Source organism: Blastococcus saxobsidens, from assembly GCF_002938435.1.
Lineage (GTDB): Bacteria > Actinomycetota > Actinomycetes > Mycobacteriales > Geodermatophilaceae > Blastococcus > Blastococcus saxobsidens.
The window spans coordinates 57,672-106,502 of record NZ_POQT01000012.1 but is presented as its reverse complement, the minus strand read 5'-3'; the positions used below and the strand labels follow the sequence as shown (position 1 = coordinate 106,502).

At 73.5% G+C, this 48,831-nt stretch carries 52 protein-coding genes and 1 tRNA gene (1 of these 53 cut by a window edge); 35 read left to right on the top strand and 18 right to left on the bottom strand.

The genetic code is table 11. The features are described from left to right. The 4 genes from C5507_RS09880 to C5507_RS09865 form a co-directional block, all read right to left on the bottom strand. A partial coding sequence (locus C5507_RS09880) for a 2-oxoglutarate dehydrogenase E1 subunit family protein (RefSeq protein ID WP_249027819.1) occupies positions 1–293 on the bottom strand: 293 nt, incomplete at its 3' end. A gap of 138 nt (positions 294–431) precedes the next feature. Then, the gene (locus tag C5507_RS09875; RefSeq protein WP_104528336.1) at positions 432–1,241 is read right to left on the bottom strand and encodes an ankyrin repeat domain-containing protein; all 810 of its coding nucleotides are present in this window, start codon (positions 1,239–1,241) and stop codon (positions 432–434) included. A gap of 73 nt (positions 1,242–1,314) precedes the next feature. Next, positions 1,315–2,070 (bottom strand): ABC transporter permease, encoded by a 756-nt coding sequence (locus tag C5507_RS09870; RefSeq protein ID WP_104528335.1) that lies wholly within the window; start codon positions 2,068–2,070, stop codon positions 1,315–1,317. Beyond that, the gene (locus C5507_RS09865; RefSeq protein WP_249027818.1) at positions 2,067–2,996 is read right to left on the bottom strand and encodes an ABC transporter ATP-binding protein; all 930 of its coding nucleotides are present in this window, start codon (positions 2,994–2,996) and stop codon (positions 2,067–2,069) included. Before C5507_RS09865 ends, C5507_RS09870 begins: the two co-directional genes overlap by 4 nt. Before the next feature lie 184 nt (positions 2,997–3,180). On the opposite strand from C5507_RS09865, the gene C5507_RS09860 reads away from it, so the two are divergent. The 3 genes from C5507_RS09860 (at position 3,181) to C5507_RS09850 (ending at position 6,461) form a co-directional block, all read left to right on the top strand. Beyond that, entirely contained in the window at positions 3,181–3,651 is a 471-nt protein-coding gene (locus tag C5507_RS09860) for a universal stress protein (protein ID WP_242611135.1), read from the top strand. Between the two features lie 14 nt (positions 3,652–3,665). Beyond that, entirely contained in the window at positions 3,666–4,745 is a 1,080-nt protein-coding gene (locus C5507_RS09855; protein WP_104528333.1) for an adenylate/guanylate cyclase domain-containing protein, read from the top strand. Between the two features lie 78 nt (positions 4,746–4,823). Next, positions 4,824–6,461 carry an ABC-F family ATP-binding cassette domain-containing protein gene (locus tag C5507_RS09850; protein ID WP_104528332.1) on the top strand — a complete coding sequence of 546 codons (1,638 nt, stop codon included), beginning with the start codon at positions 4,824–4,826 and terminating at the stop codon, positions 6,459–6,461. Here the strand turns inward: C5507_RS09850 and C5507_RS09845 are convergent. From C5507_RS09845 to C5507_RS22225, 5 genes are read right to left on the bottom strand one after another with little or no spacing between them, the layout of a single operon-like run. Next, positions 6,448–7,665, bottom strand: coding sequence for an MFS transporter (locus tag C5507_RS09845; RefSeq protein ID WP_207225805.1), 1,218 nt, complete (start codon positions 7,663–7,665; stop codon positions 6,448–6,450). The two genes, C5507_RS09850 and C5507_RS09845, sit on opposite strands and share 14 nt — an antisense overlap. 34 nt (positions 7,666–7,699) lie before the next feature. Then, on the bottom strand, positions 7,700–8,278 hold the full coding sequence (locus C5507_RS09840; protein WP_242611134.1) for a GNAT family N-acetyltransferase: 579 nt from the start codon (positions 8,276–8,278) through the stop codon (positions 7,700–7,702). Between the two features lies 1 nt (position 8,279). Continuing rightward, a complete protein-coding gene (locus C5507_RS09835) occupies positions 8,280–9,398 on the bottom strand; it encodes an alpha/beta fold hydrolase (RefSeq protein ID WP_104528331.1) in 1,119 nt (372 codons plus the stop codon). Further along, the gene (locus C5507_RS09830) at positions 9,319–9,726 is read right to left on the bottom strand and encodes a hypothetical protein (protein ID WP_104528330.1); all 408 of its coding nucleotides are present in this window, start codon (positions 9,724–9,726) and stop codon (positions 9,319–9,321) included. The genes C5507_RS09835 and C5507_RS09830 overlap by 80 nt, the downstream gene beginning before the upstream one ends. Beyond that, positions 9,723–9,869, bottom strand: a complete 147-nt coding sequence (locus tag C5507_RS22225; RefSeq protein ID WP_158657556.1) for a hypothetical protein — start codon at positions 9,867–9,869, stop codon at positions 9,723–9,725. The genes C5507_RS09830 and C5507_RS22225 overlap by 4 nt, the downstream gene beginning before the upstream one ends. 128 nt (positions 9,870–9,997) lie before the next feature. On the opposite strand from C5507_RS22225, the gene C5507_RS09825 reads away from it, so the two are divergent. Continuing rightward, positions 9,998–10,768, top strand: a complete 771-nt coding sequence (locus C5507_RS09825; RefSeq protein ID WP_104528329.1) for an SDR family NAD(P)-dependent oxidoreductase — start codon at positions 9,998–10,000, stop codon at positions 10,766–10,768. Here the strand turns inward: C5507_RS09825 and C5507_RS09820 are convergent. Together C5507_RS09820 and C5507_RS22220 are read right to left on the bottom strand one after the other, a co-directional pair. Further along, the gene (locus C5507_RS09820; protein ID WP_207225803.1) at positions 10,717–11,175 is read right to left on the bottom strand and encodes a hypothetical protein; all 459 of its coding nucleotides are present in this window, start codon (positions 11,173–11,175) and stop codon (positions 10,717–10,719) included. The two genes, C5507_RS09825 and C5507_RS09820, sit on opposite strands and share 52 nt — an antisense overlap. Positions 11,176–11,231: 56 nt before the next feature. After that, the gene (locus tag C5507_RS22220) at positions 11,232–11,387 is read right to left on the bottom strand and encodes a hypothetical protein (protein ID WP_158657555.1); all 156 of its coding nucleotides are present in this window, start codon (positions 11,385–11,387) and stop codon (positions 11,232–11,234) included. 185 nt (positions 11,388–11,572) lie between these two features. Here C5507_RS22220 and C5507_RS09815 point away from each other — a divergent pair, with 185 nt between their 5' ends. After that, positions 11,573–12,073 (top strand): DUF5313 family protein, encoded by a 501-nt coding sequence (locus C5507_RS09815; protein WP_242611133.1) that lies wholly within the window; start codon positions 11,573–11,575, stop codon positions 12,071–12,073. Between the two features lie 54 nt (positions 12,074–12,127). Here the strand turns inward: C5507_RS09815 and C5507_RS09810 are convergent. From C5507_RS09810 to C5507_RS09800, 3 genes are all read right to left on the bottom strand, one after another. Then, positions 12,128–12,199, bottom strand: a tRNA-Arg gene (locus C5507_RS09810). Between the two features lie 67 nt (positions 12,200–12,266). After that, complete coding sequence (locus tag C5507_RS09805; protein WP_104528328.1) at positions 12,267–12,938, bottom strand: DUF305 domain-containing protein; 672 nt, start codon at positions 12,936–12,938, stop codon at positions 12,267–12,269. Positions 12,939–12,967: 29 nt separating this feature from the next. Further along, complete coding sequence (locus C5507_RS09800; protein ID WP_104528327.1) at positions 12,968–13,729, bottom strand: thioredoxin-like domain-containing protein; 762 nt, start codon at positions 13,727–13,729, stop codon at positions 12,968–12,970. A 153-nt stretch (positions 13,730–13,882) separates the two neighbouring features. On the opposite strand from C5507_RS09800, the gene argS reads away from it, so the two are divergent. The 25 genes from argS (at position 13,883) to C5507_RS09675 (ending at position 39,064) form a co-directional block, all read left to right on the top strand. Then, positions 13,883–15,544, top strand: coding sequence for an arginine--tRNA ligase (gene argS / locus C5507_RS09795; protein ID WP_104528326.1), 1,662 nt, complete (start codon positions 13,883–13,885; stop codon positions 15,542–15,544). Beyond that, on the top strand, positions 15,541–17,034 hold the full coding sequence (gene lysA / locus C5507_RS09790; protein ID WP_104528325.1) for a diaminopimelate decarboxylase: 1,494 nt from the start codon (positions 15,541–15,543) through the stop codon (positions 17,032–17,034). The genes argS and lysA overlap by 4 nt, the downstream gene beginning before the upstream one ends. Continuing rightward, the gene (locus C5507_RS09785) at positions 17,031–18,332 is read left to right on the top strand and encodes a homoserine dehydrogenase (protein ID WP_104528324.1); all 1,302 of its coding nucleotides are present in this window, start codon (positions 17,031–17,033) and stop codon (positions 18,330–18,332) included. The genes lysA and C5507_RS09785 overlap by 4 nt, the downstream gene beginning before the upstream one ends. A 74-nt stretch (positions 18,333–18,406) precedes the next feature. Beyond that, a complete protein-coding gene (thrC, locus tag C5507_RS09780; protein WP_211295512.1) occupies positions 18,407–19,492 on the top strand; it encodes a threonine synthase in 1,086 nt (361 codons plus the stop codon). Further along, positions 19,489–20,442: a homoserine kinase gene (gene thrB, locus C5507_RS09775; RefSeq protein WP_104528323.1), complete on the top strand. Its 954-nt coding sequence runs from the start codon at positions 19,489–19,491 to the stop codon at positions 20,440–20,442. Before thrC ends, thrB begins: the two co-directional genes overlap by 4 nt. Positions 20,443–20,689: 247 nt before the next feature. Further along, a complete protein-coding gene (gene rho, locus C5507_RS09770) occupies positions 20,690–22,888 on the top strand; it encodes a transcription termination factor Rho (protein WP_104528322.1) in 2,199 nt (732 codons plus the stop codon). Positions 22,889–23,071: 183 nt separating this feature from the next. Further along, entirely contained in the window at positions 23,072–23,305 is a 234-nt protein-coding gene (rpmE, locus tag C5507_RS09765) for a 50S ribosomal protein L31 (RefSeq protein WP_104528321.1), read from the top strand. A gap of 79 nt (positions 23,306–23,384) precedes the next feature. Next, positions 23,385–24,464, top strand: coding sequence for a peptide chain release factor 1 (gene prfA, locus C5507_RS09760; RefSeq protein WP_211295511.1), 1,080 nt, complete (start codon positions 23,385–23,387; stop codon positions 24,462–24,464). A 2-nt stretch (positions 24,465–24,466) separates the two neighbouring features. Next, complete coding sequence (prmC, locus tag C5507_RS09755; RefSeq protein ID WP_242611132.1) at positions 24,467–25,315, top strand: peptide chain release factor N(5)-glutamine methyltransferase; 849 nt, start codon at positions 24,467–24,469, stop codon at positions 25,313–25,315. 48 nt (positions 25,316–25,363) lie between these two features. Beyond that, positions 25,364–26,845 (top strand): protein kinase domain-containing protein, encoded by a 1,482-nt coding sequence (locus C5507_RS09750; RefSeq protein WP_104528320.1) that lies wholly within the window; start codon positions 25,364–25,366, stop codon positions 26,843–26,845. Between the two features lie 40 nt (positions 26,846–26,885). Next, positions 26,886–27,533, top strand: a complete 648-nt coding sequence (locus C5507_RS09745; protein ID WP_242611131.1) for an L-threonylcarbamoyladenylate synthase — start codon at positions 26,886–26,888, stop codon at positions 27,531–27,533. A gap of 95 nt (positions 27,534–27,628) precedes the next feature. Continuing rightward, positions 27,629–28,906 (top strand): serine hydroxymethyltransferase, encoded by a 1,278-nt coding sequence (locus C5507_RS09740; protein WP_104528319.1) that lies wholly within the window; start codon positions 27,629–27,631, stop codon positions 28,904–28,906. A 3-nt stretch (positions 28,907–28,909) separates the two neighbouring features. Further along, positions 28,910–30,133, top strand: coding sequence for a glycosyltransferase family 4 protein (locus tag C5507_RS09735; RefSeq protein ID WP_104528318.1), 1,224 nt, complete (start codon positions 28,910–28,912; stop codon positions 30,131–30,133). A gap of 64 nt (positions 30,134–30,197) precedes the next feature. After that, the gene (locus tag C5507_RS09730) at positions 30,198–30,644 is read left to right on the top strand and encodes a Cg1360 family ATP-synthase-associated protein (protein ID WP_130504249.1); all 447 of its coding nucleotides are present in this window, start codon (positions 30,198–30,200) and stop codon (positions 30,642–30,644) included. Next, positions 30,641–30,889, top strand: a complete 249-nt coding sequence (locus C5507_RS09725; RefSeq protein WP_104528316.1) for a hypothetical protein — start codon at positions 30,641–30,643, stop codon at positions 30,887–30,889. The genes C5507_RS09730 and C5507_RS09725 overlap by 4 nt, the downstream gene beginning before the upstream one ends. A gap of 85 nt (positions 30,890–30,974) precedes the next feature. Then, positions 30,975–31,757: a F0F1 ATP synthase subunit A gene (gene atpB, locus C5507_RS09720; RefSeq protein ID WP_207225801.1), complete on the top strand. Its 783-nt coding sequence runs from the start codon at positions 30,975–30,977 to the stop codon at positions 31,755–31,757. A gap of 85 nt (positions 31,758–31,842) precedes the next feature. Beyond that, the gene (locus C5507_RS09715) at positions 31,843–32,052 is read left to right on the top strand and encodes an ATP synthase F0 subunit C (protein WP_204261496.1); all 210 of its coding nucleotides are present in this window, start codon (positions 31,843–31,845) and stop codon (positions 32,050–32,052) included. A 26-nt stretch (positions 32,053–32,078) separates the two neighbouring features. Next, positions 32,079–32,684, top strand: coding sequence for a F0F1 ATP synthase subunit B (locus C5507_RS09710; RefSeq protein ID WP_104528350.1), 606 nt, complete (start codon positions 32,079–32,081; stop codon positions 32,682–32,684). After that, positions 32,684–33,556 (top strand): F0F1 ATP synthase subunit delta, encoded by an 873-nt coding sequence (locus C5507_RS09705; RefSeq protein ID WP_104528315.1) that lies wholly within the window; start codon positions 32,684–32,686, stop codon positions 33,554–33,556. Before C5507_RS09710 ends, C5507_RS09705 begins: the two co-directional genes overlap by 1 nt. Positions 33,557–33,603: 47 nt before the next feature. Next, positions 33,604–35,241 (top strand): F0F1 ATP synthase subunit alpha, encoded by a 1,638-nt coding sequence (atpA, locus tag C5507_RS09700; protein WP_104528314.1) that lies wholly within the window; start codon positions 33,604–33,606, stop codon positions 35,239–35,241. Between the two features lie 3 nt (positions 35,242–35,244). Next, a complete protein-coding gene (locus C5507_RS09695; RefSeq protein ID WP_104528313.1) occupies positions 35,245–36,219 on the top strand; it encodes a F0F1 ATP synthase subunit gamma in 975 nt (324 codons plus the stop codon). Between the two features lie 53 nt (positions 36,220–36,272). Next, entirely contained in the window at positions 36,273–37,718 is a 1,446-nt protein-coding gene (gene atpD / locus C5507_RS09690) for a F0F1 ATP synthase subunit beta (RefSeq protein WP_104528312.1), read from the top strand. Positions 37,719–37,908: 190 nt separating this feature from the next. Further along, positions 37,909–38,097: a hypothetical protein gene (locus C5507_RS09685; protein WP_104528311.1), complete on the top strand. Its 189-nt coding sequence runs from the start codon at positions 37,909–37,911 to the stop codon at positions 38,095–38,097. A 149-nt stretch (positions 38,098–38,246) separates the two neighbouring features. Then, positions 38,247–38,636: a F0F1 ATP synthase subunit epsilon gene (locus tag C5507_RS09680; RefSeq protein WP_104528310.1), complete on the top strand. Its 390-nt coding sequence runs from the start codon at positions 38,247–38,249 to the stop codon at positions 38,634–38,636. A gap of 26 nt (positions 38,637–38,662) precedes the next feature. Beyond that, positions 38,663–39,064 (top strand): DUF2550 domain-containing protein, encoded by a 402-nt coding sequence (locus C5507_RS09675; RefSeq protein ID WP_104528349.1) that lies wholly within the window; start codon positions 38,663–38,665, stop codon positions 39,062–39,064. A gap of 22 nt (positions 39,065–39,086) precedes the next feature. Here C5507_RS09675 and C5507_RS09670 read toward each other — a convergent pair whose 3' ends face one another. Continuing rightward, entirely contained in the window at positions 39,087–39,698 is a 612-nt protein-coding gene (locus C5507_RS09670) for a cob(I)yrinic acid a,c-diamide adenosyltransferase (protein ID WP_104528348.1), read from the bottom strand. 90 nt (positions 39,699–39,788) lie between these two features. Between C5507_RS09670 and murA the strand changes: the two genes are divergently transcribed. Continuing rightward, complete coding sequence (murA, locus tag C5507_RS09665) at positions 39,789–41,069, top strand: UDP-N-acetylglucosamine 1-carboxyvinyltransferase (protein ID WP_104528309.1); 1,281 nt, start codon at positions 39,789–39,791, stop codon at positions 41,067–41,069. A gap of 1 nt (position 41,070) precedes the next feature. Here murA and C5507_RS09660 read toward each other — a convergent pair whose 3' ends face one another. Next, positions 41,071–41,385 carry a hypothetical protein gene (locus C5507_RS09660; protein ID WP_104528308.1) on the bottom strand — a complete coding sequence of 105 codons (315 nt, stop codon included), beginning with the start codon at positions 41,383–41,385 and terminating at the stop codon, positions 41,071–41,073. Between the two features lie 94 nt (positions 41,386–41,479). Here C5507_RS09660 and C5507_RS09655 point away from each other — a divergent pair, with 94 nt between their 5' ends. Together C5507_RS09655 and C5507_RS09650 are read left to right on the top strand one after the other, a co-directional pair. Next, a complete protein-coding gene (locus C5507_RS09655) occupies positions 41,480–43,498 on the top strand; it encodes a protein meaA (RefSeq protein WP_104528307.1) in 2,019 nt (672 codons plus the stop codon). A 244-nt stretch (positions 43,499–43,742) separates the two neighbouring features. Further along, the gene (locus C5507_RS09650) at positions 43,743–45,101 is read left to right on the top strand and encodes a dicarboxylate/amino acid:cation symporter (RefSeq protein WP_104528306.1); all 1,359 of its coding nucleotides are present in this window, start codon (positions 43,743–43,745) and stop codon (positions 45,099–45,101) included. 43 nt (positions 45,102–45,144) lie between these two features. Here C5507_RS09650 and C5507_RS22215 read toward each other — a convergent pair whose 3' ends face one another. Both C5507_RS22215 and C5507_RS09640 read right to left on the bottom strand, forming a co-directional pair. Beyond that, a complete protein-coding gene (locus C5507_RS22215) occupies positions 45,145–46,011 on the bottom strand; it encodes a hypothetical protein (RefSeq protein ID WP_130504248.1) in 867 nt (288 codons plus the stop codon). A gap of 53 nt (positions 46,012–46,064) precedes the next feature. Beyond that, positions 46,065–47,276: a sensor domain-containing phosphodiesterase gene (locus tag C5507_RS09640; protein ID WP_158657554.1), complete on the bottom strand. Its 1,212-nt coding sequence runs from the start codon at positions 47,274–47,276 to the stop codon at positions 46,065–46,067. 112 nt (positions 47,277–47,388) lie between these two features. Between C5507_RS09640 and nucS the strand changes: the two genes are divergently transcribed. Next, positions 47,389–48,060 carry an endonuclease NucS gene (nucS, locus tag C5507_RS09635; RefSeq protein ID WP_104528347.1) on the top strand — a complete coding sequence of 224 codons (672 nt, stop codon included), beginning with the start codon at positions 47,389–47,391 and terminating at the stop codon, positions 48,058–48,060. Positions 48,061–48,145: 85 nt separating this feature from the next. Then, positions 48,146–48,831: the 5' portion of a 3-hydroxyacyl-CoA dehydrogenase family protein gene (locus C5507_RS09630; protein ID WP_104528304.1), read on the top strand. The gene runs 1,096 nt beyond the window's last position; 686 of the gene's 1,782 nt are visible here — the first part of the coding sequence; the start codon lies at positions 48,146–48,148; its stop codon lies beyond the right edge, outside the window.

Below are 48,831 nucleotides of genomic sequence, written 5' to 3'. Positions count from 1 at the left end.
ACGACGTTGAGCAGCGGGGCCTTGCCACGGCGGGCGTTGTGCAGGTTGGCCAGGCCGTTGCCCAGGCCGGGGCCGAGGTGCAGCAGCGCCGCCGCCGGCGCGGCGGGCTCCTCCCGGTCGGCGCTGCCGCTGACCGGGCCGCTCGGCCGGTAGTCGGCGAAGAACTCGTGCCACGCCTGATCGACGCTGGACGGGTCGGCCAGGTACTGCTGGTACATCTCCTCGACCAGCCACTCGTTGGTGCCGAAACCGGCTACCTGGGACGAGGCGGACGACGGTCGGGATGAACTCACGCTTGACACGGGGTCGAGTGCCTTCTTCGTCTCGGGGCTGCGTCTGAGGGGCGTCGCTGAACCGGGTGTCGAGTCTACGCCGTGTCCCGCGGCTGACCGGGCACGGAGCGGGGCCCGCGCGCCCCGGCGCCGGTGGGGTCAGTGCGAGGCGCCGCGCGTGACCAGGAGGTCGGCCAGCGCGTCGTTCCCGGTGGCCTGCCCCTCGTCGGCGCGTCGCGACCGGGCGGCCGCCACGCGGCTGATGTCGAGGGCGCTGGCGCCGTCGTGGGTGGTGGCGTCGACGTCGGCCCCGGCGTCGAGCAGCAGGCCGACGATCTCCGGTGCCTCGCCCGACGGCCCGGCCGCCACGGCGGAGTGCAGCGGGGTCCGCCCGGTGTCGGGATCGTGCCGGTCGACGTCGGCCCCGGCGTCGAGCAGTAGCCGCACCAGCTCCAGGGAGCCCGCGGCCGTGGCCGCGTGCAGCGCTCCGCCGTCGGCGTCGGCGCCCCGGTCGAGCAGGAGCCGGGCGGTGCGGGCCGAGCCGCCGAACGCGGCCCAGGCCAGCAGGTCGACGCCGGTGGCGGGGTCGGTCAGCGGGGCGCCGGCGTCCAGTTCCTCCGTGAGCCGGTCGACGTCGTCGAGGTAGGCCGCGCTCGGCGCGTCCACGGCCGCGCCCAGCTCCAGGAGCAGCGGAGCGAGGTCGGGGGCGTGCTGCAGCGCCACGTGCAGCGGGGTGCGGTGCCCCTCCGTCCGCGCGGTCAGGTCGGCACCGGCCTCGACGAGCACCCGGACGACGTCGGCCCGGCCGCAGGCCACCGCGAGGTGCAGGGGCGTCCAGCCGCCCTGGCCCTCGCGCTCGACGGTGCCGGTGAGGAGCCGGGGGGAGTCCTGCACCGCGGCCCGGACCGCATCGGTGTCCCCGTCGACGATCAGCCTGCCCAGGCGCTGGACGGTCATGCGAGTGGTCACGCGGTCTCCGTTCTCCGTTGGCGGCTACGGCCCGCTCGTCGGCCTCGCCGCTCGTGCTGCGGTGCCCGCCGGCTCAGGCGACGTCGCGGCGCACGGCCAGGAACGTGCCCAGCACGGCCGCCACCAGACCGTAACCGAGGAGGAGGACACCGCCCTGCCACGGCTCCAGCAGCTCCGGGCCCTGGAAGGTGGCGGTGAGCGCCTCGAGCGCTCCTCCCGGCATCCACTTGTACGCGCCCGAGGTGGCCGGGATCTGCCGGATGATCGGCTCGATGACGAACAGGTAGACCAGGCCGCCGACGATGGCACCGACCTGGTTGCGCAGCAGTGCGCCCAGTCCGACGCCGAACACCGCGTAGATGACCAGGGCCAACCCGGAGCTGCCCAGCGTCCCGAGGTTGTCGGCGTCGAGCTCGGGCGCTGCCCCACGCGCCCCGGCGTGCACGGCGACCGTCGCGAAGTTGACCGCCATCACGACCAGTGCGAACAGCGTCGCGGCCAGCGCGTAGGCCATGAGCTTGGCCGTCACGACCCGGCCGCGGTGCGGCGTGGTCAGGAAGGTGGGCGTGGCCGTCCGGTGCCGGTACTCCTGCGTCATCCCGATGATGCCCAGGATGAGGAACAGGACGTTGACGTTCACCGCGTTCGCCATCGCCAGCTCTTCGTAGAGCGGGGTGCCCACGGCCGGGATGCCCGACTCGGGGTTGCCGGCGAACGCCGTCAGCAGGACGGCGAACCCGATGACCATGAGGCAGGCACCGAGCAGCAGGCCGATCCACACCCGCGTGCTGAACAGCTTGGCCCACTCCGCGCGCACCAGCGGCATCATCGTGCGGTCTCCTCGGCGGGGGCGGTCGCGGCGTACTGCTCACGGCCGGCGGTGAGCTGGAAGTAGATCTCCTCGAGCCCGCTGGAGCGCGATCGCAGCTCGTGCAGCTCGACGCCCGCGGCGAAGGCCCGGCCGCCGATCTCGGCGGTCGTCAGCCCGGTCACGGTCAACCCCTCGCCGTCGAGGTCGACCAGCGCCCCGTCGGCGCGCAGCAGCTCGGCCAGCCGGGCGGCGTCCGGGCTGCGCACGAGCACGGAGCCGGCCCCCTCGGCGCCGGACCGGAGGTCCTCCATGGATCCCTCGCGGACCAGCCGGCCGCCGCCGACGATGACCACGCGGTCGACGGTCTGCTCGACCTCCGACAGCAGGTGGCTGGACACCAGCACCGTGCGTCCCTGGTCGTGCGCCAGGTGCCGGAGGAAGCCGCGCAGCCACTGGATGCCCTCGGGGTCCAGGCCGTTGGCCGGCTCGTCGAGCACCAGCACGGCGGGGTCGCCGAGCAGCGCGGTCGCCAGCGCCAGTCGCTGCCGCATGCCGAGCGAATAGCCGCCGGCCCGGCGCCGTCCCGCGTCGGCCAGGCCCACCTGGGCCAGCACCTCGTCGGCGCGCGAGACCGGCAGGCCGGCGGCGCGGCAGTAGACGCGGAGGTGGTCCCGGCCGGTGCGGGCGGGGTGGAAGGCGGTCTCCAGTACCGCGCCCACCGTGCGCAGCGGCCGGGGGAGCGCGGCGTACGGGACGCCGTCGAAGGTGGCGCTGCCCGAGTCGGGCCGGACCAGGCCGAGCAGCATGCGCAGCGTCGTGGTCTTGCCGGCCCCGTTCGGGCCCAGGAAGCCGGTGATCGACGCCGGCTCGACGGTGAAACCCAGGTCGGACACGGCCCGCACCGGGCCGAAGGACTTGGACAGGCCGCTGACCTCGACCCGCACGGGGTGGGGCGCCGGGGCTTGTGCGGTGGGAATGACGCGCTCCTCGTCGTCCGCAGCGGGTGGAGCCCATCCAAGCGCACCGGCCGGTTCCGTTGGAACCCTGCCGCGCCGGGCACGTGACCTGCGGGAGGACGTCGATGATCTCGGGATGACCCGAGGCACACGGTCACATAGGCTGCCCGCCGTGACCGAGACCTCGCACGCCTACCGGACGGTCGTCGTCGGGACCGACGGATCGGAGTCCTCGCTGCGGGCCGTGGCCCGTGCGGGTGCCCTCGCCGGCGCCTGCGGCGCCACCCTGGTCATCGCCTGCGCGTACCTCCCGACCGAGGCCGACGACCGCGAGCTGGCCCGCGCGCAGGACGTCCTGCGCGACGAGGCCTACCAGATCGTCGGCTCCCACCCCGCCGAGGACACGGTGCGCACCGCCGCCGAGCGGGCCGGCTCCGCCGGCGCGACGAAGGTGAAGACCGTCGCCGTCCAGGGCTCCCCGGTCGAGGCGCTCCTGGACGTCGTCCGCCGGGAGGGCGCCGACCTCCTCGTCGTGGGCAACCGCGGGCTGGCCGGCATCAAGGGCCGGCTGCTCGGCTCGGTGCCGGCCGACGCCACCCGCCGGTCGCAGTGCGACGTGCTCGTCGTGCACACGACCGACTGAGGTCCCCGCCGGGCATGGACGACTCCGGGGTGCCCGTCCCGGGGCCCGAGGTGCGGGAGGCGCTGGAGCGGCTGCTGCTCGACGGGCCGCGCCGCTACACCCGGCGGCAGGTGGCCGAGATGGCCGGCATGCCCCCGCAGCGCACGCAGCGGCTGTGGCGGGCCCTCGGCTTCCCGGACGCGGCGGACGACGACCCCGTCTTCACCGACGCCGACATCCACGCCCTGGGGGCGGTGTCCGACCTGATCCGGTCCGGCTTCGTCGACGAGGACGCCGAGGCCTCGATCGCGCGGGCCATGGGCCAGGCGCTGTCCCGGTTGGCGGACTGGCAGGCCGACATGCTGGCCGACGCCCTGACCCGGGCCGGCGAGGACGGGCAGCGGCGGGCGGCCTCACCCGAGGAGGCCGTGGCCGTCGCGAGCGCCATGCTGCCCCGGCTGCTGGAGATCCAGAGCTACGTCTGGCTGCGGCACCTGGCCGCCAACGCCGACCGGCTGCTGTCCGCGCCCGGTTCCGGCGACCGCAGGGAGCTCGCGGTCGGCTTCGCCGACCTGGTGGGGTACACGTCGCGCAGCCGCGGCATGGGCGGGCGCGAGCTCGGCGCCATGGTGGAGGACTTCGAGAGCACCGCCGCCGAGGTGATCGCCCGCCACCACGGCCGGGTGGTGAAGACGGTCGGCGACGGCGTCCTGTTCACCGCCGCGTCGGCGACGGCCGCCGCCGACATCGGGCTGGCGCTCCCCGACGTCTGGGCGAGGCCGGACCGCCCTCCGCTGCGCGTGGGCGCGGCCTACGGCACGGTGCTCACCCGGTACGGCGACGTCTACTCACCGGTGGTGAACCTCGCCAGCCGGCTCACCTCGCTGGCCCGGCCGGGGGCGCTGCTGGTCGACCGGGACCTCGCCGACCGGCTGCGTGCGGTGGGCGGCTACCGGGTGCGGCCACTGCGCCGGGTGTCGGTGCGCGGGTACGAGCACCTGCAGCCCTGGCTCGCCCGGCGCCCGCGGACCACGGACGACCAGCAGCCCGACGACGCCGACTACGACGAGGACTCCTTCGACGCCCACGACGACGGCGAGGACGTCGGGCTCTGACGCGTCGGATCGGACCGTCGCGGCGCGACGTCGGACCGGCCTCGAACGCCTCCGGGCAGGGCTTGGCAGGCTGTAGGGGTGAGCGCCACTCTCGTCGCGCGCGGACTGGCAGCCGGACACGGCGCCCGCGTGCTCTTCTCCGACCTCGATCTCGTCGTCGCGCCCGGTGACGTCGTGGGGCTGGTCGGCGTCAACGGCGCGGGCAAGTCCACCCTGCTGCGCACCCTCGCCGGGGAGATCCCGGCGGAGGCCGGCGGCATCTCGCTGAGCCCGCCGACGGCGACCCTCGGCTACCTGCCGCAGGAGCACGAGCGCCGAAACGGCGAGACGGTGCTCGCCGCGCTGGCCCGCCGCACCGGCGTCGCCGCGGCGCAGGCGGCGATGGAGGCCGCCACCGAGGCGTTGTCGGCGGGCGAGCCCGGTGCCGACGACGTCTACGGCGACGCCCTGGAGCGCTGGCTGGCGCTCGGGGGCGCCGACCTCGACGAGCGGGCTGCCGAGGTCGTCGCGGAGGTGGCGCCCGGCGTGGCCCTGGACGCGCCGACCGCGGGGTTGTCCGGGGGGCAGGCCGCCCGCGTCGGCCTCGCCTCGCTCCTGCTGTCCCGCTACGACGTGCTGATGCTCGACGAGCCGACGAACGACCTCGACCTGACCGGGCTGGACCAGCTGGAGCGGTTCGTCACCGGCTCCCGGGCCGGCGTGGTGGTGGTCAGCCACGACCGGGAGTTCCTCGCCCGCACCGCCAACCGGATCGTCGAGCTGGACCTCGCCCAGCAGCTCGTCCGCGTGCACGACGGCGGCTACGAGGCGTACCTGACCGAGCGCGAGGTGGCCCGCCGGCACGCCCGCGAGGAGTACGAGGAGTTCGCCGACACCAAAGCCGGGCTGGAGGCCCGCGCCCGGATGCAGCGGAACTGGATGGCCAAGGGCGTCCGGGACTCGATCAAGAAGTCCAAGGACGGCGACAAGCACATCAAGGCCGCGAACCGGGCGTCGTCGGAGAAGCAGGCCGCCAAGGCCAAGCAGACCCAGCGGATGATCGAGCGGCTGGACGTGGTCGAGGAGCCCCGCAAGGAGTGGGAGCTCCGCATGGAGATCGCTCCGGCACCGCGGGCCGGCGCCGTCGTCGCCACGCTGCGCGGTGCGGTCGTCCGGCGGGGCGGTTTCACCCTCGGCCCGGTCGACCTCCAGGTGGGCTGGGGTGACCGGGTGGCCATCACCGGTGCCAACGGGTCGGGCAAGTCCACCCTGCTGGCGGCCCTGCTCGGCCGCGTGCCGCTCGACGAGGGCCAGGCGACCCTGGGCCCGTCGGTGCGCATCGGCGAGATCGACCAGGCGCGCGCCCGGTTCTTCGGCCCCGAGCAGCTGATGGACGCGTTCGGCGCCGAGGTGCCGGACTGGCCGACGGCGGAGGTGCGCACGCTGCTGGCCAAGTTCGGGCTGACCGCCGACCACGTGCTCCGCCCGGCCGTCACGCTGTCGCCGGGGGAGCGGACGCGTGCGGCGCTGGCGCTGCTGCAGGCCCGCGGCGTGAACGTGCTGGTGCTCGACGAGCCGACCAACCACCTCGACCTGCCGGCGATCGAGCAGCTGGAGCAGGCGCTGGCCGGCTACACCGGGACGCTGCTGCTGGTCACCCACGACCGGCGGATGCTGGCCGCGGTGGAGACCGACCGCCGGCTCGAGGTCGACGGCGGGCGGGTCACGGAGCGCTGACCTCGGGCTCCCGGGGCGCGACGGCGACCACCAGCGTCAGCGTGGCCAGCGCCGCGGCCCCCAGCAGCAGGGCCCAGTAGGGCACCAGTACCGCGAGGAGCGCGAGCAGCACCGGCGCGGCGAAGCCGACGTAGGTGAGCGCGTAGTAGACGGCGGTGAGGCCGGCCAGCTCACCGGGCGCGGCGATCCGCTGCGTCTGCAGCAGCCCCGCGACCAGGCAGCAGCCGTACCCGGTGCCCAGCACGACCGCGGCCGGTAGCACCAGCCACGGGGACTGCGTCGCAGCGGCCGCCGCGGCCGCCACCAGACCCACGACGACGGCGCCCAGCCCGACCGCCACCCCGCGCCGTGGCGAGGCCGCGGCGATCCGGCGGGCCGTCGGCTGGACGGCGAACCCGGTGCCGAGCGTGACGCCGGCGATGAGCGCGCTGAAGGCGACCGTCCACCCCGGGGTCGTCGCGGTGACCAGCCCGGGCAGGACGGCCATCGCGATGGCGGGCGCGGCGAAGACCCACGGCGCCACGGGCGCGACCGAGCGCCGGAACCGCGGATCGGCGGCCGAGCGCACCCGCAGCCGGGCCAGCGGCGAGCCGGCGGCGGGGGAGGCCCGGGCGGGGTCGACGGTCTCGGGAGCCCGCCACAGCGGCACCAGCACGGCCAGCCCCACGACCAGGTGCGGCAGGTAGGCGGTGACCAGGGGAGCGGGCGCCCACTGGGCCAGCAGCCCGGCGACCACCGGCCCCAGGCAGAAGCCGGCCGTCAGGGACATCGCCGCCCGGCGTGCACCGGCGCCTTCGCGAGCCCCGGGGTCCCAGCGCTGCGAGGACAGCTCCTCCACCCAGGCGCTGCCCGCCGCGAAGGCGGCCCCGCTGGCCAGCCCGGCCAGCAGCCGCCCCAGGTACAGGGCCCACAGGTCGCCGATCATCAGCACCGCCGTGGCCGCCAGCGACACCAGCGCGGCGGCGCGCAGCACCGGGGTGCGCCCCCGGCGGTCGGAGATCGGGCCCAGCACGAGCAGCGCCGGGATCAGGCCGAGCGCGTACGCGCCGAACAGGGCGTCGACGGTCGCCACCGACAGCCCGGAACGCTCGCGGTAGGCGACGAGGAGGCTGACGAACTGGTTGGCGCCCCAGCCGATGGCGAACATCGTGAGGGCGACCGGCAGCCACGCCCGGCGCGGTGTCCGGGGAGGGGCGACGGTCACGGTGGTCAGGGTGCCCGGCGGCCGGCCGGGCAGCTCAGGCGGGGGTCGCGTCCTCGTCCAGCGCCTCGGGCAGGCCCAGGGTGTCCATGGCCGACCAGGTGGCGTCCACCCGGTGGGCCAGGACCATCAGGTCCCGCAGCTGCCCGGACCGGTCGCGGATGTGGTCCTCCAGCAGCGCCTCGCCGCGGAAACCGAGGCCGGTGAAGAGGGCGAGCGCGGCACCCTGCTCGGCCACCACCTCGACGACGAGCTTGGTCGCCCCCGACGCGATCGCCTCCGTGACGGCGTGCCGGGCGAGCACCCGGCCCAGCCCCGCGCCGCGGCGTCGCGGGCCGACGACGAGCCGCAGCTCGGCGACGTGGTCGGACCAGCCGGGCAGCCGGCGGACCGCCACGTACCCGTCGACCTCGCCGTCGTCACCCAGCCCCACCCACCGGGCCGAGCCGTCCTCGGCCCAGCCGCGCACGGCCGCCGGGTCGGTGACGTCCTCCTTGATGAAGGTGCGATCGCCCTCGGGCAGCCCGGCGAAGAACCGCACGAGCGCGTCGGTGTGCGCCGCGTCGAGCGCGGCGATGGTCACCCCTGCGGCGCCCACCTGGTCGGTCCCGGTCACGTCAGGCTCCCTTCGCCTCGGACCGCCGGCCCACGGTCTCGCTGCGCCGGCGGAGGAAGTCGATGATCGTGGGCACGGTGGTCTTCGCCGCCGTGCGGCCGACCACCAGACCCATGTGCCCGGCGGGCAGCACCAGCTCGTGCTTGTCCCGTGAGCCCACGAGGTCGATCAGGGGCGCGGTCGCGTCCGTGGGCACGATGTGGTCCCGCTCGGCCCGCACGGTCAGGAACGGCACCTGGATGTCGGCGAGGTGGACTCGGTCTCCGGCGACGGTCAGCCGGTCGTTCACCATCCCGTTGTCGCGGACCAGCATCCGGGCGGTCTGCCGGGCCGCCTGCCCGGGGAACGGCACGTGGTCGTCCGACCAGCCGGTCATGGCCTGGTAGGAGGCGACGTACTCGTCGTTCCAGAGCTTCTCCCAGAGCGTGACGTACCGGGTGACCTCCGCGGTCGGCTTCAGCGTGCGGAAGCCCTGCACGACGATCTGCGGGGGCACGTTCCCGTCGCGGTCGAGGACCGAGTCGACCTCCATCCCGCCCACTCCGAAGATGTCCGCCAGCGGGCCCATGTGCCGGTAGTCGACCGGGGTGGCGAGCACGCTGAGGCTGCGCAGCGGTGAGTCGGGGTGGTGCGCCGCGTGCAGCAGCGAGAGGACCCCGCCGAAGCAGTAGCCGAAGAGGTTCACCTCGTCGGCGCCGGAGATCTCGCGCACCCGGTCGATGGCCGCCGGGATGTAGTCGTCGACGTAGTCCTCGAGGCCGTTGCCGGCGTCCCGCTCGTCCGGCTCGCCCCAGTCGACCATGTACACGTCGAACCCGGCGTCCAGCAGTTGCTCGACGAAGCTGTTGCCCGGGGACAGGTCGAGGATGTAGCTGCGGCTGATCAGGCTGAAGACCAGCAGCAGCGGCGGGGAGTGCAGGACGCCGCCCGGGGACTCGTTGCGGTAGTGCCACAGCTGGGTCCGGCCGCGCTGCCAGACGACGTCCTTCGGGCTGCAGCCCACGCCGGGGCGGTCGATCCCGGCGACCAGCTTGATGCCGTTACGTGCCCGCAGGGCGTTGCGCTCGACGTCGCGCCGGACGCGGTCGAGGATCGTCTGCGGGTTGGGCACGGTCGGCATCGCTGTCCTCCGTCGGACGGGACTGGCTGGTGCGCGGCGGGAGCGCACGGCGTCGTTCGTTCTCCAGGGCCACGGTGAGACGGCGGACCTCGCGGTCCAGCGCGCCGATCTGGGTGCGGAGCCGGTGGATGTCACTGCCGGCCGGCAGGTTGACCAGGTGCCAGGCGCGGGCGGTGAGGTCGCGCGCCGAGGAGCGGGCGAGCGTGGTCACCCGGCGGGCGAGCGCGACGCCCAGGGCGAAGTTGTCCGTGCGGACCAGTTCCTCCGCCTTCGGGGTCACGGCCTTCTCGACGGCGTCGTAGGCCTGCCGCCACAGGGGCGAGCTCATCGCTCCCCCACCTGCTCGTGCACCACGACCGCGCGGCGCGCGCGGTCGACGCGGCCTCCGCCATCCACCCTCCGGTCGCGCAGCGTCGCGGCAACCCGTGGCGCGAGTCGGCCGCGGAGCAGGTTCTGCGCGAGATCGGTCATGCCACGTTCCCCCTGGTGCCCGGAGCTGGACGGCGGGCTCCTACCCGCTCGGTGGGTGATCTACCGCACAGGGTGGATACGGTGTGGCGACCGCACGCCGCCGCACCCGACCCGGGGGAGACCCACGCATGCCCGACCGCACGATCCTCGACATGTTCCGCCTCGACGACCGGGTCGCGATCGTGACCGGGGCGTCCTCGGGGCTCGGTGCGGTCTTCGCCCGCACGCTCGCCGAGGCCGGCTGCGACGTCGTGCTCGGCGCCCGCCGGGTCGACCGGCTGGCCGAGACGCAGCGGGCGGTGGAGGAGGCCGGGCGCCGCGCGATCGCCGTGCAGACCGACGTCGCGAAGGTCGAGGACTGCCAGGGCCTGGTCGACGCCGCGATGGCCGGGTTCGGCAAGGTCGACATCCTGGTGAACAACGCCGGGATCGGCACCGCGATGCCGGCCACCCGGGAGGCGCCCGACCAGTTCCGGCAGGTCATCGACGTCAACCTCAACGGCTGCTACTGGATGGCGCAGGCCTGCGGCCGGGTCATGCAGCCGGGCAGCTCCATCGTCAACATCTCCAGCATCCTGGGGCTGACGACGGCTGGGCTGCCGCAGGCCGCCTACGCCGCGAGCAAGGCCGGGCTGATCGGCCTCACTCGCGACCTGGCGCAGCAGTGGACGGGCCGCAAGGGCATCCGGGTCAACGCGCTGGCGCCGGGGTTCTTCGCCTCGGAGATGACCGACCAGTACCCCGAGGGCTACCTGGACCAGCAGATGGCCCGCGTGCTGGCCGGCCGGGCCGGGGACCCGCGCGAGCTCGCGGCGGCGCTGGTCTTCCTGGTCAGCGACGCCGGCGGCTACGTCACCGGCACGACCCTCCCGGTCGAGGGCGGGATGCTCACCAGCTGAGGGCGTGGCCGGCGGCGGGCTCCGCGCAGGGCGTGCACGGCAGCACCCGTCCGGCGTCCGGGTCCGGCTCCGGCAGGGCCGCCGTCCGGCCGTCGGCCCGGGGGTGCGGACGGCGGGGCTGCCGGCAGCCGCTGCCGCCACCGCGGTGCGGGTAGCCCAGCACCGGCGTTCACCGGGTCGGGGGCGGCGTCCAACGCCGCGCGCACGGCGGGGGAGTCGCGGAAGCCGTCGCGCTGGATCTCCTCGTCGAAGACGAACTCGAGGACGACGCCCCACCGGTGCTCGTGCTCGTCCCAGAACCGGGCCCCGGAGGTCACCGCCGTCTCGACCAGGGAGTCGTGCCAGGCGCGCAGCCAGGCCGCGGCGGGGGTGCCGCCGTCGAACACCTCGATGGTGACCCAGTTCACAGTCGACCGACGCTCCGCGCGCCGGTGCCCCGCCGGGAGACCCGGCGGGGCGGCGGTCACGCCCGGTGTTCGGCCCGCTCGACCAGTGCGGCGATACGGTCGGGAATCCGCGGCCAGACCTCGCGCGGCAGGTCCTGGCCCATGCCGTCGACGACGAGCAGCTCCGCCCCGGGGGCGGCCCCGGCGGTGGCCCGGCCGCCGGTCACGTCCACCAGGCTGTCCTGCCCGCCGTGGATGACCGGGGTCGGCGCCGTGACCCGGCCGAGGTCGGCGTCCGGTCGTCGCCGACCGGTGCCGTGCGGCTGCCGCTGGTCCCCCTGCGGCGGGCGCTGGTGCAGCCGGTGGGACGCCCGTCACGCGCCTCTCGACGGCCCGTCGACGCCCCTACGCTGGCGGTGTGCCGACCAGCCAGCCGCCCGCGGATGCCCTCGGCCCGCTCGACGTGCCGGCCCCCGACGCCGACGGCACGCCGGCCGAGCCCGTCGTCCGGCCCGCTGCGCACCGGTGGCTCTGGTACGCCCTCGGCGGCCGGCTGCCCGCACGGCACCGTCGCTGGGTGCTGCACGACACGACGACCCGCACCTGGGGGCTCCGCCACGTCGCCCGCATGCTGGTCCAGATGGCCGTGCCGATCGCGTTGGTCATGATCTTCCTGCCGGCGCCCTGGCAGCTGCGCGTCGCCGTCGCCGGCGGTGGCATCTTCCTCGGGCTCATCTACTCGCTGGCCTACATGCCCGAGACGACGGAGAACCGGGTGGTCAAGGCCGGTTACCCGGCGGGCACCGCGACCGCGTACCGCGACCGCGCCGCGCAGCTGCGCGACGACCGGGACCGGGTCCGCCGCCGGGCCGCCGCTGCCAAGCGCGCCGCCCGGTACCGGGAGCGCCAGGGGCGCTGACGAGAGAGGCCCCGGCCACCCCTCTGGAGGGGGTGGCCGGGGCCTCTCGTCGCGTGCCCCCGGCAGGATTCGAACCTGCGCCCCTGCCTCCGGAGGGCAGTGCTCTATCCCCTGAGCTACGGGGGCTCGGGGCAGGGAAGAAGTTACCAGCCCGGGACGGCGGCCCCGACGGCGGCTCCCCGCCCCGCGGGCCTCACGGTGCGGGGAGGGGCGTGCCGCCGCGGGCGGTCAGCATGTCGGTCATCGTCCCGGTCTCGGCGCCCTGCGACTGCTCGATCGAGCGGGCCAGGTCGCGCACCGCCTGCACCTCGGCGTGCTCGGCGGCGTCCGCCGCCATGCCGAACCCGCCCTGGTGGTGCCGGATCATCAGCCGCAGGAACTCGACGTCGAACTCGGTGCCCGTCAGGCGGCGCAGGTCGGCCAGCTCCTCCGTGGTGGCCATGCCGGGCATGAGCGCACCGGACCCCATGTCCATGCCGGCCATGTCGTGACCGCCGTGGCCCTCGTCGGTCATCCAGGCCATCGTCTCGCCGCCGGTCAGCGGAACGCCCCACAGCGCGAGCCAGCCCTGCATCCGGCCGGCCTGGTTGGTCTGGGTGGCGGAGATGTCGAAGGCCAGGGACTCGATCTCCGGGTCGTCGCTGCGCTCGGCGACGAGGTTCGCCATCTCCACGCCCTGGAGGTGGTGCCGCGACATGTCGCGGGCGAACCCGGCGTCCACCGAGTCCGCCGCCGGCGTCGCGGCCCCGCGGCCGAGCCCCAGCGCCACGGCCAGCCCGCCGCCGAGCAGCACCAGCCCGATCCCGACGACCGCCAGGAGTGCGACGCGCAGCGGGCGGCGCCCCGGCTCGGCGGGGGTGGTCACGAGGTCCTCCGGGACGGCGGGGGTGCTGGTCAGGACGCGGGGGTCGTGGGAGCGGACGACTCGGCCGGCGCGGTGGCGGGGTCGTCGCTCTCCAGCGGCGGGGCGGCCAGGAAGTCCGGCCGCTCGCAGGTGGCGCCCGGCTCCGGGAAGCTGTCGGACTTGTAGGTCATCAGGTCGGCGAACTGCTTGACCCGCTCGTCGTCAGCGCTGTCGACCTTCAGCTGGTGACCCCAGGACTGCAGGCTGACGGGGGAGTCCAGCCCCTCGTACGGGGAGAGCATCCGGCCGGAGACGCCGTCGACCAGCCCGGCGAGCGTGTCGACGTCGGTGTCGGAGACCTCGTCCGGGTTGTACGTGATCCACACGGCGCCGTGCTCGAGGCTGTGCACCGCGTTCTCGTGCCGGATGTCGACGTCGTAGACGGTTCCCGTGCAGTCGGCCCACATGTTGGCGTGCGGCCCACCGACCGGCGGGGACTCCGTGTACTCGATCGGGCCGTCGTCGTGGGTGGCGCCCTCGTACTCGAACACCTCGGCGCCGGCGATCTCGTCGATGGACTCGACCTTCGAGGCATCCGCCTTGCGGACCTCGACCACGGCGTAGGTGATGACGGCCGCGGCGAACACAACGACGGCCAGCGCCGCGGCGATCAGCCCCCAGGGGCGCTGCTGGGCCACGACGTTCGTGGGAGGCCGGGTGCGCCCGCCCTTGCCGCGGCCCCCGGCGCCCGCTCCGGAGCGGGACGACCCGCCGCCGGTCGCGCGGGACTTGTCGGTGCGGTCCTTGGCCAAGGCCTCTCCTCGTTACGGGGCGCGGGCGCGCCGGTGCGGCCGGGGCCGGATCGGCTCCTCGTACCCGGCCCGAGTCTAGGTCGCCGGCCTGTGCGCGAGCTGGCAGCCGGGCGGCCCGCCGGACGGGGAAAGGGCGGTCAGTACGCTCGCCGGGTGACTCCCGAGCAGCTGCAGGACGTCGTTCGTACCGCCGTGGGCGCGGTCGTCGGGCGAGGCGCGCTGCCGGTCGAGGTACCCGCCGACGTCGTCATCGAACGCCCGCGGAACCCCGAGCACGGCGACTACGCCACCAACGTGGCCCTCCGCCTGGCCAAGCCGGCCGGCCGGCCGCCGCGCGACGTCGCCGGCCTGGTGGCCGAGGAACTGCGCGGGCACGCGGGCATCGCCACCGTCGACATCGCCGGGCCGGGCTTCCTCAACATCACCCTCGCGCAGGGTGCGCTCGGTCGGATCGCCGTCGACGCGGTCACCGCCGGGGCGGCCTACGGCCGCACCGACACCCTGGCCGGGCAGAAGCTGAACCTCGAGTTCGTCTCGGCCAACCCGACCGGACCGGTGCACATCGGCGGCACCCGGTGGGCCGCCGTCGGAGACGCGCTCGGCCGGCTGCTGGAGGCCAGCGGCGCCTCGGTGACGCGGGAGTACTACTTCAACGACGCGGGCGCCCAGATCGACCGCTTCGCCCTGAGCCTCCTGGCCGCCGCTCACGGCCGGCCGGTCCCCGAGGACGGCTACGCCGGCGACTACATCGGCGAGATCGCCGCGCAGGTCCTCGCCGCCGAGCCGGGGCTGCTGGAGCGGTCCGAACCCGAGCAGCAGGAACGCTTCCGGGTGCGCGGAGTCGACCTGATGTTCGCCGAGATCAAGCGCACGCTGTCGGACTTCGGTGTCGTCTTCGACGTCTACTTCAGCGAGCGGACGCTGCACGAGACCGGCGCCCTGGAGCAGGCAGTCGCCCGGCTGCGGGAGAAGGGCCACGTCTACGAGGCCGACGGCGCGGTCTGGCTCCGGACCACCGACTTCGGTGACGACAAGGACCGGCCGCTGATCAAGAGCGACGGCGCCCCGACCTACTTCGCCGCCGACTGCGCCTACTACCTGGACAAGCGGGACCGCGGCTTCGACAAGGTCGTGATCATGCTCGGCGCCGACCACGCCGGCTACGTCGGCCGGTACAAGGCGCTCTCGGCCGCCGTGGGCGACGACCCCGAGGCCAACCTGGAGATCCTGCTCGGCCAGCTGGTCAACCTGGTGCGCGACGGCCAGCCGGTGCGGATGAGCAAGCGCGCCGGCACCGTCGTCCTGCTGGAGGACCTGGTCGAGGCGGTGGGTGCCGACGCCGCGCGGTACGCGCTGGCCCGGGCCTCGGTCGACCAGATGATCGACCTCGACCTGGACCTGTGGAGCCGTCGGACCAACGACAACCCGGTCTTCTACGTCCAGTACGCGCACGCCCGCATCTCCTCGGTGCTGCGCAACGCGGCCGACCTGGGCATCGCGCTCGGCGAGGCCGCGGACGTCGACGTGGCCCAGCTGGCCCACGAGCGGGAGAACGACCTGCTGCGGGCTCTCGGCGAGTTCCCGCGCGTCCTGGTCGCGGCGGCCGAGCTGCGCGCCCCGCACCGGGTCGCCCGCTACCTGGAGGAGCTGGCGGGTACCTATCACCGGTTCTACGACTCCTGCCGCGTCCTGCCCCGGGGTGACGAGGAGGTTACCTCGCTGACCACCGCGCGCCTGTGGCTGTGCGCGGCCACCGCGGTGGTGCTCCGCAACGGCCTGGCCGTGCTCGGCGTCAGCGCTCCGGAGCGGATGTGAGAGCGCATCCCGCGGGGCCGCTGCACGGCAACATCAGCCCGCCGTCGGCCGCCGGTGCGCCGCCGGCCGAGCTGGGTGTCCTCGACCCCCAGGTCTGGCCGCGCTCGGCGAGGCGGGTCGACGGCGAGCTGCACCTCGGCGGCCGGGCGGTGACCGACCTGGCCCGGGAGCACGGCACCCCGCTGTTCGTCCTGGACGAGGACGACTTCCGCAGCCGCGCCGCCGAGTTCGCCGCGGCCTTCACCGGGGGGGACGTGCACTACGCCTCCAAGGCGTTCCTCTGCGGCCAGGTGGCCCGGTGGATCGCGGCCGACGGGCTGAACCTCGATGCCACCAGCGGGAACGAGCTCGCCGTGGCGCTCGCCGCCGGATTCCCGGCGGGGAGGATCGCGCTGCACGGCAACAACAAGTCGCTCGTAGAGCTGCGGGCAGCCGTCGACGCCGGCGTCGGCCGGATCGTCCTGGACTCCTTCGACGAGATCGACCGGCTGGTGCCTCTGGCCGCGGCGCGGACGGCTGCCGGAGCAGATCCGGTCGCCGTGATGATCCGGACGACCGTCGGCATCGAGGCGCACACCCACGAGTTCATCGCCACCGCGCACGAGGACCAGAAGTTCGGGTTCTCCCTCGCCACCGGGGATGCGCTCGAGGCCGCCCGGCGGGTGGTGTCCGAGCCGGCGCTGCACCTGGCCGGCCTGCACAGCCACATCGGCTCGCAGATCTTCGACACCGCCGGGTTCGAGGCCGCCGCGCACCGCGTCGTGGGCCTGATGGGCGCCGTCCGCGAGGCCACCGGTCAGGTGCTCGAGGAGCTCAACCTGGGGGGCGGGTTCGGCATCGCCTACCTCCCGGACGACGACCCGGTCGGTGCCGCCGACGTCGCCGGCAGGCTGCGGGCGGTCGTGGCCGCGGAGTGCGCCGAGCTCGGGCTCCCCGTGCCCCGCCTGGCCGTGGAACCGGGCCGTGCCATCGCCGGACCCGGCACCGTCACGCTCTACGAGATCGGCACGATCAAGCCCGTCCGCCTCGGCGCCTCCGGCTCGCCGGGCACGCCGCTGGTGCGCAACTACGTCTCCGTGGACGGCGGGATGAGCGACAACATCCGCACCGCCCTCTACGACGCCGCCTACACCTGCGTGCTGGCCAACCGCAGCTCCGACGCCCCGCCGGCGCTGTGCCGGGTCGTGGGCAAGCACTGCGAGAGCGGCGACATCCTGGTCCGCGACCTGTGGCTGCCCTCGGACGTCCAGCCCGGGGACCTGCTCGCGGTCGCCGCGACGGGCGCGTACTGCTGGTCGATGGCCAGCAACTACAACTACCTGCTCAAGCCCCCGGTGGTAGCCGTCCGGGACGGCGTCGCCACCGAGATCGTGCGCCGTCAGACACTGTCGGACGTGTTCGCCCTCGACGCGGTCCTCGCCGACCGCCCCGCCCCCTCGCCGGCGATCGACCAGCCGGCGCCCGAGCACCCCGCGGGAGCGACCTCGTGACCGGAACCCTCAAGGTGGCGCTGCTCGGCTGCGGCACCGTCGGCAGCGCGGTGCTGCGCGCGCTGCAGGAGCAGGCCGACGACCTCGGCGCCCGGATCGGCTGCCCGGTGGAGGTGGCGGGTGTCGCGGTGCGCCGCCCGTCGCACCACCCCGACGTCCCGGCGCACCTGCTGACCACCGACGCCCACGGCCTGGTCACCCGGGACGACGTCGACCTCGTCGTCGAGGTCATCGGTGGCATCGAGCCGGCGCGCTCCCTGATGCTGGCGGCCTTCGCGGCCGGCAAGTCGGTGGTGAGCGCCAACAAGGCGCTGCTGGCCGAGGACGGCGTCGTGCTGCACGCCGCGGCGGCCGAGGCCGGCGTGGACCTCTACTACGAGGCCGCGGTGGCCGGCGCCATCCCGATCCTGCGGCCGCTGCGCGAGTCGCTGGTCGGCGACCAGCTGTCGCGCATCGTCGGCATCGTCAACGGGACGACGAACTACATCCTGTCGCGCATGGCCGAGACCGGCGCCGGCTTCGGCGAGGCGCTGGCCGAGGCCACCGAGCTGGGCTACGCCGAGGCCGACCCCACCGCCGACGTGGACGGCTTCGACGCCGCCGCCAAGGCCGCGATCCTGGCCTCGCTGGCGTTCCACACCCCGGTGGCCGCCGCCGACGTGCACCGCGAGGGCATCTCCACGGTGACCGCCACCGACGTCGCGCGCGCCGCGGAGATCGGCTGCACCGTGAAGCTGCTGGCCATCTGCGAGCGCGTGCCCGGGAACGGCAGCGCCACCGGGGACTCCGTGGCCGTGCGCGTGCACCCGGCGATGATCCCGACCTCGCACCCGCTGGCCTCGGTGGGCGGTGCGTTCAACGCCGTCTTCGTCGAGGCGGAGTCGGCCGGGCAGCTGATGTTCTACGGCCAGGGCGCCGGCGGCGAGCCGACGGCCAGCGCCGTCCTGGGCGACCTGGTGGCGGTGGCGCGCAACCGCGTCACCGGGGCCCCGGGCCCGGGTGTCACCGGCTACGCCAACCTCGCCGTCCGCCCGATGGCGGAGACGCCGACCCGGTACCACGTGAGCCTCGACGTGGCGGACAAGCCCGGCGTGCTCGCCTCGGTCGCGCAGGAGTTCGCGCAGCACGGGGTCAGCATCTCCACCGTCCGCCAGACCGGCCGCGGCGACGCCGCCACGCTGGTCATCGTGACCCACAGCGCCCCCGACGCGGCGCTGTCGGCCACCATCAACGCACTGCGGGAGATGCCCGCCGTCCGTGGTGTCACCAGCGTGCTGCGCGTGGAAGGGTTGCAGTGACCGAGCGTGCGAGGTCACCGGAAAGCAGAGCACCGTCGGTCACCGGGCCGACGAGCGCCAGCGAGGAGAACCGAGTGACCGTGTCGTCCGTCGTCTCCCCGGGGTGGCCCGGCCTCATCGAGGCCTACCGCTCCCGTCTGCCGGTCAGCGACTCCACCCCGGTGGTGACGCTGCACGAGGGCGCCACCCCGCTGGTGCACGCGCGGGAGCTGTCCCGGCGCACCGGCTGCGAGGTCTACCTGAAGGTCGAGGGCGCCAACCCGACCGGCTCCTTCAAGGACCGCGGGATGACGATGGCCATCACGAAGGCCGCGGAGGAGGGCGCCCGGGCGGTCATCTGCGCCTCCACCGGCAACACCAGCGCGAGCGCCGCCGCCTACGCGGTGCGCGCGGGTCTCGTCTGCGCCGTCCTCGTGCCGCAGGGCAAGATCGCGATGGGCAAGCTCGCGCAGGCGCTGGTGCACGGAGCCAAGCTGCTGCAGGTCGACGGCAACTTCGACGACTGCCTGGAGCTGGCCAGCAAGCTGGCCATCGACTACCCCGTCAGCCTGGTCAACAGCGTCAACCAGTACCGGATCGAGGGCCAGAAGACGGCGTCCTTCGAGATCGTCGACGTGCTGGGCGACGCTCCGGACATCCACTGCCTCCCGGTCGGCAACGCCGGCAACATCACCGCCTACTGGCAGGGCTACCGCGAGTACTGCGCCGACTCCGCGACCCCGGGACCGGCCACGCGCACCCCGCGGATGTGGGGCTTCCAGGCCGCCGGCGCGGCGCCCATCGTCAGCGGGCAGGTCGTGGAGAACCCCAGCACCATCGCCACGGCCATCCGGATCGGCAACCCCGCGTCCTGGACCAAGGCGCTGGCCGCCCGCGACGAGTCCGGCGGGCGCATCGACGCGGTGACCGACCGCGCGATCCTCTCGGCCTACCGGCTGCTGGCCCGCAGCGAGGCGGTGTTCGTGGAGCCCGCCTCGGCGGCGTCGGTCGCCGGTCTGCTGCAGGTCCACGCCGCCGGCGAGCTCGAGCCCGGCCAGCGGATCGTCTGCACGGTCACCGGCAACGGCCTCAAGGACCCGGAGTGGGCCATCTCCGGCGCCCCCGCGCCGGTCACCGTGCCGGTCGACGCCGCGGCCGCCGCGGCGCAGCTGGGCCTGTGACCGGGCCGCACCGGGACACCGTCCGGGTACGTGTCCCGGCGACCAGCGCGAACATCGGACCGGCGTTCGACTGCGCCGGGCTGGCGCTGGCCCGGCACGACGTCCTCGACTTCTCGGTCGAGCCGTCCGGGCTGACGGTCGAGGTCGGCGGGATCGGCGCCGGTGAGCTGCCGCTGGACGAGTCGCACCTCGTCGTCCGCGCCTTCCGGGCCGCCTGCGACGAGCTGGGCTGGTCGCCCCGGGGGCTGCGGGTCGTCGCCGAGAACGCGATCCCGCAGGGCCGGGGGTTGGGTTCGTCGGCCGCGGCGGTGGTCGCCGGCGTCCTGGGCGCCTGGGCGCTGTGCCCGGACGTCGAGGCCGTCGACGGGAACGCCGTCCTCCGGCTGACCACCGAGATGGAGGGCCACCCCGACAACGTGGCCGCGTGCCTTCTCGGCGGGCTCACGCTGTCGTGGACCGGCGACGGCGGGGTCGGCGCCGACAGCCTGACCGTGCACGACGACGTGATGCCGGTCGTCCTGGTGCCCGGCGCGACCCTGTCCACCGAGGTGGCCCGCGGGCTGCTGCCGGAGCTCGTGTCGCACGCCGACGCCGCGTTCAACGCCGGACGGTCGGCGCTGCTGGTGCACGCGCTCACCTCGGGCGGGTTGCTGATGGAGGCGACCGAGGACCGGCTGCACCAGCGGCAGCGCACCGCCGCCATGCCTGCCTCGCTCGACCTCATCGACCGGCTGCGCGCCGCGGGTCACGCCGCCGTGGTGTCCGGCGCCGGCCCGTCGGTGCTGGTGCTCGCCCGGCGTACCGTCCGGGACGCCGACCGGCCGGCCGGGGCGCAGGAACTCCGGGACGTCGCCGCGCTCGTGCCGGAGGGCTGGACGGTGCTGCCGCTGGGTGTCGATCCGATCGGGGCCCGCGTGTCCCGAGGTGCGGGGGAGATATCGTCTCGGTAACGAGGAACACACTGGGAACCACCGGTGTTGTCCTGCCTGTGAGCTGCGTCTAGGCTCACGGCGTAGCCGCCCACTCGGGCGAGCCTCGCGCGGGGCCGAAGCAGACGATCGAATCTCTTCGCCGCTGATCCGCCTCGCACCTCTCAACCCGTTCTCCCGTTGCGCTCCCGCTCCTGAGCCGGTCCGCAGGGATCCGGGGAACCCCTGCGCCGATACGGCGCAGGTCACCGCAGGGAAGGACCTGTACGTGAGCGAAACCACCGACCTCGACGTGACCGGCGCGCCCGACGCCGCCGCCTCCGCCGAGGGCACTGCCGCTTCTGGGACGGCGGGCCGCCCCCGCCGCCGCGGCAACGGACTGTCGGGCATGCTCCTGCCCGAGCTCCAGCGGCTGGCCGCCGAGCTGGGCATCCCCGGCACCGGCCGGATGCGCAAGAGCGACCTCGTCGCCGCCATCTCCGAGCGCCAGGTCGGCGGCCCCGACGCCGCCCCCGCGGCGCGCGCGGAGACCGGCGCCACCGGTGGAGCGGACACCGCGCGCGGTGTCGCCGCCTCCTCCGCACCGCTGGAGGCCCCCGTCTCGGGCGGCGCGAACGGGGGCCCGCTGACCGGCGAGGACACCCCGGCCGCGGCCCCGACCCGCACCCGTCGGGGCGCCAGCCGCCCGGCCGGCTCGCCCACCGAGCCGGCCCCGGCCGACGCCGCACCGGCGGAGGCCTCCGCGAGCACCGAGGCGCCCGCGGAGCCGCGCGAGGACGATCAGCGCGACGGCGAGCGGACGCCGCGCAACCGCGACCGCAACCGCAACCGCGGGGACCGGGACGGCAACCGCGACAACGCCGGCCGTGACAGCCGGGACACCGCCGGCCGCGACAACCGCGACAACGGCGAGCGTGGCGCCCGTGACGGCGGCGAGCGTGCCGAGCGCGGCGCCCGTGACGGCGGCGAGCGCGCCGAGCGGGGCAACCGCGACGGCAACGACCGGGGTGCTCGTGACGGCGGTGCTCGTGACGGCGGTGCCCGTGACGGCGGTGCCCGTGACGGCGGCGCGCGGGACGGCGCGAACCGGGACGGCAACCGCGGCCCCGACCGCGACCGCAACGACCGGGGCGGGCGTCCGGACAACCGGACCGACAACCGCACCGACGGCGGCCGCACCGACGGCGGGCGCGGTCCCAACCCGAACGACGAGGACGACGACGACTTCGAGGGCGGCCGCGGCCGCCGTGGCCGCCGGTACCGCGACCGCAACAAGCGGGGCACGGGCCGGGAGCGGTTCGACCAGGGCGAGCCGACGGTCAGCGAGGACGACGTCCTGCTGCCCGTCGCCGGCATCCTGGACGTGCTCGACAACTACGCGTTCGTCCGCACCTCGGGCTACCTGACCGGGCCCAACGACGTCTACGTGTCGCTGTCGCAGGTGCGCAAGCACGGGCTGCGCCGCGGTGACGCCATCACCGGTGCCGTCCGGCAGCCGCGGGAGGGGGAGCGCAAGGACAAGTACAACGCGCTCGTCCGCCTCGACACGGTCAACGGCCTGGACCCCGAGCAGGCGCGCAACCGGCCGGAGTTCACCAAGCTCACGCCGCTCTACCCGCAGGACCGTCTGCGGCTGGAGACCGAGCCGCACCTGCTCACCACGCGCGTGATCGACCTGGTGATGCCGATCGGCAAGGGGCAGCGCGCGCTCATCGTGTCGCCGCCCAAGGCCGGCAAGACGATGGTGCTGCAGTCGCTGGCCAACGCCATCACCACGAACAACCCCGAGTGCCACCTGATGGTCGTCCTGGTCGACGAGCGCCCGGAGGAGGTCACCGACATGCAGCGCTCGGTGAAGGGCGAGGTCATCGCCTCGACCTTCGACCGGCCGCCGTCGGACCACACCACGGTCGCCGAGCTCTCCATCGAGCGGGCCAAGCGCCTGGTCGAGATGGGCCACGACGTCGTCGTCCTGCTGGACTCGATCACCCGCCTGGGCCGCGCCTACAACCTGGCGGCTCCCGCCAGCGGGCGGATCCTCTCCGGTGGTGTCGACTCGACGGCGCTCTACCCGCCCAAGCGCTTCCTGGGTGCAGCCCGCAACATCGAGAACGGCGGCTCGCTCACGATCATCGCCTCGGCGCTGGTCGAGACCGGCTCCACGATGGACACGGTCATCTTCGAGGAGTTCAAGGGCACGGGTAACGCGGAGATCAAGCTCGACCGCCGGCTGGCGGACAAGCGGGTCTTCCCGGCCGTCGACGTCAATGCGTCGGGCACGCGCAAGGAGGAGATCCTCATGTCGCCCGACGAGCTGGCCATCGTCATCAAGCTGCGCCGGGTGCTCGCCGCGCTGGAGCCGCAGCAGGCGCTGGAGCTGCTGCTCGACAAGCTGAAGAAGACCCGCAACAACGTCGAGTTCCTGATGCAGATCCAGAAGACGACGCTCGGCCCGGACAAGGAATAAAGGACCCCCTGCCCCCCGCCACTCGCAGGCTCGCGGCGGGCCCCTGCAGGGGGCCGCGGCCGGACGGTCTCCCGATCTGGGAGACTGTTCGACCGAGCCCCGTCGGCGCGGCCGGAAATAGCCGTCCGGTCCCCGGCGTTCACAGCACCGAACGACACAGACTTCGTAGAAGAGGCAGCAGCCATGAAGCCCGACATCCACCCGGCCTACAACGTCACCACCGTGACCTGCGGCTGCGGCAACACCTTCACCACCCGCAGCACGAGCCCGACCGGTCAGCTGACCGTCGAGACCTGCTCCGCCTGCCACCCCTTCTACACCGGCAAGCAGCGCATCCTCGACACCGGTGGCCGCGTCGCCCGCTTCGAGAAGCGGTTCGGCAAGCGCAGCACCGGCGCGTCCACCGACGCCCAGTAGCACCCCCGACGGCGCCCGTTCCACCCTCGCGGTGGGGCGGGCGCCGTCGTCATGTCCGGACCCCGCGAGAGGAACCTGAGTGAGCAGCACCGATCCGTCGGCGGCCGACCGGCTGGCGGGGCTGCTCGCCGAGCACGCGCGGCTGGAGCAGGAACTGGCCGACCCTGCGGTGCACACCGACCAGACCCGCGCGCGCCGGCTCGGACGGCGGTACGCGCAGCTGGCCCCCCTGGTGGAGACCGCGCGTGCGCTCGAGCAGGCCCGGGACGACCTCAGTGCCGCCCGCGAACTCGCGGCCGAGGACTCCTCCTTCGCCGCCGAGGCCACCACCCTGGAGCGGGAGATCGAGGAGCTCACCGGCCGGCTGCGCGAGCAGCTGCTGCCCAAGGATCCCGACGACGACAAGGACGTCATCCTCGAGATCAAGGCGGGGGAGGGCGGCGCGGAGTCCGCGCTGTTCGCCGGCGACCTGCTGCGCATGTACCTGCGCTACGCCGAGCGGCGCGGCTGGGCCACCGAGGTGCTCGACGCCGTCGACGCGGAGCTCGGTGGCTACAAGGACGTCGCGGTGGCGATCAAGTCCCGGACCGACGAGGGGATCTGGTCGCGGCTGAAGTTCGAGGGCGGCGTGCACCGTGTGCAGCGGGTGCCCGCGACCGAGAGCCAGGGGCGCATCCACACCTCGGCGGCCGGTGTGCTCGTGCTGCCGGAGGCCGAGGAGGTCGACGTCACGGTCGACCCGAACGACCTGCGCATCGACGTCTTCCGCTCCTCGGGTCCGGGCGGGCAGAGCGTGAACACCACCGACTCCGCCGTCCGCATCACCCACCTGCCCAGCGGCATCGTGGTCAGCTCGCAGAACGAGAAGAGCCAGCTGCAGAACCGCGAGTCCGCGCTGCGGGTACTGCGCTCCCGGCTGCTGGCGGCCGCCCGCGAGGAGGCCGCGGCCACCGCCAGCGACCAGCGGCGCAGCCAGGTCCGGACCGTCGACCGGAGCGAACGGGTGCGCACCTACAACTTCCCGGAGAACCGGATCTCCGACCACCGGGTCGGCTACAAGTCGCACAACCTCGACGCGGTGCTCGACGGCGACCTCGACGGCGTCATCGACGCCCTGGTCAGCACGCACACCGCCGAGCTCCTGGCGGCCGGCTCCTGAACGTGCGCACGCTCGTGACCGGCGCGGCCGGCCGGCTGGCCGAGGCCGGGGTCGAGTCGCCCCGCGTCGATGCCGAGCTGCTGCTCGCGCACGTGCTCGGCGTGCCGCGCACCCGGCTGCTCACCCTCGACGACGTCGCCGACGACGCGGTCGCCCGCTTCGGCGCGCTGGTCGACCAGCGCGCCGACCGGGTGCCGCTGCAGCACCTGACCGGCCGGGCGCCGTTCCGGTACCTGGAGCTGGCCGTCGGCCCGGGTGTCTTCGTGCCGCGGCCGGAGACGGAGCACCTGGTGACGTGGGCGCTGGGGCAGCTCGCCGGCATCGCCGAACCCGTCGTGGTCGACCTGGGATCGGGCTCCGGGGCGATCGCGCTGTCGATCGCGCACGAGCACCCCGGCGCGAGGGTGACCGCCGTCGAGCGCGACCCCGGCGCCCTCGAGTGGACCCGGCACAACGCACGGGCCCGGTCGGCGGCAGGGGACACCCCGGTCGAGGTGGTCGTCGGCGACATGACCGATCCGCAGCTGCTCCGGACGCTCGACGGCACCGTCGACCTCGTCGTCAGCAACCCGCCGTACGTGCCCGACGGCGCACGGGTGCCCCGCGAGGTGGCCGACCACGACCCGCCGCTGGCGCTGTGGGGCGGCCCCGACGGTCTCGACGTCGTCCGCGGCCTCGTGGTCACCGCGGCCCGGTTGCTGCGCCCCGGCGGCGGTCTGGGCATCGAGCACGCCGACCAGCAGGGGGCCTCGGTGCCCTCGGTGGTCCGCGCCCACGGCGGTTACGCAAGGATCGAGGACCATCCCGACCTCGCCGGTCGGGCACGGTTCACCACCGCCCACCGGAACTGACGGGCCAGAACGGGCACACTCCGGGAACGGACGGCAGGAGGAGCGACGATGCGACCGCAGACCGATCTGCTCGCTAACCGGTACCGGCTCACCTCGCTGATCGCGGGCGGGGGCATGGGCCAGGTGTGGCGGGGCCACGACGCGCTGCTCGACCGGCCGGTGGCGGTCAAGGTGCTGCGCGACCAGTTCGCCGGGGACCCCACCTTCCGGACCCGGTTCCGGGCGGAGGCGCAGCACGCCGCCGTCCTGACCCATCCGCACATCGCCGCGGTCTTCGACTACGGCGAGCTCCCGGCGGGGGAGGACGGCGTCCCCGTCGCCTACCTGGTGATGGAGCTCGTCGACGGCGAGTCGCTCGCCGACCTGCTCGCACGGGAGCGGCGCCTGGACGCGGTGCGGACCGTCGACATCGTGCGGCAGACCGCCGACGGCCTCGCGGCCGCGCACGCCGCCGGGGTCGTGCACCGCGACATCAAGCCGGCCAACCTGCTCGTCACGCCGCACGGCGTCGTGAAGATCACCGACTTCGGTATCGCGCGGTCGGCGTCCAGCGTCGCGGTCACGGGCACCGGTCAGGTGATCGGGACGGCGCACTACTTCTCGCCCGAGCAGGCGTCGGGGAGCCCGTCGACCCCGGCCAGCGACGTCTACGCCCTCGGCGCGGTCGCGTACGAGTGCCTGGCCGGCCGGCGCCCGTTCGAGGCGGAGAACCCCGTCCAGATCGCGGTCATGCACATCCGGGACACCCCGGCGCCGCTGCCCGCCGGGGTCCCGGCCGACGTCCGGGCGCTCGTGGAGCGGGCCATGGCCAAGGACCCCGCGCAGCGGTTCCCCGACGGGGCGGCGCTCCGCGACGCCGCCGGACGCCTGGCCGCCGGCCTGCCGACCTCCCCCTCGCCGCGGACGGCCACGGCGGTGCTGCCGGCCTCCGGACCCGCCACCGTCCCGGTCCCCGCGCAGGCGGCCACCGCCGCGGCGGCAGGCGCCCCGGTGGCCGCCGCGCCGGGACGCCGACGCTGGCTGATCCCCGCGCTGGTCGCCCTCGTCGTCACCGCCCTCGTGGTCGCGGTGCTCGCGACGGTCCTGCCCGGTCGGTCGGGCACACCCGCCTCCGGGAGCACCCCCTCGTCGACGGGTCCCGCCGGGATCGAGGTGGTCGCCGCCGACCTCGTCGGCCGGCCGGTCCAGGAGGTCCAGGCCGAGCTCGTCGGCCGCGGTCTGCGCGTCGAGCTGGTGGCCCTGGAGCTGGGCGACGTGCCGGCCGGGCAGGTCACCGCCGTCGACCCGGTCGGGACGCTCGCTCCCGGCGACGTCGTGCGGCTGACCTACGCCGTGCCGCCCGTTCCGGTGCCCGCCCCGGTCGACCCCGGTGGCGGTGCCGACGAGGAGCAGCGGGAGCGCGAGGAGGAGCAGCAGGAGCGCGAGGAGGAGAAGAGGGAGCGCGAGGAGGAGAAGAAGGAGCGCGAGGAGGAGAAGAAGAAGGAGGAGGAGGAGCGCAAGAAGGAGCAGGAGGAGGACGCGCAGAACTGACGCCGGGTTCCACCCGACGGCCACCGGCCTGGGAGACTCGGTGCTCGTGGCCGACATCTACGACTGCTCCGACCCCGCCGCCCGGACCGCCGGGCTCGACGCCGCCGCCGCAGCGATCGGCCGCGGCGAGCTCGTGCTGCTGCCCACCGACACCGTCTACGGGGTCGGCGCCGACGCGTTCACGCCGGCGGCGGTGACCCGGCTGCTCGCCGCCAAGAACCGGGGCCGGGGCATGCCGGTGCCGGTGCTGATCGGTGAGGCCTCCACCCTGGCCGGGCTGGTGCTGCAGACGCCGGCGGTGGCGACCCGGCTGGCGCAGGAGTTCTGGCCCGGTGGGCTCACCCTCGTCGTGGAGCACGCGCCCTCGCTGGCCTGGGACCTGGGCGACGCCGAGGGCACGGTCGCCGTCCGGCTGCCGGCCGACGAGCTGACCCGCGACCTGCTCCGGCGCACCGGACCGCTGGCCGTGTCCAGCGCCAACCGCTCGGGGCGCCCGGCGGCGACCACCGCGCAGGAGGCCGACCAGCAGCTCGGCCAGCACGCGGCCGTCGTCCTCGACGGTGGCCCCCGGGACAGCTCCGCGGCCAGCACGATCGTCGACTGCACCGGGTCCACCCCGCGGGTGCTCCGGGTCGGCGCCGTCCCCGTCGAGCGGCTGCGCGAGGTCGTGCCCGGGATCGAGGACTGACGCGCGACGCCGGACGAGGGAAGCGCGGAGGCGCGGGAGGCCCTAGCGATACCGTGGTGCGACAGCCCCGCCCTGACTCCCTGGAGCGCGCCGCGATGAGCACCCCCTACTGGGGCCCGGACTTCGACGCCCTGGCCGCTTTCGACCCCGACATCGCCGGTGTGGTCACCGACGAGCTGGACCGGCTCCGCAGCGGTCTCCAGCTGATCGCCAGCGAGAACTTCACCAGCCCGGCCGTGCTGGCCGCGCTGGGGAGCACCCTGTCGAACAAGTACGCCGAGGGCTACCCCGGCCGCCGGTACTACGGCGGTTGCGAGGTCGTCGACCGCGCCGAGGAGATCGGTATCGCGCGGGCCAAGGAGCTCTTCGGTGCCGAGCACGCCAACCTGCAGCCGCACTCCGGTGCGAACGCCAACCTGGCGGTCTACGGGGCGTTCATGCAGCCGGGGGACACGTTCCTCGCGATGGCGCTGCCGCACGGCGGCCACCTGACGCACGGTGCGAAGGTGAGCTTCAGCGGCAAGTGGTTCAACGCCGTCCCGTACGGGGTCGCCGAGAAGACCGAGCACATCGACTACGACCAGGTCCGCGACCTCGCCCGCGAACACCGGCCGAAGATGATCATCTGCGGCGGCTCGGCGATCCCGCGGCTGATCGACTTCCCGGTCTTCCGGGAGATCGCCGACGAGGTCGGCGCCGTCCTCATGGTCGACGCGGCGCACTTCATCGGCCTGGTGGCCGGCAAGGCGATCCCCAGCCCCGTGCCCTACGCCGACGTCGTCACCTTCACCACGCACAAGGTGCTGCGCGGGCCGCGCGGTGGCGCGATCGTCTGCAAGGCCGAGCACGCCAAGGCGATCGACAAGGCGGCCTTCCCGATGATGCAGGGCGGCCCGCTCATGCACGCCGTCGCCGCCAAGGCGGTGAACTTCAAGGAGTGCCTCACGCCCGAGTACCAGGCGTACACGCGGCAGGTCGTCGCCAACGCCCAGGCGCTCACCGAGGGGCTCGCGACCGAGGGGCTGCGGCCGGTGGCCGGGGGCACCGACACCCACCTCGCGCTGCTGGACCTGCAGGAGACCGGCGTGACCGGGGTCGACGCCGAGACGCGCTGCGGCGCGGCCGGGATCGTCCTGAACAAGAACGCGATCCCCTTCGACCCGCAGCCGGCCTCGGTGGCCTCGGGCATCCGCGTGGGCAGCCCGGCGGTGACCACGCAGGGCATGACCGAGTCGGACATGAAGTCCATCGCCTCGCTGATCGGCACCGCGATCCGCGACGTCGACGGCAGCCGCACCGCCGAGGTCGCCGCCGGCGTCCGCGAGCTCGTCGGCGCCCACCCCGCCTACCCAGAGCCCGGCCGGACCAGCTGAGCCGTGCGCGAGTACGTCGTCGTCCTCCTCACCGCGGCGCTGGTCACCTTCCTGGCCACGCCCGTGGTGCGGTTGGCGGCGATCCGGCTCCGCATGATGGCCGCGCCGCGCGAGCGCGACGTGCACGTGATCCCGACGCCGCGGGGCGGCGGCGTGGCCATGTACCTCGGGGTCGTGGCGGCCACGCTGGTCGCCTCGCGGCTGCCCACGCTGCAGCGGACCTTCGACGACTCCCAGGCCTACGCGGTCATCGTCGCCGGCGGGTTGATCTGCCTGCTGGGGGTGCTGGACGACAAGTGGGGGCTTGACGCCCTGACGAAACTCACCGGGCAGATAGCCGCGGCGGGCGTGATGGTCATCCTGGGCATCCAGCTCGCCTACGTGTTCCTGCCGGTCGCCGACATCGGCACCATCTCGCTCGGGCCGCAGGTCGGGGTGCCCATGACCATCCTGCTGACGGTCCTGGCGGTGAACGCGCTCAACTTCATCGACGGGCTGGACGGCCTCGCCGCCGGCGTCTCGGCGATCGCGGCCCTGGCCTTCTTCGCCTACAGCTACAGCCTCGGCCTGGACGGCTACGTCGACGTCGCCAGCACCCCGGCGCTCATCACCGCCGTCCTGGCCGGGGCCTGCCTGGGGTTCCTGCCGCACAACTTCAGCCCGGCGCGGATCTTCATGGGCGACTCCGGGTCCATGCTCGTGGGCCTGATGCTGTCGGCCGCCGCCGTCAGTGCGACCGGGGGAGTGGACGCGCAGTCCTTCGGCTCGGCCGCCAGCCTGCTCCCGCTCACGCTGCCGCTGCTGGTGCCGATCGCGGTGCTCTTCATCCCCTTCACCGACCTGGTGCTGGCGGTCCTGCGCCGCACGCTGCGGGGGCAGTCGCCGTTCTCGCCGGACAAGATGCACCTGCACCACCGGCTGCTGTCGATCGGCCACTCGCACCGCAAGGCGGTGCTGGTCATGTACTTCTGGGCCGCGCTGCTCTCCTTCGGCGCGGTGGGGCTCTCGATCACCGGCGGCCGGGCCGAGCTGCTGGTCGTCATCGCCGTGCTGCTCGTCGTGGGCGTCGTCGTGGTGCTCAGCCCTCGGGCGCGCCGGGCCGCGCGGGAGGCCCGGGCCGCGGAGCTGGAGGCGCAGCGCCGACGGAGCCGCGCCGACCACCCGACCTCGCGCGTGCGCCGTCCCGACGTGGAGTCGCCGTCGGCGGGCCGGGAGGTGGTCCGGTGAACCCCGGGCGCTGCCAGCCGGTCGCCGCCACCGGGTGCCGCCCGGACGCCGGATAGAGTAGGGCGTGACTTCTGAGCCCCGGGCCGTCAAGGCTCCCGACCCCTACGGCGCGATGCTCCGGGGCGGTGCGGTCCCCTCGATCGCCGTCGCCGTGGTCGCGATCGTGGTGTTCAGCGTGCTCGACGGGGCCCTCGGCGCGGCCGGCAGCGTCCTCGCCTCCGTCCTCGTCGTGCTGAGCACCGCGTCCACCATGCTCATCCTGCGCAGGATGGCGGGCCTGGACCCGCGCGTGGTCTTCATGGGCGCGATGGTCAGCTACTTCTTCAAGGTCATGCTGCTGGGGGTCTTCCTCGTCCTGTTCCGGAACGCCGACTGGCTCTCGCCGATCGCGTTCGCGATCACCGCGATCGTGGTCTCGCTGGCGGGGACGATCGGCGAGATCGTCGCCTTCACCCGGGTGCGCACCTACATCTACGACGAGCCGGCCCCGGCTTCCGAGCCGCGGCCGTGACCGACGGCGCCGACGGCCGCGAGCGGCCGTCCCCGGTGCACCACCAGATGGTGGCCGGCGCGCACCTGCGCGAGGGATGGGACGCGCTGGGCACGATGCTGTCGGCGATGCTGGTCTTCGGCCTGCCGGCCTGGTGGCTCAGCGAGGCGATCGGCCAGGTGTGGATCCTGCCGGTGGCGCTGGTCCTGGGAATGGCCGCCGCGATCTTCACGATCTGGGTCCGCTACTCTGACCCCGGCCCGTGAGGAGCGCGACGCCGCCGATGCGCGCGACAGCCCTCCGGGCCGCAGTACGACATGACCCGCAGCAGTTCATGACGGAGGCTGAGTAGTGACGACCGTGGTCTCGGCCGCCGAGGAGTTCGTCCCGCCGAGCGCGCCGGATTTCTGGCAGCCGCTCGTCGGTGAGGGCGCCTTCGCCATCACGCGCAGCATGATCGTGATGGTGCTGGTCACCATCGGCCTGGCCGTGGTCATGATGCTGGTGACGCGTCGTCTCGCGGTGGTCCCCGGGCGCGGCCAGTTCCGGCTCGAGGGCGTCTACGGCCTGGTCCGCAACTCGATCGGCCGCGACATCATCGGCACGGACCACTTCCGGCCCTACGTCCCGCTGCTGTTCACGCTCTTCACGCTCATCCTGCTGAACAACCTGATGGGCATCATCCCGCCCGTCCAGTTCCCCACGATGAGCCGGATCGGCTTCCCGCTCGCCCTCGCGCTCGGCGTCTACGTCGTCTACCTGGTCGCCGGTGTCCGCCGCCGCGGGCTGGGAGGCTTCCTCAAGAACCTGGTGCCCAGCGGGCTGCCCTTCTGGGTCGTGCCGGTGGTCTTCGTCCTGGAGCTCGTGACGTTCCTCGTCACCCGGCCGGTCACCCTCACGCTCCGGCTCTTCGGCAACATGTTCGCCGGCCACATCCTGCTGCTGCTGTTCGCGCTCGGCGGGGAGTACCTGCTGCTCAACGGCGAGGGCCTGCTGAAGCTGGTGTCCATCCCGGCCTTCCTGATGTTCATCCTCTTCAGCGCGTTCGAGATCCTGATCGCGTTCCTGCAGGCGTACGTCTTCATCCTGCTGGCTTCCGTCTACATCGCCGAGGTCTACGCGGACGACCACTGACGTCCGCGGGGCCACCCACCCCGAGTTGCACCACCGATGTGCGCCACCCGGCAGCACAGACCGACTGAGAGGAACGGACACACCCATGCTGGAAGGCAATCTCGCGATCATCGGCTACGGCCTGTCGGCCATCGGGCCGGGCGTCGGCATCGGCCTGATCTTCGCTGCCTACGTGAGCGGCGTGGCACGTCAGCCCGAGGTCCGCGGTGTGCTGCAGACCATCGCCATCCTGGGCTTCGTGCTCTGTGAGCAGCTGGCCATCTTCGGCATCGCTCTGGCCTTCGTCTTCAGCTGACCGAGGATCGGAAGGAGACACACGTGATGGGCGCGATCGACAACGCGGCCGACGTCCTGGCGGCGGCCGAGACCGGTGAGGGCGGGTTCTGGGAGGATGCCTATCCCGTCATCCCGCACCCGGGTGAGCTGATCGTCGGGATCATCTCCTTCGCCATCCTCTACTTCCTGTACAAGAAGTACGTGGTTCCCCGCCTGGAGGCCATGCTGGCCGAGCGCCAGCGGACCATCGAGGGCGGCATCGAGCGTGCCGAGGCCATGCAGGCCGAGGCCAAGGCGTCGCTGGAGCAGTACCGCGCACAGCTGGCCGAGGCACGCAACGAGGCCGCGCAGATCCGTGACCAGGCCCGCGCCGAGGGCCAGCAGATCCTCGAGGAGATGCGGGCCCAGGCGCAGGAGGAGTCGGCGCGGATCGTCGCCCGCGGTGGGGAGCAGATCGCTGCTGCCCGCCAGCAGGTGATCAACGAGCTGCGCGGCCAGATCGGTGCGCTCGCCGTCGACCTCGCCGGCCGCGTGGTCGGCGAGTCGCTCGCCGACGACGCCCGCCGCAACGGCACGGTGGACCGCTTCCTCGACCAGCTCGACGGCATGAGCGGCTCCAGCGCCGTTCCGGTTCCGGAGGGCACCCGCTGATGGAGGCGTCCAGCCGGCTGGCCCTCGTGGCGGCCCGGGAGCGGCTCGACGAGCTGACCCGGGGTCCCGCGGGGATCGTCGAGAAGACGCGTGACCGCCTGACCGGTCAGGCGCGGGCCACGACGGCCGACGAGCTGGTCGGGCTGGCCGACGAGCTGTTCGCCGTGGCCCGGCTGCTCGACGCGCAGCCGTCGCTGCGCCGGGCGCTGTCAGACCCGGCGGGCAAGCCGGAGGAGCGCGCGGCCCTGGCCCAGCGGCTCTTCGGGTCGCGGCTGGGGCCGGTGGCCCTCGACGTCGTCGAGGTCACCGTCCGCCAGCGGTGGTCCCGCCCGCTGGACCTGGTCGAGGCGGCCACGACGCTGGCCACCGAGACCGCGCTGGACGCGGCCGACGCCCGTGGCGAGCTGGACGACGTGGAGGACGAGCTCTTCCGCTTCGGCCGGATCGTCGCCAACGACCAGCAGCTGTCGCGGATCCTCAGCGACCGCTCCGGCTCGGCGGCGGGCAAGGCGCAGCTGCTGGACCAGCTGCTGTCGGGCCGGGTCAGCCCGGTCACCGAGCAGCTGCTCCGGAACGTCCTGACCGGGTCGCACGTCGGTACGGCGGGAGTCGCGATCGAGCGGCTGTCCGATGTCGCCAGCCGGCGGCGCGGTCAGTCGGTGGCGCGCGTGACCACGGCTGCACCGCTCACGCCCGCCCAGGAGCAGCGGCTGGCCGGCGTGCTGGCCCAGATCTACGGACGGACCATCGGGCTGCAGGTGACCGTGGACCCGACGGTGCTCGGTGGGCTCCTGGTCCAGGTGGGCGACGAGGTCATCGACGGAACGATCGCCCACCGGCTGGAAGCTGCCCGTCGGCAGCTGGCCGGCTGACCGCCCACCACCACAGACACGACCCGCAGGGAAGAGGACTCACAGCCATGGCCGAGTTGACGATCTCCGCAGACGAGATCCGCAGTGCCATCCAGAACTACGTCACCGAGTACTCGCCTGACGTGTCCCGCGAAGAGGTCGGGACCGTCACCGAGGCCGGCGACGGCATCGCGCGCGTCGAGGGCCTGCCCTCGGTCATGACCAACGAGCTGCTCGAGTTCGAGAGCGGCGTGCGTGGACTGGCGCTGAACCTCGACGTCCGCGAGGTCGGCGTCGTGATCCTGGGTGACTTCGCCGGGATCGAGGAGGGCCAGCAGGTCCGCCGGACCGGTGAGGTCCTCTCCGTCGCCGTCGGCGACGGCTACCTCGGCCGCGTCGTCGACCCGCTGGGCAACCCGATCGACGGTGGCGGCCCGATCGCCACCACCGGCCGCCGCGCCCTGGAGCTGCAGGCCCCGACCGTGGTGCAGCGCCAGTCGGTGCACGAGCCCCTGCAGACCGGCATCAAGGCCATCGACGCCATGACGCCGATCGGCCGTGGCCAGCGCCAGCTCGTCATCGGTGACCGGCAGACCGGCAAGACGGCCATCGTCACCGACACGATCATCAACCAGAAGGAAGCCTGGGCGACCGGCGACCCGGAGCAGCAGGTCCGCTGCATCTACGTCGCGGTGGGCCAGAAGGGCTCCACGATCGCGGCGATCCGCACCGCCCTCGAGGAGGCGGGCGCGATGGAGTACACCACCATCGTCGCCGCCCCCGCCTCGGAGTCGGCCGGCTTCAAGTACATCGCCCCCTACACCGGCTCGGCCATCGGCCAGCACTGGATGTACGAGGGCAAGCACGTCCTGATCGTGTTCGACGACCTGTCCAAGCAGGCCGAGGCCTACCGCGCGGTGTCGCTGCTGCTGCGCCGTCCGCCGGGCCGCGAGGCCTACCCGGGCGACGTCTTCTACTTGCACTCCCGTCTGCTGGAGCGCTGCGCGAAGCTGTCCGACGAGCTGGGCGCGGGCTCGATGACCGGCCTGCCGCTCATCGAGACCAAGGGCAACGACGTGTCGGCCTACATCCCGACCAACGTCATCTCGATCACCGACGGGCAGATCTTCCTCGAGACGGGTCTGTTCAACTCCGGTGTCCGCCCCGCCATCAACGTCGGCATCTCGGTGTCCCGGGTCGGTGGGTCGGCCCAGATCAAGGCGATGAAGTCCGTCGCCGGTCGTCTGCGCCTGGACCTGGCCCAGTACCGCGAGCTCGAGGCGTTCTCGTCCTTCTCCTCGGACCTCGACGCCTCCAGCCGCGCGACCCTGGACCGTGGGCAGCGCCTGGTCGAGCTGCTCAAGCAGGGCCAGTACTCGCCGTTCCCGGTGGAGCGCGAGGTCGTCTCCCTGTGGCTGGGCACCACCGGCAAGCTCGACGTCGTGCCGGTGCCCGACGTCCGCCGCTTCGAGTCGGAGTTCCTGGACTACATCGCCCGTGGCGACAACGGCATCTTCGACACCATCCGGACGTCGAAGAAGCTGGAGGACGACACCGTGGCCGGCCTCGAGCGCGCCGTGGAGACCTTCTACGGCCAGTTCACGACCTCCGAGGGCGAGTCGCTCAAGGTCAACGAGCCCGAGGCCGAGGCCATGGACGCGTCCGAGCGTGGCCAGGAGCGCGTCCAGGTCAAGCGGGGCAGCTGACCCATGGCCGGCTCTCTCCGCGCGCTGCGGCGCCGCATCCGCTCCACCCAGTCGACGAAGAAGATCTTCTCGGCCCAGGAGCTGATCGCCGGTGCCCGCATCGTGCGCGCCCAGGCCCGGGTGGAGGCGTCCAAGCCCTACGCCCGGGAGATCACGCGGGTGCTGTCGGCGCTGGCGTCCTCGGCGTCGCTGGACCACCCGCTGCTGACCGAGCGGGAGAACCCGCGCCGGGCTGCCGTGCTGGTGATCACCTCCGATCGCGGGTTCGCCGGTTCGTACAACGTGAACGTGCTCCGGCGGACCGAGGAGCTGCTCTCCCTGCTCCGGCAGGAGGGCAAGGAGCCGGTGCTGTACGTGGTCGGCCGGAAGGGGGAGACCTACTACTCCTTCCGTGACCGCCCCATGGCCGACACCTTCACCGGGTTCTCCGAGCAGCCGAAGTACACCGACGCGCAGGAGGTCGGCCGGGCCCTCATCGACGTCTTCACCGCTGGTGCGGACGACGACGAGACCGGCGGCGCCGGCGACGACGGCGTCCTCGGCGTGGACGAACTGCACATCGTCTTCACGGAGTTCCGCTCGCTGCTGTCGCAGGTCCCCGTCGCCAAGCGGATGGCTCCGCTGGAGGTCGAGGAGGTCGAGGAGTTCGACTACGAGCGCGAGGACCGCGAGGCCGGCCGCACCGACGACTCCGGTGTGCCGACCCTGTACGAGTTCGAGCCCTCGGCCGAGGGACTGCTCGACGCGCTGCTGCCGAAGTACATCACCACGCGGATCTACGCGGCGATGCTCGAGGCGGCAGCCTCCGAGTCGGCCTCGCGCCGACGGGCGATGAAGTCGGCGTCCGACAACGCCGAGGAGCTGGCGAAGAACCTGTCCCGGCAGGCCAACCAGGCCCGCCAGGCGGAGATCACGCAGGAGATCAGCGAGATCGTCGGCGGTGCCGACGCGCTGGTGTCCTCCGGCTCGAACGACTGACCCTCAACGAACACAGCTGAACCACCGAGCCCCAGGGCAGGAGAGCAGTACAGATGACCGTCACCGAGGACCGTCCGACCACCTCGCAGACGCAGGCCACCGGCCGCGTCGTGCGGGTCACCGGGCCGGTCGTCGACGTCGAGTTCCCCCGCGACGCGATGCCCGACCTGTTCAACGCCCTGAAGGTCGAGGTCACGCTGGCCGACCTCGGCAAGACGCTGACCCTCGAGGTCGCCCAGCACCTGGGTGAGAACGTCGTCCGCACCATCTCGATGGCGCCGACCGACGGTCTGGTCCGTGGCGCCGAGGTCACGGACACCGGATCGGCGATCAGCGTTCCGGTCGGCGACGCCGTCACCGGGCACGTCTGGAACGCGCTGGGTGAGTGCCTGGACGAGCCCGGCTACGGCCTGGACGCCCCGCGCTGGACCATCCACCGGCACGCGCCGCGGTTCGACCAGCTCGAGGGCCGCACCGAGCTGCTCGAGACCGGCATCAAGGTCATCGACCTGCTCACGCCCTACGTCGCCGGCGGGAAGATCGGCCTCTTCGGCGGTGCCGGCGTCGGCAAGACGGTCCTCATCCAGGAGATGATCCGTCGCGTCGCGCAGGAGTTCGGTGGGGTGTCGGTGTTCGCCGGTGTCGGCGAGCGCACCCGTGAGGGCAACGACCTCATCACCGAGATGACCGAGTCGGGCGTCATCGAGTCCACCGCGCTGGTGTTCGGCCAGATGGACGAGCCCCCGGGCACGCGTCTGCGGGTGGCGCTCTCGGCGCTGACGATGGCCGAGTACTTCCGGGACGAGAAGAACCAGGACGTCCTGCTCTTCATCGACAACATCTTCCGGTTCACCCAGGCCGGGTCCGAGGTGTCGACCCTGCTGGGCCGCATGCCCTCGGCCGTGGGTTACCAGCCCACGCTGGCCGACGAGATGGGCCTGCTGCAGGAGCGGATCACCTCGACCCGCGGTCACTCGATCACCTCGCTGCAGGCGATCTACGTGCCCGCCGACGACATCACCGACCCGGCGCCGCACACCACGTTCGCCCACCTCGACGCGACGACCGTGCTCTCCCGGCCGATCTCGGAGAAGGGCATCTACCCGGCCGTCGACCCGCTGGACTCCACCAGCCGGATCCTCGACCCGCAGTACGTCGGGCAGGAGCACTACGACGTCGCCCGCGAGGTGCAGCGGATCCTGCAGCGCTACCAGGAGCTGCAGGACATCATCGCGATCCTCGGCATCGACGAGCTCGGCGAAGAGGACAAGGTCACGGTGAACCGTGCCCGGCGCATCGAGCGGTTCCTCTCCCAGAACATGTTCGTCGCCGAGGCCTTCACCGGGCAGCCCGGCTCCTTCGTGCCGCTGTCGGAGACCCTCGAGGCGTTCAAGGCGCTGACCGAGGGCACCTACGACCACGTGCCGGAGCAGGCGTTCTTCATGTGCGGTGGCCTCGAGGACCTCGAGAAGAACGCGAACAAGCTCAAGAAGGCGTAAGCCGGTCCGCGACCGACGACGGCCGGGTCCCCTCGCGAGGGGGCCCGGCCGTCGCCGTTCCGGCCCGGGACGGCGTGACCGCGTCACCGGATCGGATGATTTCTGGCCGTGGAGCCTCCGCGGGAGCGGCAGGACTGCCGACCATGCCCGCAGGTGTGCTCGGACGACGGGCGGCGGGACGAGGGGCGACGTGGAGCAGGACGGCGCGGTGGCGCGGTTCCCCGACGGGGAGCCCCGTGACTGGACGTGGCCCCCGTACGCGCCGGTCGAGGTCCCGGAGTGGGGCCTGGACACCGACCACTGGGCTCCGCCGACCTGCGTGCGCCGCCCCTGGGTCCGCGTCGGCCGCTGGACGCTCCTCTACCGTCGCGCCGCCTGATCACCCCGTCCGGGCACCGTTCCGGGCCTGCGGGGGGCGGGGGGAACGGGTCCTTATAGAGTGGACCCGTCCGTCGTCGGCCCCCGGGTCGACGGATCCGTACGCAGCACACCCCTCCGCCGACGGAAGGGTGGACCCCGAGGAGTGTCGTGGCGACCCTGCAGGTCGAGTTGGTGGCCGTCGAGCGCAAGATCTGGTCCGGTGAGGCCACCACCGTGGTCGCCCGCACCACGGAGGGCGAGCTGGGCATCCTGCCCGGACACGCCCCGCTGCTGGGTCAGCTCGCCGACGGCGGTGTCGTGACCATCCGCACCGAGTCGGGCGAGGACCTCGTCGTCGCCGCCCACGGCGGTTTCCTGTCGGTGAGCGAGGCCGGGGTGTCCATCCTGGCCGAGACGGCCGAGATCTCCTCCGAGATCGACGTGGAGCGCGCCCGCGAGGCGCTGCGCCGCGCCGAGGGCGAGGACGACAGCCCCGAGGCGCTGGCGGCCGCGCGCCGGGCGCAGTCCCGTCTGAGGGCGGCCGGCCAGACCGTCTGATCCACCGGACCACGGCGGTGAGCGGCATGACCACGGCCCTGCTGGTCGTCGCCGGCGTCCTGCTGCTGCTGGTCGTCGTGGTCTTCCTGCTGCGCCGCCGGTTCCTGCTGTCCGGTCTCGGTGCGGTGACCATGTGGATGCGCGCCGAGGGGTCGCCGCGCTGGTCGGTGGGTGTGGGCTGGTACGGCGGCGAGGCGCTGCTCTGGTACCGGGCCCTGTCGTTGTCCGTGCGGCCGCAGCACCGGCTGTGCCGCGCCGAGTTCCACGTCCTGTCCCGCCGGTCCGCCGGCCGGGAGGACCTCGCGCTGCCCGCGGACGTCGTCGTCCTGCGGTGCAGCACGGCGGAGGGGCTGCGCGAACTGGCGATGGAGCCCTCGACCGAGACCGGCTTCCTGTCCTGGCTGGAGTCGGCCCCGCCCGGGACCTGAGATCAGCGGGCGGAGCCGGAGGTCACTCCTGGCCGCGGGCCGCCTCGCGCTGCTCGTGGGCGCCGCTGTGCGCGCCGGGCTCCCACAGGATGTCGCCGTCGGGGTTCGCCACCCGGGCGAGGATGAAGACCAGGTCCGACAGCCGGTTGAGGTACCGGGCCGTCTCGGGGTTGGTGCGCTCGGCGTCGGTCTCCAGCAGCGCCCAGACGCTGCGCTCCGCGCGCCGGACCAGCACCCGCACCTGGTGCAGCAGCGCGGCCAGCGGCGTGCCCCCGGGCAGGATGAAGCTGGCCAGCGTCGGCAGCGTTTCGTTGTAGGTGTCGCAGGCCGTCTCGAGCCGCTCGGTGTACTCGGGGGTGATCCGCAGCGGCGGGTAGGCCGGGGCCGCCACGATCGGGGTGCACAGGTCGGCGCCCACGTCGAACAGGTCGTTCTGGATGCTGCGCAGCAGCTCGGCCACGGCCGGGTCGGCGGTGCCCAGGGCGAGGGCCACGCCGATCGCGCTGTTGGCCTCGTCGACGTCGGCGAAGGCGATCAGCCGAGGGTCGGTCTTGGAGACCCGGCTCATGTCGCCGAGGTGCGTCTGCCCGGCGTCGCCGGTCTTCGTGTAGATGCGCGTGAGCCGGACCGTCATGGTCGCAGCGTAGATGAAGGACCCCACTGCCCCCCGCCGCTCGCAGGCTCGCGACGGGACCCTGCAGCGGGGCCACCGTAGGGTGGGCCGGTGGACTGCTTCGAGGTGACCGGGGGAGCGAGGCTCCAGGGTCGGGTACGGGTCACCGGCGCCAAGAACAGCGCCCTCAAGCTCATGGCGGCGGCGCTGCTGGCCCCCGGGCGGTCGACGATCCACGAGGTCCCCGACATCCTCGACGTCACCATCATGAGCGAGGTGCTGCGCCGGCTGGGCTGCGGCGTCGCCTACGAGCGGACGCCGGGCAGCGGTGGCGGCGGCCGGCTCACCATCGACGTGCCGGACAAGCCCTCCACCGAGACCGACTACGACCTCGTGCGGCGCATGCGCGCGTCGATCAGCGTGCTGGGCCCGCTGGTGGCCCGCTGCGGCAGCGCGCGGGTGGCCCTGCCGGGCGGCGACGCGATCGGCTCCCGGGGCCTGGACATGCACATCTCCGGCCTGGAGCGGCTGGGCGCCACGATCATCAGCGAGCACGGGTTCCTCATCGCCACCGCCCCGCGGCTCACCGGCACCTCGATCTGGCTGGACTTCCCGTCGGTCGGCGCCACCGAGAACCTGGTCATGGCCGCCGTGCTCGCGCAGGGGACGACCGTCGTCGACAACGCAGCCCGTGAGCCGGAGATCGTCGACCTGTGCCGGATGCTCGTGGCCATGGGCGCCCGCATCGAGGGCGCAGGCACCTCCACGATCACGGTCGAGGGCGTCGACTCGATGTCGCCGGTCGAGTACACCACCGTGCCCGACCGGATCGTGGCCGGCACGTGGGCCATCGGTGCGGTCATGACCCGTGGGGACGTCGTCATCGAGCGGGGCGTGGCCGAGCACCTCACGGTGGCGCTGGACAAGCTCACCGACTCCGGCGCGACCGTGGAGGCGCTGCCCGACGGCATCCGGGTGGCGATGGACGGGCGGCCCCGCTGCGTCGACGTCGTGACGCTGCCCTTCCCCGGGTTCCCCACCGACCTGCAGCCCATGGCCGTGGCCCTGGCGGCGGTGTCCACGGGTACGGCCCTCATCACCGAGAACGTCTTCGAGGGCCGGTTCATGTTCGTCAACGAGCTGGTGCGGCTCGGTGCCGACGTCCGGATCGACGGCCACCACGCGGTCGTCCGCGGCCGGGAGCGCTTCTCCAGCGCGCCGGTGCTGGCCACCGACATCCGGGCCGGGGCCGGGCTGGTGCTCGCCGGGCTGTGCTCCGACGGCGTCACCGAGGTGCAGGAGGTGCACCACGTCGACCGCGGCTACCCCGACTTCGTCGACCAGCTGCGTGGCCTGGGGGCCGACGTCCGACGCACCCAGCGGCCGGACTAGCTCACTCGGGGGAGCCGAACGCCGCGACGAGCTCCCGCGCGCGGCCGGCGTCCTCGGGGAAGACCAGGACCTCCGCCCGGTGCGCGCCGGGGAAGCGGACTGTGGAGCGGATGCCGGCGTCGGACAGCAGGGCCCGCAACTGCAGCGCCGACTCCCGGTGGGCGAGCGTGGCCACCCGGGTCAGCAGCCCGTCGTCGGCCGCCGAGGGGCCTGGGGCCCTCGGGCCGCTGAACGCCCACCGCGTGAACAGCACGAGGCCGATCAGTGCCATGACGGCCACCGCCGGCCCGATCAGTCGTCCCGCGTCGACCAGCATGGCGCTCCCTCCTCGGCCCCGTTCGAGTGTGCCACCGCACCCGGTGCCCCCGTGGGGCTGCTACCGGCGAGTAGCCGCCCTACACTCCGCCGGTATGCCGTTCCCTTCGAAGCCGTCGGAGCGCGACCGCCCGTGGGTCATGCGCACGTACGCGGGCCACTCCTCGCCGGCCGAGTCCAACGCCCTGTACCGGCGCAACCTCGCGAAGGGCCAGACCGGGCTCTCGGTCGCCTTCGACCTGCCGACGCAGACCGGGTACGACCCCGACGACGAGCTCGCCGTCGGTGAGGTCGGCAAGGTAGGCGTGCCCGTCACGCACATCGGTGACATGCGTGCCCTCTTCGACGGCATCCCGCTCGACGAGATGAACACGTCGATGACCATCAACGCGACCGCCATGTGGCTGCTGGCCCTCTACCAGGCGGTCGCCGAGGAGCACGGGCACGACACCAGCTTGCTCGCCGGCACGACGCAGAACGACATCATCAAGGAGTACCTGTCGCGGGGGACCTACGTCTTCCCGCCGGCTCCGTCGATGCGGCTGATCACCGACATGGTCGCCTACACGGTGACGACGATGCCGAAGTGGAACCCGATCAACATCTGCAGCTACCACCTGCAGGAGGCCGGGGCGACGCCGGAGCAGGAGATCGCCTACGCGATCAGCACCGCCATCGCGGTCCTCGACTCGGTGCGCGACTCCGGCCAGGTGCCGCAGGAGCAGTTCGGCGAGGTCGTCGCCCGCATCTCCTTCTTCGTCAACGCGGGCGTCCGCTTCGTCGAGGAGATGTGCAAGATGCGCGCCTTCACCCGGCTCTGGGACGAGCTGACCGAGGAGCGCTACGGCGTCCAGGACCCCAAGCACCGGCGCTTCCGCTACGGCGTCCAGGTCAACTCCCTCGGGCTGACCGAGGCGCAGCCGGAGAACAACGTCCAGCGGATCGTGCTGGAGATGCTCGCGGTGACCCTCTCCCGGGACGCCCGTGCGCGCGCCGTGCAGCTGCCCGCGTGGAACGAGGCGCTGGGTCTGCCCCGCCCGTGGGACCAGCAGTGGTCGCTGCGGCTCCAGCAGGTCCTCGCCTACGAGACCGACCTGCTCGAGTACGAGGACCTCTTCACCGGCTCGGTGGTCGTGGAGAAGAAGGTCGCCGACATCCTCGAGGGTGCCCGGGCCGAGATCGCCCGGGTGCAGGAGATGGGCGGCGCCGTCGCGGCCGTCGAGTCCGGCTACATGAAGGGCCAGCTGGTCGGGTCGCTCGCCGAGCGCCGCCGCCGGATGGAGAGCGGTGAGGACGTCGTCGTCGGCGTCAACAAGTTCGACACGACCGAGCCCAACCCGCTCACCGCCGACCTCGACACCGCGATCATGATCGTCGACCCGGCCGTCGAGGCCGCCGCCCAGGAGGCGGTGCGGGCGTGGCGCGCCGAGCGGGACCCGGAGCCGGTGAAGAGGGCGCTGGAAGCACTCCGGGAGGCTGCCTCCTCCGACGTGAACCTGATGCCGGCCACCCTCGACTGCGCCCGCGCGGGCGTGACGACCGGCGAGTGGGCCGGCGTGCTGCGCGGGGTGTTCGGCGAGTACCGGGCGCCCACCGGGGTGGCGGCGGCCGCCGGCGGGGGGGAGGCCGACGAGGCGCTGACCGACGTCCGGGAGCGGGTGCGGGCCACCGGCGAGGAGATCGGCGGCCGGCTGCGCTTCCTGGTCGGCAAGCCCGGTCTGGACGGGCACTCCAACGGCGCCGAGCAGATCGCCGTCCGGGCCCGTGACGCCGGCTTCGAGGTCATCTACCAGGGCATCCGGCTCACGCCCGCGCAGATCGTCTCGGCCGCCGTCGAGGAGGACGTGCACGTCGTCGGGCTGTCGGTGCTCTCCGGCTCCCACCTGCAGGTGGTGCCGGCGGTCCTGCGGGGGCTCAAGGAGGCCGGGCTGGACGACGTCCCGGTCGTCGTCGGCGGGATCATCCCGGACAGCGACGCCCGCCGGCTCCGCGAGCAGGGGGTGGCCCGGGTCTTCACGCCCAAGGACTTCGGGCTCAACGACATCATGGGGCAGGTCGTGGACGTCGTCCGCGAGGCGAACGGCCTGGGCGACAAGGTGCCGGCCCCGGCCTGATCCCGTGCACGACGCGGCCGCCGGGACACCGGCGGCCCCGTCGTGGCGCGCGGGCCCCCGACCGGGTGAATCACGGCACAGGCGGGATGGTTCCGCGCCGCGGCGGCATTGAGGCGTCCGTGCAGAACGTGTGGGGGCTGACGCGACGGCGTGCCCTGGACCACGGGCGGACGACGACCGCGAGCTGTTGAGCATGCGCTCGACCCTCGCCGTCCTCCTCCTCCCTCAGAACAGGTAGTCCGCCGTGCTCGCTCGTCTCGGCCGTGTGCCCTTCGCGGCACAGGTGCTCCTCGCCCTCGTCCTGGGCGTGGCCCTCGGCCTCGTCGCCCGTGACATGGGGCCGGTCGGCCCCGAAGAACCCAACTGGCTGGCCAGCACCCTCCAGACCGTCGGCAGCACCTTCGTGACGCTGCTGAAGGCCCTGGTGCCGCCGTTGATCGTCACCGCCGTCATCGTCTCCATCGCCAACCTCAAGCAGGTCTCCAACGCCGCTCGCCTGGCCGGCCAGACGCTGCTGTGGTTCGCCATCACCGCGCTGATCGCCGTCGGCATCGGCATCGGCCTGGGCCTGCTCACCGAGCCCGGCCGCAACAGCTCCGTGGACGCCGCCAGCGCCGCGGACCCGGGTCGCTCCGGCGGCTGGTTCGACTTCCTCAACGGCCTGGTGCCGGGCAACATCCTCGGCCTGCAGGCATCGGCCGGGGGCGACGGTTCCGTCGGCCTGTCGTTCAACGTGCTGCAGCTGATCGTCATCTCGGTCGCCATCGGGATCGCCGTCCTCAAGGTCGGCGAGCCGGCGGAGCCCTTCCTGGGCTTCGTCCGCTCGGCCCTCGCGGTCGTGCAGAAGGTGCTGTGGTGGGTCATCCTGCTGGCCCCGATCGGCACGCTGGGCCTGATCGGCAACGCTGTCGCCAGCTACGGCTGGGACTCCCTGGGCTCGCTCGGCGTCTTCGCCGGCGCCGTCTACGCCGGTCTCGCGCTGGTGCTGTTCGTCGTCTACCCGGTGCTGCTCAAGGCCCACGGGCTCTCGCCGCTGCGGTGGTTCGCCGGTGCCTGGCCCGCGATCCAGCTGGCCTTCGTCTCCCGCTCCTCGATCGGCACGCTGCCGGTGACCGAGCGGGTCACCGAGCAGAACCTCGGGGTGCCGCGGTCCTACGCCTCGTTCGCCGTGCCGCTGGGTGCGACGACGAAGATGGACGGCTGCGCGGCGATCTACCCGGCGCTCGCGGCGATCTTCGTCGCGCAGTTCTTCGGCGTGGACCTCGCGGTCACCGACTACCTGCTCATCGCCCTGGTGTCCGTCGTCGGCTCGGCCGCCACGGCCGGCGTCACCGGCGCGGTGGTCATGCTGACGCTCACCCTGTCGACGCTCGGGCTGCCGCTGGCCGGCGTCGGCCTGCTGCTGGCGATCGACCCGATCCTCGACATGGGCCGCACCGCGGTGAACGTCGCCGGCCAGGCGCTGGTGCCGACGATCGTCGCCAAGCGCGAGGGCATCCTCGACCTCGAGCGGTTCCGGTCGGGCCGCCCCGCGGAGCCGTTGGCCGCCGCGGAGCGGACCGGCGGGGTCGACACCGACCTGCGCAGCCCCGTCCCGGCCTGAGCGGACGACGGGCCCGGTCCTCTCGCGAGGGCCGGGCCCGTCCTCATGCCGGCGGCAGGTCGGCGCAGCCGGACTCGTGCGGGAGCAGCGGTCGCAGCAGGACCGACCACCGCGAGCCGTCCTCGGCGGTCCACGGCGTCGCCATGGACGCCGACGCCGCCGCATCGAGCAGCGTCCGGGCCGCGGCCCCGGTCGCGGTCACGCAGGTGAGGTCCGGGGCGATCGGCTCGCCGGGCAGTGTCGGACCGGGCCAGCGCTGCTCCGGCTGGGCCGGCTCCACCTCGACGTAGGGGCTCACCAGCGCCGCCACCGCCTCGGGCCGGTACGGCTCCGGCCCGGTGACCCGTTCGGCGCCGAGGGCGGCGGCCGGGTCGCGCAGCTCGTCCAGGAACGCCAGGAGCCGTTCCCGGGCGGCGGTCTGATCCTCGGTCAGGCCGGCCTCCCCGTCCCGCGCCGGACCGAGGTCCATCCCCAGGGCGTAGGCCTCGCGGGTGACGGTCGTCCCGCCGGTCCGGACGGCGAACCGGGTCGCGGTCACGTCGGTCACCGGCGGCTGGCCGAGGTCGCCGGTCTCCGCCACGCCGGCGGCGAGCGCCCGGTCGACCAGGTCCCGCACACCGCCGTCGTCGAGCAGGTGCACCTGCAGGTTCGGCAGCGCCGGCGCCGGCCAGATCGCCGCCACCGGACCGTCGGTGATCAGCCGGCCGTCGGCGTAGACGGTCACCGTCGGGAGTCGGCCGGTCAGCAGGGCCGGCGTCGTGTAGCCGCCCACCTCGGTGACCTGGAGGACCACGGTGGTGTCCGCCGGCGGTGCCGGCTCGGCGGAGCCGTCGCCGGCGGACGCGGCGCAGGCGCCCAGCAGGAGGACCAGGGCCACGGCGGCGGCCGTGCGTGCGGAACGGGTCGGCATACGGGTAGGACGGCACGCCCGCCCCCGAGGTTCCGTCCCGGGCGGGTGGATCGTCACGCGGCGTCCAGGACCTCCTGTGCGGGGCGGGGGCGGCCGAAGAGGTAGCCCTGCCCGTAGCGGACCCCGCGGGCCACCAGGACGTCCCGTTCCGCCTTCTCCTCCACCCCCTCGGCGACGAGGCGGGCGCCGGTCTCCCCGGCGAACGCCACCATGGCCGAGGTCATCGCCTGCCGGGCCGGGTCGGTCTGCAGGCCCATGACCAGCCCGATGTCGAGCTTGATGACGTCGGGGTCCAGCCGCAGGATGTGCCGCAGGCTGGCGTAGCCGGCGCCCGCGTCGTCCACGCTGACGGCGATCCCCGCGCGGCGCAGCCGCCGCGTGACGGTGACGACCGCCTCGTAGTCCTCGATCGGGCTGTGCTCGGTGATCTCCACGGCCAGCGGGCAGCCGACGTGCTCCAGCAGCACGTCGACCACCGACGGGCACAGCAGGGCGTCGGGGGAGAGGTTCACCGCGAGGGTGAGCCCGCCGGGCAGCCGGCCCGCCGCGGCCAGCGAGGCGCGCACCGCCATCTCCTCCAGCTCGACGCCGATCCCCACGGCGGCGGCCTCGCTGAACAGCGCCGCCGGGCCGTCCCCGCCCCACGCGGGGAAGCGGCTGAGGGCCTCGTGCCCGGAGACCGCGCCGGTCACCATGTCGACCACCGGCTGCAGGTGGACCTCGACGGCCCCCTGCGCCAGGAAGCTGCGGACCCGGGCGCGACGGACGGCGAGATCATGGCCGGTCGACGCGCCGGAGGCCCGGTAGTGGTCGCTGATCAGGTCGGCGAGCAGCTCCACGGTGCGCACCGACTCGCCGTCCAGCTGCGCGCCGGGATCGCGGCTGACGCAGCAGAGCATGCCGATGGGTCGCGCGTCGGCGCCCCGCACCGGTGCGCCGACGTAGGAGCCGATGTGCAGGTCGCCGGTCACCGCCAGGTCCCGGGTGCGGGGGTCGCGGTCGGCGCCGGTCACCGCGGGCGGCAGCTGACCGTTGAGCACCCGGACGCAGTACGAGCCCTCCAGCGGGGCCTGCATGCCCTCCTGCACGTTCATGGCGGCCAGGTCGCCGGTGGCCGAGGTGATCAGCTGGCTGCCCTCGGTGAACAGGGACACCCAGGCGACCTCCATGCCCAGCCGGGCGCGGGCGGCGTCGAGCAGCCAGTGCACCCAGTCGCCGGCCGGACCGCTGCCGCCGCGAGCGTCGACCACCCCAGCTGACGTCACCCGGCACATTCTCGGCGCGCGCGGCCCCGGTCACCATCCTTTCCGCGACGAATTCTTTCCGGAACCCGGTGCCGGCGCGGTGACGCCGGCCCGCGCGGTAGCGTCGGTGCCCGTGCGTCTGGTCATCGCCCGCTGCTCGGTCGACTACGTCGGTCGGCTCACCGCCCACCTCCCCATGGCGACCCGCCTGCTGCTGGTCAAGGCCGACGGGTCGGTCTCGGTGCACGCCGACGACCGGGCCTACAAGCCGCTGAACTGGATGACCCCGCCGTGCCGGCTCGACGAGGCCCTCACCGACGGCGCCGGCACCTGGACGGTGACGAACAAGGCCGGTGAGCAGCTGATCATCTCCATCGAGGAGGTGCTGCACGACCACGCGCACGAACTGGGCCCGGACCCCGGCCTGCAGAAGGACGGCGTCGAGGCGGAGCTGCAGCGGCTGCTGGCGCTGCACGTGGAGACCTTCGGCGCGGGGTGGTCGCTGGTGCGCCGGGAGTACCCGACCGCGATCGGTCCGGTGGACCTGCTGTGCCGGGACGCCGACGGTTCGACGGTGGCCGTGGAGATCAAGCGGCGGGGCGAGATCGACGGCGTCGAGCAGCTCACCCGGTACCTCCAGCTGCTCAACCGCGACCCGCTGCTGGCGCCGGTGCGGGGCGTCTTCGCCGCGCAGGAGATCAAGCCGCAGGCGCGGGTGCTGGCCTCCGACCGCGGCATCGACTGCGTCACCGTCGACTACGCCGTCCTCAAGGGCACCGACGACCCGACCCAGCGCCTCTTCTGAGTTACCGGCCGGTAGCCACTGGGTCGTCCGCGGAGCAGTGATGAGAGACTGCCCGCGATCACCGGCGGCAGAGGGAGATGGCACCGTGGCCAGGGAACTGAACGAGGTCGGCGTCGTGGGGCTGGGCACCATGGGTGCCGGCATCGCGGAGGTACTCGCACGGGCGGGCCTGTCGGTCACCGCCGTCGAGGTCTCCGAGGGCGCGCTGGCCCGGGGCCGCGCCCACGTCGAGCAGTCGACCGACCGTGCGGTGGCCCGCGGCAAGCTGGACGCCGCCGAGCGCGACGCCATCTTCGAGCGGATCCGGTTCAGCTCGTCGCTGGAGGACCTGGCGGACGCCGAGCTGGTCATCGAGGCCGTGCCGGAGCGGATGGAGCTCAAGGCGGAGGTCTTCGCCGAGCTCGACAAGATCTGCCCGCCGGACACCATCCTGGCGACCAACACCTCGAGCCTCTCGGTCACCGAGCTCTCGGTCGTCACCGGCCGCCCGAGCAAGGTCATCGGCATGCACTTCTTCAACCCGGCCCCGGTCATGAAGCTGGTCGAGGTCGTGCAGACCGTGGTCACCGAGCCCTCGGTCGTGGAGGACGTCGAGGCGCTGGCCGAGCGGCTGGGCAAGGTCGACGTCACGATCGGCGACCGCGCCGGCTTCATCGCCAACGCGCTGCTGTTCGGCTACCTGAACCACGCGGTGGCGATGTACGAGAACCGCTACGCCTCGCGCGAGGACATCGACGCCGCCATGCGGCTGGGCTGCGGCCTGCCCATGGG

Coding starts and splice junctions, on each gene's coding strand:
- C5507_RS09870 (WP_104528335.1), bottom strand. CDS start 2,070: ATGATGCCGCTGGTGCGCGCGGAGTGGGCCAAGCTGTTCAGCACGCGG.
- C5507_RS09855 (WP_104528333.1), top strand. CDS start 3,666: ATGGACGACTCCGGGGTGCCCGTCCCGGGGCCCGAGGTGCGGGAGGCG.
- C5507_RS09835 (WP_104528331.1), bottom strand. CDS start 9,398: ATGCCGACCGTGCCCAACCCGCAGACGATCCTCGACCGCGTCCGGCGC.
- C5507_RS09830 (WP_104528330.1), bottom strand. CDS start 9,726: ATGAGCTCGCCCCTGTGGCGGCAGGCCTACGACGCCGTCGAGAAGGCC.
- C5507_RS22225 (WP_158657556.1), bottom strand. CDS start 9,869: ATGACCGATCTCGCGCAGAACCTGCTCCGCGGCCGACTCGCGCCACGG.
- C5507_RS09825 (WP_104528329.1), top strand. CDS start 9,998: ATGCCCGACCGCACGATCCTCGACATGTTCCGCCTCGACGACCGGGTC.
- rpmE (WP_104528321.1), top strand. CDS start 23,072: ATGAAGCCCGACATCCACCCGGCCTACAACGTCACCACCGTGACCTGC.
- C5507_RS09750 (WP_104528320.1), top strand. CDS start 25,364: ATGCGACCGCAGACCGATCTGCTCGCTAACCGGTACCGGCTCACCTCG.
- C5507_RS09740 (WP_104528319.1), top strand. CDS start 27,629: ATGAGCACCCCCTACTGGGGCCCGGACTTCGACGCCCTGGCCGCTTTC.
- C5507_RS09715 (WP_204261496.1), top strand. CDS start 31,843: ATGCTGGAAGGCAATCTCGCGATCATCGGCTACGGCCTGTCGGCCATC.
- C5507_RS09710 (WP_104528350.1), top strand. CDS start 32,079: ATGGGCGCGATCGACAACGCGGCCGACGTCCTGGCGGCGGCCGAGACC.
- C5507_RS09705 (WP_104528315.1), top strand. CDS start 32,684: ATGGAGGCGTCCAGCCGGCTGGCCCTCGTGGCGGCCCGGGAGCGGCTC.
- atpA (WP_104528314.1), top strand. CDS start 33,604: ATGGCCGAGTTGACGATCTCCGCAGACGAGATCCGCAGTGCCATCCAG.
- C5507_RS09695 (WP_104528313.1), top strand. CDS start 35,245: ATGGCCGGCTCTCTCCGCGCGCTGCGGCGCCGCATCCGCTCCACCCAG.
- atpD (WP_104528312.1), top strand. CDS start 36,273: ATGACCGTCACCGAGGACCGTCCGACCACCTCGCAGACGCAGGCCACC.
- C5507_RS09675 (WP_104528349.1), top strand. CDS start 38,663: ATGACCACGGCCCTGCTGGTCGTCGCCGGCGTCCTGCTGCTGCTGGTC.
- C5507_RS09670 (WP_104528348.1), bottom strand. CDS start 39,698: ATGACGGTCCGGCTCACGCGCATCTACACGAAGACCGGCGACGCCGGG.
- C5507_RS09660 (WP_104528308.1), bottom strand. CDS start 41,385: ATGCTGGTCGACGCGGGACGACTGATCGGGCCGGCGGTGGCCGTCATG.
- C5507_RS09655 (WP_104528307.1), top strand. CDS start 41,480: ATGCCGTTCCCTTCGAAGCCGTCGGAGCGCGACCGCCCGTGGGTCATG.
- C5507_RS22215 (WP_130504248.1), bottom strand. CDS start 46,011: ATGCCGACCCGTTCCGCACGCACGGCCGCCGCCGTGGCCCTGGTCCTC.